The sequence below is a fragment of the Sphingopyxis sp. H115 genome, assembly GCF_001468465.1.
In the GTDB taxonomy this organism is placed as follows: Bacteria; Pseudomonadota; Alphaproteobacteria; order Sphingomonadales; family Sphingomonadaceae; genus Sphingopyxis.
The window spans coordinates 1-57,671 of sequence record NZ_LNSA01000022.1 but is presented as its reverse complement, the minus strand read 5'-3'; the positions used below and the strand labels follow the sequence as shown (position 1 = coordinate 57,671).

49 protein-coding genes and 1 tRNA gene (1 of these 50 running past the window's edge) are annotated in these 57,671 nt (G+C 64.1%); 14 read left to right on the top strand and 36 right to left on the bottom strand.

Features of this window, described 5'->3' with window-relative positions:
• The 10 genes in view from ATE71_RS15270 to ATE71_RS15225 are tightly spaced (at most 14 nt apart) and all read right to left on the bottom strand, a layout consistent with a single transcriptional unit that may run on beyond the window.
• Window positions 1-1,083 carry the start of a glycoside hydrolase family 3 N-terminal domain-containing protein gene (locus ATE71_RS15270; RefSeq protein ID WP_054588730.1) on the bottom strand. It extends 1,143 nt beyond the left edge of the window, so the window shows 1,083 of its 2,226 coding nt (coding positions 1-1,083); the start codon lies at window positions 1,081-1,083; its stop codon lies beyond the left edge, outside the window.
• A gap of 14 nt (window positions 1,084-1,097) precedes the next feature.
• Window positions 1,098-2,468, bottom strand: coding sequence for a hypothetical protein (locus ATE71_RS15265; protein ID WP_054588731.1), 1,371 nt, complete (start codon window positions 2,466-2,468; stop codon window positions 1,098-1,100).
• Window positions 2,461-3,999, bottom strand: coding sequence for an alpha,alpha-trehalase TreA (treA, locus tag ATE71_RS15260; protein WP_054588732.1), 1,539 nt, complete (start codon window positions 3,997-3,999; stop codon window positions 2,461-2,463). The genes ATE71_RS15265 and treA overlap by 8 nt, the downstream gene beginning before the upstream one ends.
• Complete coding sequence (locus tag ATE71_RS15255) at window positions 3,996-5,213, bottom strand: MFS transporter (RefSeq protein WP_234715578.1); 1,218 nt, start codon at window positions 5,211-5,213, stop codon at window positions 3,996-3,998. The genes treA and ATE71_RS15255 overlap by 4 nt, the downstream gene beginning before the upstream one ends.
• Window positions 5,213-6,244, bottom strand: a complete 1,032-nt coding sequence (locus ATE71_RS15250; RefSeq protein WP_054588734.1) for an alpha/beta hydrolase — start codon at window positions 6,242-6,244, stop codon at window positions 5,213-5,215. Before ATE71_RS15250 ends, ATE71_RS15255 begins: the two co-directional genes overlap by 1 nt.
• The gene (locus ATE71_RS15245) at window positions 6,241-7,209 is read right to left on the bottom strand and encodes an alpha/beta hydrolase (protein WP_054588735.1); all 969 of its coding nucleotides are present in this window, start codon (window positions 7,207-7,209) and stop codon (window positions 6,241-6,243) included. Before ATE71_RS15245 ends, ATE71_RS15250 begins: the two co-directional genes overlap by 4 nt.
• Window positions 7,206-8,423 carry a glycoside hydrolase family 1 protein gene (locus tag ATE71_RS15240; RefSeq protein ID WP_201022964.1) on the bottom strand — a complete coding sequence of 406 codons (1,218 nt, stop codon included), beginning with the start codon at window positions 8,421-8,423 and terminating at the stop codon, window positions 7,206-7,208. The genes ATE71_RS15245 and ATE71_RS15240 overlap by 4 nt, the downstream gene beginning before the upstream one ends.
• A complete protein-coding gene (locus ATE71_RS15235; protein ID WP_234715579.1) occupies window positions 8,420-9,748 on the bottom strand; it encodes a glycoside hydrolase family 1 protein in 1,329 nt (442 codons plus the stop codon). The genes ATE71_RS15240 and ATE71_RS15235 overlap by 4 nt, the downstream gene beginning before the upstream one ends.
• Complete coding sequence (locus ATE71_RS22260) at window positions 9,745-11,112, bottom strand: alpha/beta fold hydrolase (protein ID WP_058804209.1); 1,368 nt, start codon at window positions 11,110-11,112, stop codon at window positions 9,745-9,747. Before ATE71_RS22260 ends, ATE71_RS15235 begins: the two co-directional genes overlap by 4 nt.
• Window positions 11,113-11,122: 10 nt before the next feature.
• On the bottom strand, window positions 11,123-13,612 hold the full coding sequence (locus tag ATE71_RS15225) for a TonB-dependent receptor (RefSeq protein WP_082665233.1): 2,490 nt from the start codon (window positions 13,610-13,612) through the stop codon (window positions 11,123-11,125).
• 139 nt (window positions 13,613-13,751) lie between these two features.
• On the opposite strand from ATE71_RS15225, the gene ATE71_RS15220 reads away from it, so the two are divergent.
• Window positions 13,752-14,789: a LacI family DNA-binding transcriptional regulator gene (locus tag ATE71_RS15220; RefSeq protein WP_235588039.1), complete on the top strand. Its 1,038-nt coding sequence runs from the start codon at window positions 13,752-13,754 to the stop codon at window positions 14,787-14,789.
• Window positions 14,790-15,249: 460 nt separating this feature from the next.
• Here the strand turns inward: ATE71_RS15220 and ATE71_RS21795 are convergent, their stop codons facing one another.
• From ATE71_RS21795 to ATE71_RS15200, 5 genes are all read right to left on the bottom strand, one after another.
• Window positions 15,250-15,438 carry a hypothetical protein gene (locus ATE71_RS21795; RefSeq protein ID WP_082665232.1) on the bottom strand — a complete coding sequence of 63 codons (189 nt, stop codon included), beginning with the start codon at window positions 15,436-15,438 and terminating at the stop codon, window positions 15,250-15,252.
• Between the two features lie 69 nt (window positions 15,439-15,507).
• Window positions 15,508-17,193, bottom strand: coding sequence for a sensor histidine kinase (locus ATE71_RS15215; RefSeq protein WP_054588737.1), 1,686 nt, complete (start codon window positions 17,191-17,193; stop codon window positions 15,508-15,510).
• 110 nt (window positions 17,194-17,303) lie between these two features.
• On the bottom strand, window positions 17,304-17,780 hold the full coding sequence (locus ATE71_RS15210; protein WP_054588738.1) for a hypothetical protein: 477 nt from the start codon (window positions 17,778-17,780) through the stop codon (window positions 17,304-17,306).
• A 74-nt stretch (window positions 17,781-17,854) separates the two neighbouring features.
• The gene (locus tag ATE71_RS15205; RefSeq protein WP_054588739.1) at window positions 17,855-18,316 is read right to left on the bottom strand and encodes a hypothetical protein; all 462 of its coding nucleotides are present in this window, start codon (window positions 18,314-18,316) and stop codon (window positions 17,855-17,857) included.
• Window positions 18,317-18,327: 11 nt separating this feature from the next.
• Window positions 18,328-18,972, bottom strand: a complete 645-nt coding sequence (locus tag ATE71_RS15200; RefSeq protein ID WP_054588740.1) for a hypothetical protein — start codon at window positions 18,970-18,972, stop codon at window positions 18,328-18,330.
• A gap of 292 nt (window positions 18,973-19,264) precedes the next feature.
• Here ATE71_RS15200 and ATE71_RS15195 point away from each other — a divergent pair, with 292 nt between their 5' ends.
• Window positions 19,265-19,456 (top strand): hypothetical protein, encoded by a 192-nt coding sequence (locus ATE71_RS15195; RefSeq protein WP_054588741.1) that lies wholly within the window; start codon window positions 19,265-19,267, stop codon window positions 19,454-19,456.
• A 33-nt stretch (window positions 19,457-19,489) separates the two neighbouring features.
• Here ATE71_RS15195 and ATE71_RS22925 read toward each other — a convergent pair whose 3' ends face one another.
• The 10 genes from ATE71_RS22925 to ATE71_RS15145 form a co-directional block, all read right to left on the bottom strand.
• On the bottom strand, window positions 19,490-20,191 hold the full coding sequence (locus ATE71_RS22925; RefSeq protein ID WP_234715581.1) for a hypothetical protein: 702 nt from the start codon (window positions 20,189-20,191) through the stop codon (window positions 19,490-19,492).
• A gap of 75 nt (window positions 20,192-20,266) precedes the next feature.
• Window positions 20,267-20,530, bottom strand: a complete 264-nt coding sequence (locus ATE71_RS15185; RefSeq protein ID WP_058804208.1) for a hypothetical protein — start codon at window positions 20,528-20,530, stop codon at window positions 20,267-20,269.
• A gap of 187 nt (window positions 20,531-20,717) precedes the next feature.
• Complete coding sequence (locus ATE71_RS22920; RefSeq protein ID WP_234715582.1) at window positions 20,718-21,107, bottom strand: hypothetical protein; 390 nt, start codon at window positions 21,105-21,107, stop codon at window positions 20,718-20,720.
• Between the two features lie 56 nt (window positions 21,108-21,163).
• Window positions 21,164-22,357: a hypothetical protein gene (locus ATE71_RS15175; RefSeq protein WP_054588743.1), complete on the bottom strand. Its 1,194-nt coding sequence runs from the start codon at window positions 22,355-22,357 to the stop codon at window positions 21,164-21,166.
• A 216-nt stretch (window positions 22,358-22,573) separates the two neighbouring features.
• Complete coding sequence (locus ATE71_RS15170) at window positions 22,574-23,209, bottom strand: hypothetical protein (protein WP_054588744.1); 636 nt, start codon at window positions 23,207-23,209, stop codon at window positions 22,574-22,576.
• 308 nt (window positions 23,210-23,517) lie between these two features.
• A complete protein-coding gene (locus ATE71_RS15165; RefSeq protein WP_054588745.1) occupies window positions 23,518-24,561 on the bottom strand; it encodes a hypothetical protein in 1,044 nt (347 codons plus the stop codon).
• The gene (locus ATE71_RS15160; protein WP_054588746.1) at window positions 24,554-25,036 is read right to left on the bottom strand and encodes a hypothetical protein; all 483 of its coding nucleotides are present in this window, start codon (window positions 25,034-25,036) and stop codon (window positions 24,554-24,556) included. The genes ATE71_RS15165 and ATE71_RS15160 overlap by 8 nt, the downstream gene beginning before the upstream one ends.
• 313 nt (window positions 25,037-25,349) lie before the next feature.
• Window positions 25,350-29,645, bottom strand: a complete 4,296-nt coding sequence (locus tag ATE71_RS15155; RefSeq protein ID WP_058804206.1) for a strawberry notch-like NTP hydrolase domain-containing protein — start codon at window positions 29,643-29,645, stop codon at window positions 25,350-25,352.
• A gap of 139 nt (window positions 29,646-29,784) precedes the next feature.
• The gene (locus tag ATE71_RS15150; protein ID WP_054588748.1) at window positions 29,785-31,806 is read right to left on the bottom strand and encodes a ParB/RepB/Spo0J family partition protein; all 2,022 of its coding nucleotides are present in this window, start codon (window positions 31,804-31,806) and stop codon (window positions 29,785-29,787) included.
• A gap of 31 nt (window positions 31,807-31,837) precedes the next feature.
• Window positions 31,838-32,551: a toprim domain-containing protein gene (locus ATE71_RS15145; protein ID WP_235588038.1), complete on the bottom strand. Its 714-nt coding sequence runs from the start codon at window positions 32,549-32,551 to the stop codon at window positions 31,838-31,840.
• A gap of 427 nt (window positions 32,552-32,978) precedes the next feature.
• Between ATE71_RS15145 and ATE71_RS15140 the strand changes: the two genes are divergently transcribed.
• On the top strand, window positions 32,979-33,179 hold the full coding sequence (locus ATE71_RS15140) for a helix-turn-helix domain-containing protein (protein WP_054588750.1): 201 nt from the start codon (window positions 32,979-32,981) through the stop codon (window positions 33,177-33,179).
• Here ATE71_RS15140 and ATE71_RS15135 read toward each other — a convergent pair.
• A complete protein-coding gene (locus ATE71_RS15135) occupies window positions 33,176-34,411 on the bottom strand; it encodes a tyrosine-type recombinase/integrase (RefSeq protein WP_054588751.1) in 1,236 nt (411 codons plus the stop codon). The two genes, ATE71_RS15140 and ATE71_RS15135, sit on opposite strands and share 4 nt — an antisense overlap.
• Window positions 34,412-34,584: 173 nt before the next feature.
• Window positions 34,585-34,671: transfer RNA gene (locus tag ATE71_RS15130), tRNA-Leu, on the bottom strand.
• Window positions 34,672-34,870: 199 nt separating this feature from the next.
• On the opposite strand from ATE71_RS15130, the gene ATE71_RS15125 reads away from it, so the two are divergent.
• From ATE71_RS15125 to ATE71_RS15095, 7 genes are all read left to right on the top strand, one after another.
• Entirely contained in the window at window positions 34,871-35,809 is a 939-nt protein-coding gene (locus ATE71_RS15125) for a complex I NDUFA9 subunit family protein (protein ID WP_058804205.1), read from the top strand.
• Complete coding sequence (locus ATE71_RS15120) at window positions 35,809-36,609, top strand: undecaprenyl-diphosphate phosphatase (RefSeq protein ID WP_058804204.1); 801 nt, start codon at window positions 35,809-35,811, stop codon at window positions 36,607-36,609. The genes ATE71_RS15125 and ATE71_RS15120 overlap by 1 nt, the downstream gene beginning before the upstream one ends.
• Window positions 36,610-36,767: 158 nt before the next feature.
• Window positions 36,768-38,210, top strand: a complete 1,443-nt coding sequence (locus tag ATE71_RS15115) for an NAD(P)-dependent oxidoreductase (RefSeq protein ID WP_058804203.1) — start codon at window positions 36,768-36,770, stop codon at window positions 38,208-38,210.
• 27 nt (window positions 38,211-38,237) lie between these two features.
• Window positions 38,238-39,386 (top strand): DUF2059 domain-containing protein, encoded by a 1,149-nt coding sequence (locus tag ATE71_RS15110; RefSeq protein ID WP_058804202.1) that lies wholly within the window; start codon window positions 38,238-38,240, stop codon window positions 39,384-39,386.
• A 24-nt stretch (window positions 39,387-39,410) separates the two neighbouring features.
• The gene (gltB, locus tag ATE71_RS15105) at window positions 39,411-43,937 is read left to right on the top strand and encodes a glutamate synthase large subunit (RefSeq protein WP_058804201.1); all 4,527 of its coding nucleotides are present in this window, start codon (window positions 39,411-39,413) and stop codon (window positions 43,935-43,937) included.
• A gap of 112 nt (window positions 43,938-44,049) precedes the next feature.
• On the top strand, window positions 44,050-44,478 hold the full coding sequence (locus ATE71_RS15100; RefSeq protein WP_058804200.1) for a hypothetical protein: 429 nt from the start codon (window positions 44,050-44,052) through the stop codon (window positions 44,476-44,478).
• Window positions 44,479-44,555: 77 nt separating this feature from the next.
• Window positions 44,556-45,227: a glutathione S-transferase family protein gene (locus ATE71_RS15095; protein ID WP_058804199.1), complete on the top strand. Its 672-nt coding sequence runs from the start codon at window positions 44,556-44,558 to the stop codon at window positions 45,225-45,227.
• 102 nt (window positions 45,228-45,329) lie between these two features.
• On the opposite strand, the gene ATE71_RS15090 is transcribed toward ATE71_RS15095, so the two are convergent.
• Window positions 45,330-45,932 carry a YdeI/OmpD-associated family protein gene (locus ATE71_RS15090; RefSeq protein WP_082665231.1) on the bottom strand — a complete coding sequence of 201 codons (603 nt, stop codon included), beginning with the start codon at window positions 45,930-45,932 and terminating at the stop codon, window positions 45,330-45,332.
• Entirely contained in the window at window positions 45,920-46,645 is a 726-nt protein-coding gene (gene ubiG / locus ATE71_RS15085) for a bifunctional 2-polyprenyl-6-hydroxyphenol methylase/3-demethylubiquinol 3-O-methyltransferase UbiG (RefSeq protein ID WP_058804198.1), read from the bottom strand. Before ubiG ends, ATE71_RS15090 begins: the two co-directional genes overlap by 13 nt.
• Before the next feature lie 160 nt (window positions 46,646-46,805).
• Between ubiG and ATE71_RS15080 the strand changes: the two genes are divergently transcribed.
• Window positions 46,806-48,053: an aspartate kinase gene (locus ATE71_RS15080; RefSeq protein ID WP_058804212.1), complete on the top strand. Its 1,248-nt coding sequence runs from the start codon at window positions 46,806-46,808 to the stop codon at window positions 48,051-48,053.
• Here the strand turns inward: ATE71_RS15080 and ATE71_RS15075 are convergent, their stop codons facing one another.
• The 4 genes from ATE71_RS15075 to ATE71_RS15060 form a co-directional block, all read right to left on the bottom strand.
• A complete protein-coding gene (locus ATE71_RS15075) occupies window positions 48,054-48,638 on the bottom strand; it encodes an inner membrane-spanning protein YciB (RefSeq protein ID WP_058804197.1) in 585 nt (194 codons plus the stop codon).
• A 118-nt stretch (window positions 48,639-48,756) separates the two neighbouring features.
• Window positions 48,757-49,878, bottom strand: a complete 1,122-nt coding sequence (locus ATE71_RS15070; protein WP_058804196.1) for an HlyD family secretion protein — start codon at window positions 49,876-49,878, stop codon at window positions 48,757-48,759.
• The gene (locus ATE71_RS15065) at window positions 49,875-50,291 is read right to left on the bottom strand and encodes a PaaI family thioesterase (RefSeq protein ID WP_058804195.1); all 417 of its coding nucleotides are present in this window, start codon (window positions 50,289-50,291) and stop codon (window positions 49,875-49,877) included. Before ATE71_RS15065 ends, ATE71_RS15070 begins: the two co-directional genes overlap by 4 nt.
• Entirely contained in the window at window positions 50,288-50,881 is a 594-nt protein-coding gene (locus tag ATE71_RS15060; protein WP_058804194.1) for a TetR/AcrR family transcriptional regulator, read from the bottom strand. The genes ATE71_RS15065 and ATE71_RS15060 overlap by 4 nt, the downstream gene beginning before the upstream one ends.
• A 55-nt stretch (window positions 50,882-50,936) precedes the next feature.
• Here ATE71_RS15060 and ATE71_RS15055 point away from each other — a divergent pair, with 55 nt between their 5' ends.
• Window positions 50,937-52,538: a DHA2 family efflux MFS transporter permease subunit gene (locus ATE71_RS15055; protein WP_058804193.1), complete on the top strand. Its 1,602-nt coding sequence runs from the start codon at window positions 50,937-50,939 to the stop codon at window positions 52,536-52,538.
• A 596-nt stretch (window positions 52,539-53,134) separates the two neighbouring features.
• Entirely contained in the window at window positions 53,135-53,563 is a 429-nt protein-coding gene (locus ATE71_RS15050; protein WP_058804192.1) for a hypothetical protein, read from the top strand.
• 136 nt (window positions 53,564-53,699) lie between these two features.
• Here ATE71_RS15050 and katG read toward each other — a convergent pair whose 3' ends face one another.
• The 3 genes from katG to ATE71_RS15040 all read right to left on the bottom strand — a co-directional run bounded on the left by katG (window position 53,700) and on the right by ATE71_RS15040 (window position 56,415).
• Window positions 53,700-55,901: a catalase/peroxidase HPI gene (gene katG / locus ATE71_RS15045; RefSeq protein WP_058804191.1), complete on the bottom strand. Its 2,202-nt coding sequence runs from the start codon at window positions 55,899-55,901 to the stop codon at window positions 53,700-53,702.
• Window positions 55,898-56,101 (bottom strand): hypothetical protein, encoded by a 204-nt coding sequence (locus ATE71_RS22255; RefSeq protein ID WP_152998808.1) that lies wholly within the window; start codon window positions 56,099-56,101, stop codon window positions 55,898-55,900. Before ATE71_RS22255 ends, katG begins: the two co-directional genes overlap by 4 nt.
• A gap of 71 nt (window positions 56,102-56,172) precedes the next feature.
• Entirely contained in the window at window positions 56,173-56,415 is a 243-nt protein-coding gene (locus ATE71_RS15040; RefSeq protein ID WP_058804190.1) for a hypothetical protein, read from the bottom strand.
• Window positions 56,416-56,566: 151 nt separating this feature from the next.
• On the opposite strand from ATE71_RS15040, the gene ATE71_RS15035 reads away from it, so the two are divergent.
• The gene (locus tag ATE71_RS15035; RefSeq protein ID WP_058804189.1) at window positions 56,567-57,571 is read left to right on the top strand and encodes an NAD(P)H-dependent flavin oxidoreductase; all 1,005 of its coding nucleotides are present in this window, start codon (window positions 56,567-56,569) and stop codon (window positions 57,569-57,571) included.
• Window positions 57,572-57,671: the final 100 nt, after the last annotated feature.

Below are 57,671 nucleotides of genomic sequence, written 5' to 3'. Positions count from 1 at the left end.
CAATCCCAGCACCGCCTTGGCCGACAGGATGCGGCGCACCGCCGCGTCGATACGTGCGACATCGACCTTCCCGCGCCGCGCCGCGCCCGGCAACGTATTGACATAGATGCCGCTCACCATGTCGACATCGATGCCCGCCTCCAGCGCGAGGATTCCGGCCGCCTCGTCGTTCGCTGCGACGCCGTGCGCCACGAGTTCGCGGACGCCCGTGTAATCGCTGACGATCAGGCCGTCGAAATGCCAGTCGCCGCGCAGTACGCCCGTCAGGAGATCGCGATTGGCGTGCATCGGTACGCCGTTGACCTCGTTGAACGCGACCATGACACTCGCGGCGCCGGCCGCGATCGCATCCCGGAAGGGAGGATAATAATATTCGGCGAGCCTTCGGTCGGATACATCGGCGACATCATAGTCGCGCCCGCCTTCGGCATCGCCATATGCGACGAAATGCTTGGCCGTCGCCAGCATCGCATCGGGGTCCGACAGACTCCGTCCCTGGAATCCCCGCACACGCGCCTCGGCAAAGCGGCAAGCGAGCTCGACATCCTCGCCCGCGCCTTCGACGACGCGGCCCCATCGCGGATCGCGCGCCATGTCGACCATGGGAGCATAGGTCCAGTGGAGGCCGTTGGCGGTCGCCTCGATCGCCGCGATCCGCGCCGCCGCTTCGGCCGCCGCCAGGTCGAAGCTCGCCGCTTCGCCGATCGGCACTGGAAAGATGGTGCGGAATCCGTGGATCACATCGTCGGCAAAGAGCAGCGGAATGCCGAGACGGGTTTCTTCGACCGCGATCCGCTGGAGGCGCCGGGTCGTTTCGGCGCCATAGACGCTCAGAAACGAGCCGACCCGGCCGGCACGGACATCGGCTTCGCTTCCAGCTGGCACGAAGGGGCCCGTGTCGTTCCGCTCGCCGCGCGCCTGAGCGAGCTGGCCAAGCTTTTCGTCGAGGGTCATGCGGGCCAGCAGCGCGTCCACGTCGGCCGCTGCGATGCGCGGTGCGGCGCGCGCACCGGCGCTCGACAGGATGGCTCCCGCGATCGCGCTCGCCTGCAGGAAATCGCGGCGGCTGACGCAGCCCTGCATATTACGCCCCCGAGCTATTTTACGGCATCTACGGCAGGACGCGTGCCGGTCTCGACCCAGCCTCGCAGCGCTTCCCAAGCCGCGGCCGACTGCTCGGGACTGAAGCCGCAATGTGTGTAGCCTTCGACTCCGCCGACCGGCAGCGGCGCCTTCGTGCCCGGCACCGTATATTGGACGAGCCGCTTTTCATTGCCCGCGGCCTTGACGATACGGCCCAGTGCTTCCGATTGTGCATAAGGGACGAGCGAGTCGATGCGATTGTGGATCGTCACCAACGGGACGCGAAAGCGCCCTGTTGCCTGATGCCAGTGGCGCGCATTGGCGACCGCGCGCGGGTCCGCGACAATGCGCTGGACCTTTGCGTTGAAGGCCGAGGCTTCCTCCGGCGTCATTTCGGGGCTCGCATAGACCTTGCCCATATTGCCATAGATATTGCCGCCGAGCGTCTGGTTGAGGTCATCCATGCCGAGCGTCGCGGTGACCAGCGGAAAGGCGATCGACGCCGGTTCAGGCTCGAACCCGCCGATCGAGGCCACCTGCTTCATGATGCGCGCCTCGCGCCCCGCCGGATTGGCCTGCGCTGCCTGCGCGAGCGCCAGCACGGGCATCGCGATCTGGCCGATCCGGCCCCAGCGAAACGCCTCGCTGGTTGCCGCCTCACCCGCAGGCGGGTCCATCGGCAAGGCCGAACGGGTCAGGTCCTGCTCACCGGGCAGCGCATAGGGCGTGCCTTCGGTGAGCAGATTATAGGCGGCGCGCATGTCGATGAGCTGGCCGAACAGGCTTTCCCATCCGTCGGTGACCCCGCAGGACGACAGTGCACCGGCAAAGGCTTTCGGATATTGTTCGATCAGCGACAGGGTGATGTTGCCGCCCATCGACGTGCCCGCGACCAGAAATCGTTTCGCGCCGAGTTTCGCGAGAAAGTCCCGCAGGCGCAGCGTGTTTTCGGTGGCGGTCTGAACCCCCATTCCGGGCTTGTCATAGGCGCTGTGGCCGGCAGCATATCCGTCGCGATAGGCTTCGAGCAGCACGCCGCTCGCGCCCGTTCCCTTGGCGAGCGGGTCGACCGCGACCGCGACGGGCGTTCCCGGAGTGGAATAGCCGTGGACATAGAGAAGCGCCTCGCGATTCCACTTCGCGGGAATAGCCACCGAGAACTGGTCGCCCGCCAGCTTGCCCGCAAGGATGAAGCCGCCATCGGGTGCAGCAAAGGTAGCGATATCCGTTGCGCCAAGCTTGCGAGCGTCCGCCGCCAGGACCGATTGCGCGGTGGTGAGAGCCGCGGGCTGAAGCTCCTCGGCGGATAGCGCGGCCGGAGTGGCCAGCACGAGAAGCACCGGAATCAGCCGGGCAAAATATCCGCCTCTACTCTTGCTATCCATTCACGCCTCCTGTCGTTATCGCCTCTATATCGGATGCGCCACCTCGGCGCGTTGCAAGCAGTTCGATCGTCACGCCGTTGGTCCATCCAAAACCCGTCTCGGTCGCATATTCGCCGCCCGATCCTGCAGCGCAGGCGACGACGTCATATTTTTCGAGAAGCTGGCCGCTCGCCTCATAATGGGCTCGGACCATCGCGAGCCAGCGCTCTGCGATCTCGTCGGCGAGCGTCATTTCGTCATAGCGGCGCAGACCGATAATCGCGATCCATTGCAGCGGGGCCCAGCCATTGGGAGCATCCCATTGCTGTCCGTTTTCACTTAACGTCGTCATCAATCCGCCCGGGCGGAGCAATCGTTCGAGCGCGACGGCCGTGCTGCGTCCCTGCGCGGCGGATGCAATACCGGCAAAGAGCGGAAAGGCGGCGGCAGCGGTCAATCGATCCGACACGCGGCCGCTGTCGAGATCGAAGTCCGCATAATGACCGCCTAGTGGATTCCATAAATGCGCCGCGACCGCCCGTCCGCGACGCTCGGCGCGCGCAGCAAAATCATACGACAGGTCATTCTCGCCAAGACCGGATGCGGCTTTCGAAATAGCCTGCTCAAGACCGAAAAGCAGGGCGTTGAGATCGACTGGAACTAGCCGGGTGGTGCGAATGCTCGTGAGCGCGCGCGGGTCGGCAAACCAGCGCGAACTGAAGTCCCATCCACTCTCCGCCGCGGCGCGAATGTCGCGCCAAAGCTCACCCCGATTGCGCGCAGGAGCTTCGTCCGCAAGCGCAACATCCTCGCGCCAGCTTTCGTCGCGTGGCCTGTCGCTGTCATCCCAATATCGATTGAGCAGCGCCCCGTCGTCCAGCCTCACGACACGTCGCCCTTCGCCTCCCGGCGCGAGATCCTCGGCGCCCGCCATCCAGAAGCGATGTTCCTTGCGCATCCAGTCCAATCGACGACGGCGGCCTTCGACGCTATCATCGCGCGATAGTGCAGCCATGAGGTGAAAAAAGGGCGGGTGCGACCGGGTCGTGTAATAGCTGCGCGTACCGTTCGGAATATGGCCGATCCGGTCGAGCAGGCTGCCGAAATCGCCGATCATATTCTCGATAAGATCGTAACGGCCCGATCGTGCCAAGCCGAGCATCGTGAAATAGCTGTCCCAGTAATACAGCTCGCGAAAACGGCCGCCGGGAACGACGTAGCTGTGAGGCAGCCATAGTTCCGAAGATCCGGGCGCGGGATTGGCGGACTCGCGGGTCAGGAGCGGCCAAAGCGCCGAGATATGCGCTGCAAGCTCAAGACCATCGGGTGAAGGCGTCGGCAAATCTTGCGGAATATCGAAGTTGGCGAACACGAAGTGCCGGAGGCCTTCGCTCGTTCCCGGTCGCTGTCTTTGCCAGTCGGCAAGGATCGCCGCGGGCGCGCGCAGCGGACGCGCATCGGCGAATGTCTTGGAATCTGGAAAAAGCCCCGTCTCCTGCACCGCAGCGAACAGCGGACCGAACAATTGGGCGGGTGTGTCTGTAACCATCATGCCGTAACCCCCGCGATCCGGCGACGCACAAGCGATAGCGCAAGCGCCACGAGCGCTATGGGTACCAGCAGAAAATAGAAGGCCGCCGCACCCGGGAGCGACTGGAACAGCAATCCGACGACGAACGAGCCAATCGTGCCGCCGAGGGCCGAGAAGATGACAATCAGCCCGATCATTGCGGCGTGCCTGTGTTGCGGCAGCGCACTGAGCGCGACCGAACAGACCGTCGGATAGATAGGCGCGAGAAACAGGCCGATCAGCGGGAAAAGATAGGCGGCGAATGGTGCATTCGCCCATCCCGTATCGGCGCGCGGTCGCACGCCTTCAGCCAATGGCAGCGCAGCGACGACCAGCAGCGCGAGCGCGGCGAGGCAGGCGAGAAGCACCGGCAGCCATGCGACGCGGCGCAGTACGAGCCCCGAAAGCAAGCGCCCGAGCGCGAGCGCTGCGACGAAGATGCTCGACATCTGGACGCTGGTCGTCGCGGGCAGATGAAGGATTTCGCGGTTGAAGGTTGGAAGCCAGGTTCCCACACCCTGTTCGATCAGGACATAAAGAAACAGCGTAGCGAGCACGGCGACGGTGGCGGGCAAGACCGCGAGGGCAAGCATGTCTTTCCATCCCGCTGCAACAGAGGCACTCCGCTTCGCGACCGGCACAGGAGCTTCATCGAGCCGGATGCCGAGCCAGGCGCACGACGTCACGACGCACAGCGCGGCAAGCAGCCAATAGACGCGCAGCCAATCGCCCGCGTCGATGAACCAGCCGAAAATCCACGCGCCAGCGAGGACGCCACCCATGAACACCCCTTCGACGAGTCCGGTGATGCTTGCATGGTCGGCGGGATTGCGCGCTATCAGCCCGATGGTTGAATAGGTTGCAATCTTGGTAATTCCGAACGACAGGCCAGTGAGCACGAATAGCGCCTGCATCGCAATGAAATTCGTCGCGAACGACGCCAGCAGGCAGGCGGTCGCCATCAGCACGAGCACAGCGACCAGCGACCAGCGATAACCGAATGCCGGCACCGCAGCGACAAGAAGGAGAGAGGCGGCGACGACTGACAGGTCCTTGCACGCCTCGAGCGTCGACCCCATCAGCTTGGTCGCGCCGAAATGGGCGATCGACTGGAGAATGACGATGCCGACGCTGTTCATCATCAAGCCGAGCAGCGCATAGGTCAGAGCGAGGGTTATGATTGTGCGTGTTCGCATCAGCGCGCGCGCCGTCCCAGATGCCGATCGAAGAAGGAGGCGATGAGCCCGTAGGCCTCGGTGGACTCAGGCATATCCGGCCAGACGAAGAAGGCGTGCGGTAGCCCGTCGAACAGATGGAGCTCGCTTTCCACGCCCGCCGCCGCAAGACGACGATGCGCGAGCGTCAGCGCGCTCGCGGCGAAATCGCGACCGCCCGCGAGCAGCAGCGTCGGCGGCATCGCCTTCACCTCCGCGTCGGACACCAGCGGATAGGCGGTGGCATCGCCGGGCGCCGCGTCCTGCATATAGGGGAGCGGCAGGACGTCGGGGAGCGCCGGCGCCGCGAGCACCGCGCCGCCGGTGATCGGACCCGCCAGGTAAGGACTGTCGCCCGAATAGGGCGCGCCGGTCCCGCAGAAGGTGCCTATGGCCCCCGGGCGCGACAGTTTTTCACGGCGAATCCACGCCGTCGCCTGCGCCGTGATGACCCCGCCCGCCGAACAGCCGTAGATGCCGATGTTGGCGGCCGGATATTGCCCCAGCAACGCCTTGTAGACGGCGGTCACGTCTTCGGAAGCGGCGGGGTAACGATGTTCGGGCGACAGACGATAATCAACCGTCACCACCCTGATCCCCATCGTCGCGGCGATCGGGATCGCCTCGACCAGCGCCCCGCTGCCCGATCCCCACATGAACGCTCCGCCGTGAACATTGATGAGAACGCGGCCTTTTTGGCTCCCCGCCACGCCGCTCGCCGGCTCGACGACATCGACTGTGACGCCGTTCATTGTCGTACGCCATTCGCGGGTACGGAAATGGCGACGCATCTCGGCGAGCCTGTCATCATTGTAGCGACCATAGAAGGCGCGCTGCCGAGCGACGTCGCCGACGATCTCGGCGGGCGCCGTAGCCTGCTTCATGCGTTCGAGGACCTGCCGCGCCTCCTCGCTGAGCTGGTTCGACGCCGGGAGATTGAACGCCGGAACCGAAGTCTGCGACGCAGCGGGTGAAGCCGCCAGAAGCGCGGCGAGGATCAGTATCTTTCTCATTTTTCCGCTCCCAGACTTGCGATGAAAAACCGCGCCATCACGGCGAAGGCCGCATCGGTTTCGGGCGCGTCGATATAAGCCCAGAAGGCGTGCGGTAGTCCGTCGAACACGATGAGCTTCGCGGGCGAGCCCGCCCCGTCGAGCGCGCGGCAGAAGTCGGCGGTGCCGCTGAGGAGGAAATCGCGCGTGCTCGCGAGGCAGAGCGTCGCCGGCCAGCCGGCGAGGTCCCCGCGTTGCGGCGAGACGAGCGGATCATGCGTCGTCCGCTCTCCTGCATAGAGGCGCGCGAGCGCATCGACGCCGGACGCGTCGGCGAATAGCCCCGCGCTGTCGCCGACCGCCGACAGATCGGCAGCGCCCGAGAAAAAGCCGAGCGCGGCGGGCTGCGGCAGCTTGTCGGCGCGCAATCGCGCGACGAGTTCGGCCGACAGGATCGCGCCCGCCGATGTGCCGTAAACGCCTATCGCTTTCGGATCATGCTCCTTCAATAACGCGCGATAAACGGCGACCGCATCCTCGACCCCGGCGGGAAAGCCGTTTTCGGGCGCGAGACGATAGCGCACCGCGACCACGCGATAGCCGGTGAGCGCCGCCACCGCTGCATTCTCGCTGATGGACCCCGCATCGACGAGGAATCCGCCGCCGTGCAAGTTGAGGAGAACCGGATCCTTGGCAGCGCCCTTCGCCGGCGTGAAAAAACGCACGGGGACACCCGCGATCACGTCGTCCTTCATGGTCACGCCGTAGCGCGCGAGCCGCGGCGCGCCGATCTCCTGCTGGATCGCATCGGCGCGGGCGCGGCGCCCCTCGATCGTCGCGGGTTCTGGCGGTCGTGCGTCGTTCGCCTCCAGCCCCGCGCGCGCCTCGGCGGACAGGAAGGATGGCCACGGCGCCTTGACGAGTTGCGCCGACGCGGCGGGCGCCAGCGCCAGACCCAGAAGAAGCGTCAGCCAGGGTCGTATCATGATCTTGCCCTCACCAGATCGGCATAGAGACGCGCGCTCGGTTTCGGCGTGCGGCGAAAATTTCCGCGATCGACGGCGACCAGCCCGAAATGCTGGGCGTACCCGCGCCGCCATTCGAAATTGTCAAGCAGCGACCAGTGGATATAGCCGAGCACGGGCACGCCTTCCTTTCGCGCCGCATCGAGCGCGTCGATGGCAGCGGGCAGATAGCGGCAGCGCTGCGCGTCATCGGCGGCGGCGATCCCGTTTTCGGTCACGAACACGGGCCGCCCGGTCCGGGCGTGCGCATGACGGACGCTGGCACCGAGGGCCTGCGGATAAAATTCGTCTCCGCTCTGGGTAAGCTCTGCACCGGCGGGCGGCGACAGGACCGCATCGCGTCCGAAGCGCAGCCGCCCATAGGTCTGGACGCCGATGAAATCATCCTCGCGCGCCGCAGCGAGGAAAGGGTCCTCGGCATGGCGGCGATAGGCAGCAATCGCGTTATCGTCACCCTGCGCGTCGGGCAGCGCGAGGCTCAATCCGACAAGCGCGGCGGGATCGTTCGCTTTCCATGCCGCGCGGGCGTTACGGTGTCCGGCAAGCAGCCGTTCGAGGTCGGCGTCGTCGCCGCGCGAGTAGACCCAGACGTCGAACCGTTCCGACCCGGTCGTGCGCGCCGCCGCCGCGAGCATAGCGTCCAGTCCTTCGCGCACCGGATCGGCAAGCGGCGTCGGCGCCCAGCGCCCCATCAACGGCAGATTGGGTTCGTTGAACGTCACCACGTGCCGAGCCAGTCCCGCGAGCCGGCGCCCGACCATGTCGGCGAAATGTGCGAACCGTGAAGGCGCCTCCGCGTCGCTCCAGCCCCCCGCCGCCGCGAACCAGCGCGGCGACGTGAAATGGCTGAGCGTCACGACGGGGGCAAGTCCGGCATCGCAGCAAGCCGCGGCGACGCGCGCATAATGGTCGAGCCAGGCGCGGCTGAACTGACCACGCGCGGGCTCGATCCGCGACCATTCGACCGAAAAGCGATAGGCGTTGAGCCCCAGCGCCTTCACGATCGCAATGTCCTCCTGCCAGCGGTTCAAGCTGTCGCACGCATCCCCCGACGGCACGGCGAAGCGGGTTTCGCGCACTTGCTCGAGCAGCCAAATGTCAGCGGCGACATTGCTGCCCTCGACCTGATGCCCTGCCGTCGCGGTGCCCCACAGAAAAGACGCAGCGGCTCTCAACGGGCGCCGGTTCCGCCAGCGCGCGCGATCGCGCCGAGCCGCTTCGCACTGGGCTTGACCGTGCGTTTGAAGGTCTGACGATCGACGGCCACGAGACCGAATTTCGGGCCGTATCCCGAGAACCACTCGAAATTGTCGAGTAGCGACCAGTGAATATAGCCAAGCACCGGCACCCCATCCTTGCGCGCCGCCTCGACCGAGGCGATCGCTTCCGGGATGAAGCGCTCGCGCTCCGCGTCGTCGGCGGCGTCGATGCCGTTTTCGGTCACCATTACCGGCAAGCCGGTCGCCTCATGCGCGTAGCGCACGACATTGCCGACCGCTGCAGGATACCATTCGCCGCCGCCCGGCCGGCGCGGTACGTCGGCGGGGATTTCGACGTCGCGTTCGGCCCCGACATAGGCACGGCCATAAGTCTGCACGCCGACGAAGTCATCCTTGTCCATCACCGCGAAGAAGGGACCGTAGACGTCTGCGCGCTTGCGCTCGATCGCACTGTTTTCCACGACCGCGACATTGTCGGGAATGGCAAGGCTCAATCCGATCGGAAGGTCGCCGCGCGCCGCGCGGATCGCTTCGCGGCCCTTGACATGCGCGGCAGTGACGCCCGGGATCATCGGCGCCGGATCGCCCGTGTTGAGTAACGAGAAACGGTCGGAACCGCTCGCCTTCGCCGCCGCCGCGACGCAGGCGGCGATGCGATCCATGAAGGCAGGCGGCGGCGGGCTCGCCGACCAGCGCCCGCCCAGCGCCAGATTGGGTTCGTTGAAGGTCAATGCGTGGCTCATCCCCGCCGCCATCGCACGCGCGACCTTGTCGCAATAGCGAGCGAACAAATCGGGTGCATCGCTATTCTCCCACCCTCCCGCCGCCGCGAACCAGCGTGGCGTGGTGAAATGGTTGAAGGTGACGACCGGCGCGAGGCCCTGTTCGCGGCAACGATCGACGATGCGCGCGTAATGATCGAGATAGGCCTGGCTGAACTGTCCCGGTGCGGGCTCGATCCGCGACCATTCGACGGAGAAGCGATATGCGTTGAGCCCCAGCGCCTTCACGATCGCGACGTCCTCGCGCCAACGGTGCAGGCTGTCGCACGCGTCGCCCGACGGTTCGGCAAACACCGTCGGATCGACTTGTTCGAGCAGCCAGATGTCGGCATTGACATTGTTGCCCTCAACCTGATGTCCGGCAGTCGCAGCTCCCCACAGGAATGGCTTCGCGGGTTTCGACGCCGCGCTCACTCGGCCGCTCGCCACCGTCGCGATAGCAGCAGCGCCCAGGCCAAGCATGTGCCGACGATCGAGTGCGAGCCGGTCTTCGGTCACTTTACCGCCTCCGGTCCCGGACGGCGGCCGGTGCGTACCCATGCGCGCATCGCATCGAAGGCATCGGCGTTCTGCTTGGGTGAAAAGCCACAGTGGGTATAGCCGTCGAAGCCCCCGGGCAGCGGCATCTTCGTAGGCGGCACGGCATATTGCGCTATTCGTGCGCCATTACCTGCCGCAGCGACGATCCGCCCCAATCCTTCCGACTGGGAAAAGGGTACCAGCGAGTCGATCGTCTGGTGCACGGTGACCAGCGGAACGCGAAATTTTCCGGTTGGTTCGTGCCATTGCCGCGCATAGGCAATGGCGTGCGGAGCGGCGTTGTAACGCTGCATGCGCCGATTGAAATCGGCTGTCTCCTCCGCGCTCATTTCCGGGGGCGCATAGGTCTTTGAGCCGTTGCCGATCGGCAAACCGCCCATCGTCGCGACGATATCGTCCATACCGAGAACCGCCGCATAAACGGGCGCGCCGATCGCCGCCGGGTCGGGCGCGAAGCCGCCCACTGCCGCGACCTGCCGAATGATCCGCGCCTCGCGCCCGTCAGGCCTCGCCTTGGCCGCCTGGAACAGCGCGAAGATCGGCATCAGGATGCGCATCTTCTGCTGCGCGCGAAAGGCATCCCCGGAGTTCGGGTCGCCCGCAGGCGGCTCAGTCGGCAATCCCGAACGCGTCAGATCATGCGCACCGGGAAGCGCATAGGGCGTTCCTTCGGTCAGAAGATCATAAGCGCCGCGCGTGTCGGCGAGTTGCTGGACGAGCGGCCGCCAGCCCTCGGTCACGCCGCACATCGATACCGCGCCCGCGAACGCCTTCGGATAGAGCTCTATCAGCGCCAGAACGATGCTGCCGCCCATCGATCCGCCGACGGCATAATGCCGCTTCGCACCGAGCCGCGTTGTCAGCGCGTGTAACCGCATCGCGTTCTTGGCGCCGCTTTTGGTCGCAATTCCCGATTTGTCGAACGCCGCGACGCCGACCGCGAGGCCCTCGCCATAAATATGCCGCAGGACGCCGCCGCTTTCGGACGGCGCGGTCGGATCTTCGGGCACCTTCGGGGTCGAATCGGGTGTCGCATACCCCTGCCCGATCAGCACGACCTCGCGGTTCCAGTTCGCCGGAATGGCGAGCACGAAGATACGCCCGTCGAGCTTGCCGTTCACAATCATCCCGCCGTCCGGAGCCGGACGCGTCGTGATGTCGGTCGCCCCCGCGCGGCGCGCCTTGGCGACAAGCGCCGCCTGCGCGGCGTCGGGAACGAAGACGCCCGGCGCAGAGGCGGAGGCGACTGCCTGCCCAGCCTGCGCCGGCCCCGAAAGGCCGATCGCCAGCGCTAGGAAGAAGGGGAAAGCAGATCGCGTCATCGCCGTGCGCTCAGAAACGATAGCGAAGCTGCACGCCATATTGCGCCGGCTCTCCGTAGATCGAGTTGATGAAACCCGAATTATTATAGCCCGGGTTCGCGGTGACGCGATATTCCTTGTCGAAGATGTTGGTGCCATAGATCGCGGCGTCGATGGGCGCACCGAACATGTTGTTCCACTCGAAGCGCAGGTTGACGAGGCCATAGCCCGCGATCGTGTCGAAAGGCTGTGCCTCCGGGGTCACCCGCTGGCTCGACTGGTAGGTCCAGTTGGCGTTGAACGCCATTTCGCCCACGCCCTCGACCGACGGCAGGTCGATCCGTCCGTTGAGACTGAACTTGTGCTTCGGCACGAAGGAGAAGGGGGTACCCGACAGGTCGCGGCTCGGCTGCGCCGCGGTCAACGCCTGTGGGATCGCCGGGATCGCGATCGAGTCATATTCGAGATATTTTGCCGAATTGTAGGAATAGACCGCGCTGAATGTCAGACCGCGCACCGGCACGAGCTGTCCTTCGAACTCGAGCCCCATGACCCGCGCCTTCTTGGCGTTGGTCAATATGTCGGAGCCCGCGATCGATGCGCGCTGGATCACCTGGATGTCGTTGTACCAGGTATAGAAGGCGGATATGTTCGTGCGCGCCCGCGCGTCGCCGCCGAGGTTCCAATCCTTCTTCACGCCGAGTTCGAGATCGGTCACCTGCTCGGGGCGGACCGCGAACAGCGGATGCTCCTCGCCGAGGAACAGCGATACGATCGGGTTGCTGGCACCCGACTTGTAGCCGCGCCGCGACACGGCATAAAGCAATGTATCGGGGTTTGCCTGCCAGTCGAGACCGAGCTGCCAGGTCGGCCCGTCGCTCTTGCCCTTGAACGTCGGTGTTGTGCAGTTCGGATAATAGAGCGTCGGGAAGCCGCCCGCCGCCACCGCCTTGAACGCGTCGTATACGCAAAGATTGGCATTCAGGCCGACCACCTGCGCCGCTTGCGCCGGAGTGATCACCCCGAGCGTGGCAAGCTGGTTGAATATCTGATAGCTTTGCGGATCCTGATAGGCTTGGATGTCGCCGCCGAAACGATCCCAAGTCCAGCGAAAGCCGGCCGTGGCGGTAAGATCGGGGGTCAGCTTATATTGCATCTGCGCATAGACCGCCTTGCTCCGCCCGTCGACATGCGCGGTGGGTTGCAGGCTGAGCGCCGGCGCGAGCGGCGTCGGCAAGCCGAGCGCGGCCTGCAGCGCGGGCGGCAGGATCAGCGGTCCGCCGCCGAGCAGGCCGAGTTGCTGCATCGGGTTGACGGTCTGGAAGGTCAGCGGCGACGGTGTCTTCTGGTCGAGGAAAAAGCCGCCGGCCTGGATGCGCAAGGTGCCATCGTCGTAACGCAGTTGGAGCTCTTCGGTAATCGTGCGGAGATTGTTGTTATAGCTGCCGGGGTAGGCGCCGAGCAGATCGGCGATCGGCAACGGCGTCGAATCGCGATCGGTCGCGCTCGTCGAGCGGGTGCGGGCATAGCTGAAGATATTCTTCAGTGTGAGCGTGTCCGAAAGATCGAACTCCGTATTGTTGAGCGCAAGAAAAGCCTTCGCGACTTCGCGGGTCGGGACGCTGAGCGCCGTCTCGCGCACACCTCGCGCCTGCTGCGCCAGCAGGTAGGGCTGCAGCAGGGCCGCGTAGGGACGTGCCGGATTGACCGCGAGCAGGATGCTGCCGCCGCCATGCTCCTTCACATCGACATAGCTGACCGCAGTATAGCTGCGGATCGTGTCGGTCGGGTTGAACTGCAGCCCGAAGCGCAGGCTGTAGTTGTTGCGGTTGAGATAGTCGAAACCCGTGACGGCATCGCGGACATAGCCATCGCGCTTGTCGAACTGCCCGGCGACGCGAATCGCCAGCACGTCATCGACCAGCGGAATGTTGAGCGCGCCCTGCCCGCTGCGGCGATTATAATTGCCAAGCGTCAAATCAGCATAGCCTTCGACCACGCCCATCTTCGGGCGCGCTGGTTCGAGCAGCACCGCGCCGCCCGTCGTGTTGCGGCCGAACAACGTCCCCTGCGGTCCCTTCAGCACCTGCAGCGAAGCAAGATCGTAGAAGCTGCCCGGTCCGCTGACGCTCGTCGGCACTTCGGCGAAATAGCCGACGACACCCGGGCCGCTCCCGGTCCCCGGTCCCCCATTGCCCCCCATGCCGCGGATCGAATAGGTTTCCTGGTTGCGAGCGACATCACCGAGCACCGACAGTGACGGCGTATAGTTCTGAAGGTCGGTGCCGGTGTTGACCCCCTTCTCGCGCAAGCCGTCCTGACTGAACGCGGTGATCGCGATCGGCACCTGCTGCGCGCGCTCCTCGAAGCGGCGAGCGGTAACAATGATCTCTTCAAGCCCGCCGCCCGCCGAGTCAGCTTGCGGCGCATCCTGCGCTGCGGCCGACGACGGATTGGCAGCGAGTGCCAACGGTGCCACGCCCCAGCAAAGCGACGTCAAAAATTTGCGCGAGATTGCCATCGATCATCCTCCCCATGACGGACCATATCGCCCGTTCGCGCAATTTGATAGGTTTTTATGAAATGCATTTCAATACAAAGTTTCATAATGGCGACTATTGGCGATTGCGCAGGGCCTGCAGCTGCCATATGAACGCAGAATGGCGCAAAAAAGCAGCGATACGACCACGATGCCGCGCACAACCCGGCCGACGATGGACGACGTCGCGCGCATTGCAAAAGTTTCAAAGCCGACGGTGTCACGGGTGTTGAGCGGAAGCCCGCTGGTCAGCGCGGATACACGCGAGCGTGTGCTGGCGGTCGCACGCGAGCAAGGATATGCGCTCAACCGTCATGCCCAGAAATTGCGGCGCGAACGCGCCAATGCGATCGCGGTCGTGCTCGACTTCGGATCGCATCGGCAAGGCGCGATCGGCGACCCTTTCATTTTCGAGTTGCTCGCCGGGATTTCCGAGGCCCTGTCGGTCCGCGATCTCGACCTGCTGCTATCGCCGTCGGGGCTGGACACGATCGACGGCTTTGTCGATCTTTACCAGTCGCGCGGTGCCGACGGCTTCATCGTGCTCGGCCAAGGCGCGCGCGACGCGCTGCTGCAAAAGGTCGCCCGCAAGGATATTCCCATGGTGGTCTGGGGAGCGGTCAATGAAGCGAGCGCCTACTGCGCGGTCGGAAGCGATAACAGCCTTGGAGGACGCCTGGCCGGTGAACGCTTCCTTTTGCATGATCGCCGCCGCTGGCTGTTCGTCGGAAGCCGCCAGCACGAGGAAATCCGCCTGCGCTTTGAAGGGCTGCAGGAAGCAGCCCGCAAAAATTCGGATGTCGAGATCGATGTTCTGTCGATCGAGTCCATGGCTTTTTCCGCGATTCACGACCAGGCCAACGCCTATCTGAAAACCTGTACCGTCCGCCCCGACGCAGTCTTCGCCTTTTCCGATACCGCAGCGATGGCGGTTATCGGCGCTTTCAGCAAAGAGGGGCATTTGACCCCGCGCGACTATTCGCTCGTCGGCTACAACGACATTCCGCCCGCGGCGCATTTTACTCCGTCGATCACGACCATCGCCCAGCAGACCGGAGTCGCAGGCGCGTTACTGGTGGAGAAACTGATGCAAGCGCTGGACGGTAGCAGGCCCCGATCCGCAATGCTACCAACTCAACTTGTCACTCGGCAGACCTAGCTGGCCGGTCGTCATGGCAGCTTTAAAGCGATGGTCCAAATCGGATAAACGACCGGCATCAGGCGCGTAGCTGCCATCCTCGCGGGGGTAAACGAACGACAGCTTATGGGCAGGCCCGCTGATTTCTCGAATGACCGCGATTAGGCGTATTCTGTTGAAAAACTCGGACGACGCACCTCATCCATGCCTCTTCCGTAATAAACATATAATAAGAACCCAATTGGCGATCCAAAGTTATGTAGCAATTAGAAATGTGCTAATATTTTTACTTGTGTCGAGGCGCCCAAAGCCGTGTGGATAGTTTTTCAACAGAATAAGGCGCATTCCCGACCAAATTCCATCGAAGCTCGACGTCTCGACGCTTGGCTTAGGAATCTGACGGACCGACATGCCTCTTGTGACGTCGTTGACCCGACATAAATGGCACCTACACCAAATGTGTGCCCAGGGAATGTCGGCTTCAGGCTACCCAGACCAGCAGATGTTCACCTAGCGGCGGCAATGTCGGAGAGACACGAAATGGCTGAATCGGCTTGCCGGTGCACACGATGAATTGACCACGACCGGTCGCGCCGCGGAGCTGAATCGCAACGGCATAGGCGTGGTCGAACGAGGCGAGCCGCGTCCGAAGGGGTGACAGGGCGGTCATGGATCACTCCGGCTGTGGGGGTAAGGGTAGAAGCGGACGCAAGGTCGCCAGCCTGTCATGGTCCGAATGCTATGCAGCGGTGGGCTCGGTTTCAGGATCAGCGACTGCCAGATCGATTAGAACCTTGGCGACATCGGCCTTGAGGGTGAGTGTTCGACCCTCGGGGATCAGCCATTGGACATCGTCGCGGAAGGCCGATCGGATCTGTTCCAGAAGCGCCTCGTCCTTTCCGAGGAGGAGCTTGTTCGCCAGGTTACGCGCATCGCGGATGAAATCGTCATGCTGCCTGCCCCAGCTGTCGCTATCGCAATCCTCGTCATAAGTGAAGACCGCATCCTCGATCAGCTGCGCGAGCGCCTGCGGCGTGACGATTGCGCCCTCCCGGACAAAAACATGTGCTTCGCCGATATGGCTGCTCGCGTTCGCGCAGACGAGCATATCGACGGGAAGGCGAAGCGTGGCGGCGGGTTCATCGAGCCCGGCGCAGCGAACTATCGGAACATTAAGGGTGATCGCAGTCACCCAGCCCGATTCAACATGATCGAGCATCTGGTCGTCGTCGGCATAGTGGAACAGTTCGCCCTCCCGTTCGACCGCAAAGGACAGGCGGGGGACGCGCGGAAGCACATCATACCATCGATAGCCGGCAAATTTGTCTTCAGCGAAGACAGGTCGGAAGCCGAGCTTCTCCTCGGTCAACACCTTCGCCGCGCATTGTTCGATATCGGCCTCGTGCCTGGGGATCAGGATCATTGGGACAGCTTCGACGCGCTCGTCCTCGACGTAGGCATTGCCGTCCGCGGTTCGCGGGCGCCATGCACAGAGCCACGGGCTGGCTTCGGGAAGGCCAACGCCGAGCTCGGTAGCGCGCTTCCAGTCCTTGAACGACAGGCGATGTTGGCCTTTGAGCGCGATGGTCCGGAAAATGGCCGCCTGCACTTCAACCCGCAGATCGGCGAGTGCGGCATTCTCGACCATCTCCTTGCGCGCGGGCAAAACGAGCTGGAGCGAGGGCGCGTCGACGATGTCGATCCGGACCGTCCATTTCCGCCGTGCGTCGATTTCCCCGATGGCGGGCATGCGGCAGGGAACCTTGATGCCATGAAAATTGATGCGCGGATCGCTCGCGATGTCATAGGAATCGCTGAAGATTCCGATCCGGCAGCCATGCCACTCTTCGATCCGGCAGGCGCCCTTGAGGAAATCCTCGCGCGGCAAGACTGCGCCCTGAAATTCGACGGGCAACGGGAAATGCTTCGCCGCTGCTTCGACCCGCGATTGGAGATTGGGCAACCATTCGGCGGGCATGGCAATGACGAGCTGTGTGCCTTTGCGGACCTCGTAGGCTTCGACCGTTAGGGGATTTTCGCCCTGCCAACCGTCCTTGGGAAACGTGACCGTCCATCCGGCATTGGCGGCTCTCGAGAAGGATCGCACAGTAACGCGCTTGCCGGCGAGGCTGAACACACCCATTCCGGCAGGGTCTTCCCGCCGTGCGATCTGGTCGCTCCAGTCAGAGCGGCCCAGCGTCACGAAGGCGGCGGGATCATCGATGCCGGTGCCGTCGTCTGCAATAAAGAGGGCTGGATTGCCTTCATGCTCGCCGAGATCGACGGCGATTCGCTGCGCACCGGCACGGCGGGCATTCTGGAACAGCTCGTTGAGAACGTCGGTGATCGTCCCGTTGAAGAGGCGCGACACCTTAGTGATAAGCTGCTCGCCGACGGAAGGGCGGATTTGAGCGGGAAGCGTCATGGGAATACTCCGGTTGCGCGGCAGCCTCATTGCCGCCGCACGTCCCCGCCTCCTTTCCTCCCGGCCGATGACGATCGGTCGCGAGCGATTGAGTGCGGGCGGCTCAGGCTTCAGGCGGAGCGAAGTGCCTTCTCGGCCGCGGTTTCGACATAGATTTGCCGCGCGCGCCCGCGACGCCGTTTCCGGATGCGGCCCTCAGCATAGGCCTCAGCCCATCGTTGCGCCTCGGCGGCACGCGCTCCGGCGGAGCATTCGTCCGCTTGCTCGAAGATCGTATAGGCGAGCGCATATTGCTCGCGTTCCGGAAGCGCGAGCAGCGCCGAGGCGATGGGCAAGGTGCTTTCGTAGAATTCGAGAGCGTGGCGACCGCCGCCATGGTGCATCAGTATGGCGAGCCGGCCCTTGCTACCGATCCCGGTCGGCCTCGCAATCATCACATCGTGCGAGGCATAGGTGACGGCGCCAAAACCATCGGGTTCCGCCGGATAGAAAATGCGGTTATCACGATGGGGAAGCGGGTGCGCGAGAATCTCATATCTGTCGAAGTTCTCGACTTTCCGGATGTCATTATGTCCGATGACCGTCATCGCAGGCCCTTTCTGCTGGGGTGAAGTAACTATGCCCAGGGCAGGCGCCTTGGGCGGCTCGTCGATGACGGCAATCAGGCAGCCCGGAGGCTGTCGCGCTGACGCAGACCGAGGTCGATAGCTGAGAGGCTTGCGAACCCAGGTTCGACGGCATCAAAGATGCCGGTTAGGTCGTCGAGGTCGGCCCAGACGCAGGCGTCGCCCGGATCAGGATCGAGCTGGAAGACGATCGGTAACGAGTCCGCGGTCATCTCCCGGAAGAAGGTGCGAATGATCAGCCACTCGATCCGGCGTCCGACTGCCCCGACGCGCGAGGCAAGCGCCGTCCGCTCGACAGGGCGCATCGCGAGGTAGCGCTCGGGCGCAATGAGCGGAGCGATCCGAATGCAAGCAATACGACCGGCGACCCCGGGCGCGTGAACGGTGCCGGCGCTCGCGATACGCTCCACCGCAACACCCTCGGCCGGAACCAGCGCGCGATAGACATAATGGGGCAGCGCCCCCGCGATGCGGGAACGCGAGACAATGACTTTCATCGACGTTCTCCTCAAGCGACCAGCCGCATCGGCGGCGTTCCGGGTTCGGCGAGGTGCAGTTCGCGCCGGATGCGCGCGGCGAGGCGGTCAGGCTCGAGCAGTTCGCCGACCGCGGCCCAGTGGTTGCGGTCGCCGCAATAATCCTTCCGCCCGGCGACGCGGCGGAACATCACTTCACGGCCGGATCCGATGCCAAGCCGGAGCTGGACATAGATTTCCTCGGTATGAAGGATGATCTCGCCGCTGACGGCAATACCGCCCTTGATCGATCGAAGATCATAGGTGCCGTCCTCCATGCAAAGGGCCTCGGCAAGCCGCTTCAGGGCCTTTCGGCCGTCGCTATGGAAGAGCTTCTTTGCCTGCTCGTCGTAGCTGACACCCCTATGCGCCAGCACCACGAGTGCGGATTTGCCGCGCATGTCGGCGATGCGGTCCAAGCAGGCGCGCCGAAGCGCGGTGTCGCCGCCGCCCGTGGCGCCCGCAACGGCACCGAGATGCCGCGCGAGCAACAGTACTGCGGGATCGGTTTCGTCGGGATTGCCGGCATTTCGGCAATCCTTGATCGCCGCGATCAGCGCGTGGAGACAGGCCGGCAGCGTCGAGAGTGCCGAAGGATCGAGCGCCTGCTGGAAGCGGAACGCGATATCGTATGACATGGGACAGGTTCCTTCTCCGGACGCCTATTGCGCCCGCCCCTGTCCTTCCCTCTCTCCTCCCATTTCGCAGGGATATTGAAGGCACCCCAAGTGCCCGCAGCCGCGATGTTCCACATCTGTCGATCGATGGCGAGCGGGAGGCAAGCGAGCGGGCGCCCCTCGGGCTCGGGTTCGTGCAGTGCACGTCGTGGCGCTGCAATTCATCGCCGAGAGGAGAATTTGCGCAGCCGACGATCGTCCGAATGTGCTAGATTACGTGCCTGCCCAAAATTGCGTCCCGCGGAGAATGACGATGCGCGAACTGGACGAGGAAGAACGCCATCTATTGCGCGCGCTCGATGGCCCGCTTGCGACCGGCGATCTGATCACGATGGTCAGGGATCTCGGCGAAATCCTGCGCAATCGCGGCCATGTGATCCAGGCCAATGTCGCGGAGCTTGCCGCCGATCGGCTGGAAATGCTCGATGCGCGGTCGCAGGCTTAATGGGAATTACGCCAAACATACCAAGGACCGGCTTCACCAGTCATGCTTCGGCAATGCCTCGACGCTGCCAGCGTCGCAGTCGAACAGGATATGGTCGAAGCCATGTGCACGAGCAAATCTCATCGCGGCAAGAAGATCGGCCGGTAGCTTGGCCTGCGCCGGCTCATCCACCTCGCGCGCCGGAACGAACCATCCGTATATGGTACTCGCAACATTGATCGGCCGGTCGGAGGTTGCCGCCGCGCACCATTCATCAAGCATGGCTGCCGTCGCAGTCGACAGATGCGCCGTGGCAATGACGCAATAGTGCCCGGTTTCGGGGCCCAGTGTCTGCATGTCGGCGAGTAGCGGATCGATATGGACGCGGTCAGTCTTGAGATTCTCGCTCGGATGATCATCGAAATAGATGTCCGCGATCGTTTGATCGTCGAGCGTCGCCGGATCGCGCCCATCTTCGATATCGGACCACCACTCGCGGCAATATTCGGCGACTTCCGCCATCAAGGCTTTCTGAGTCAGCGCGGCATAATGGTTGGTGCCATGCTTATGATCGATTGAACCGATGTGGATGTCGAAGCCCCACGGAATCAATCCCCGCGCAAGGCAATCCTCGAACGCAGCGATATCCTCGATCACCGCGGCGCGGGCAGCGTCATCGAGGTCGGCCGGCGTTTCGATGGCGGCACGGGCACGAGCGAGCAGTTGCGCCAAGGCGCGGATGCCAATGTCAGACATGATATAATCCTGTTCGGCTGATGTGAGCCTGCGCCGGCACTCGGCGAACTACGGCGCTTGGGCATGCTGGATCGATCAAATGACAATCGTTTGATCGATCGCGTCGATAACGCAGCGAATATCAGCTGCAGCCATTTCTAGGCGGCGCAGCGCTTCTTTCCGGCAATCACAGCCCTCGCTCGATGCTAGCTCAGCCATGAGAAAGGCAAAGAGCGGATCGCCCAAATCGTGGGTCTCCTCGATGCTTTCGATGTGGGCAAAGTCGCCTTCACCGTATGCGACGGCGCAAATTCGCTGGAATGGATTCAACATCGTCGGAACCGTTTCGGCAATGGTCATGCTCCCAAAGCAAGAAGGGACATGCCGGGCGTCCGGCATTGATCTCGCGAAGTGATGACCTTCACGAAGGATGAGGCCTGTCGGCGCGTGTCGATGACGTCCACGGAAAGGGAGCCTGGGCCGATATTCGTCGCATTCGGTAGCCAGCGACAGCGCCGTTCGCGCCATCGTGGGGACCGATCGACAATCATATCGGCGCGTCGGGATCGTCCATCGGCCTCGCGGTCGCGGCGCGCGAGAGGTCCGGAATGCGCGGGTCGTTGTAAATGCAGTCGAGCGACATCGACAGCGCGTGGTGCTCCGCCCCCTCGGGTGTCGAAGCATCGATCGTATAGACTGCGCTCGCAAAGCAATCGTCGCCGCTGAAAAATGCGACATCGACAAGGTAGGTAGCGACGACGGCGGTTGAGACCGCGCCTCGGCAATGCCTGTCGATGAGGTCCGCGACGCTCGAACGCAGCCCATCGATGTCAGGGTCAAAATCTTCCCACGTCACATCGTTGGGGCATTCGTCGAGGAGATAGTTGGACATGAGGTCCTGCATCGTATCGAGCAAGCGGTAGCGCGCATCGGTCATGGCGGGTCTCCATGGGAAGGAAGCCGCCGGATCGAACGAACCGGCGGCTTCGGACGTCAGTGGGCGGTTTCGAGAAGCTTGCGGGCCTTGCCCTCGACTTCGAGCCGGCTGTCCTGGTTGGTCCTGGTGCGCGCAAAGGCCGTGATGCCCTGCACGAAATCATAGATCGTCTCAGGCGGGCGGCCCTCTTCATTGAGCACCGTCGCGACGATCTTTGCGGTTTCGGCCTTCGAGAAGCCGCGTTTGCGCAGGAACGTCTCGCGGTCCTCATCCTTGCGGGCGACGATGCGCTCGCGCGCGGTCTTGATGCCGCTCAGGAATGGCATCGGCGAAGAGTCCGCGAAATGCTCGAGCGCGGGCGCTGCTTCATGGGCGAAGCGGTTGGCTGCGAATTTCGAGTGGCGGATCTTCACCTCCTCGAAATTCTCGACGCCCCAGAGGTTGCGGTTCATGCACACGGCGCGCAGATAGAAGGTCGCCATGCCGAGCGTCTTCGCGCCGACCTCGGAGTTCCAGCAGTAGAAGCCGCGGAAATAGAGATCGGGATCGCCATTGGGTAGCTTGCCCGCCTCGATCGGGTGCGTGTCATCGACCAGGAAGATGAAGACGTCGCGGTCGGAGGCATAAAGCGTCGTCGTGTCGCGTGTGACGTCGACATAAGGATTATAGTGCATGCTCGACCAGTCGAGCACGCCGGGGACCTTCCACCGCGTTTGCCCGATGCCGTCGCCGGCGATCTTCATCACCGCTTCCACGAGCTCATAATCCCAGATACGGCCATATTCGGGCCCGGTCGCGGCGCGAAGTTCGGTCCGCCCGTCGTCGGTCTGCAGCAGTTTCACCTGCTCGCCGCGGTGCGCGACGAGGCCGTGCTGAAGATTGATGCCGGCAAGCGCAGCCGGAAGCTCGCGAAGATAGGACGCGGGCGCGCCGACGAGGCTGCAAAGCTGTCCGAATGCCCAGTTCGTCGGCGCAACGGGCCGCTCTTCGTCGGGGACCATCAGCGAGAGTCGCTCGGGGCTATCGCTCCGCGCCTCGACACGGATCGCCTTGCTGTCGACGACGCGCGTGGTTGCCCGGTCGGCGCGGGCGCGAACGACATCATAGAGATCGGTCAGCGAGAGGAAGCGCTCGTCGTCGGGACGCGAGAACCATTCGGACGAAACGCGGCCGATGTTGCGGCCGCGGGAGATATCGACGCGATAGGCGCCGCCGACCGGACGGTCGGCAGCGGGGACAAGATTGGTCATGGGAAATCTCCGGCAAGAGTGGAACGTCGAGCCGGACCGAAATCACTGACCGGCTCGCCCCGTTCCCACCCCCTTCCCTCCCGACCGGCAGTCAGATGGCGTGGTGCGCGCTCGTTTGGTCGGTACCGCGCCGGTTCGCCTTGAGCAGCCCTCAGGCGGTGCAGAACGTGACCGTCTTGCCATCGACGCCCATCAGCGAGGCAAGGAAAGACGTGGTCAGCCGAACGGCTTGCCATTCTCCACGAAGGTGTATCCGTTGGCGGTTATCGCCTCATCTACGGCCTGCTCGGACGTCAGATACTCGAATTCGCTTTCGAGGCGCCGATAGAGCCAGCGGGCAAGGTCGCGCAGTGCTTCGATGATGGTTTCTTCCGCGGGGGAACCGAAGGCGATCCCTTCGCGCTCGACCGCGATGTCCATGCAATATTCATGGTAATAGCGACCGCGGTGGCGAATATCGGCGCTGAGCCGGTAGAAATGCTGGCGCTGGATGTAGCGAAGCGCATCGGCGATCTGGTGAAGCCTGGCATCCTGCGGCGCGTAGACCCGGATGGCTTTCGATGATCTGGGCCGATAGGCGTAGCTGCCGGCAAAGCTGGCGCCGTCTCCCTGGCTGGCAAAGCCCGTGAAGAATATCTGCGGCTCTTCGCGCTTTGTGCCTCCGACATGGGAAACCGGGTTGGTGCGAAGCGTGATACCGAGGATGTCGCAGATCGCCTCGAAGTCGCTGAAGACGAAGTCGTACCAGTCATGGTCGAAGGCGCCCTGACGATACCAGTCGCGCGCCTTGTCCTTAGCGCGCTCGTCCAGTTCGTCGAACTGATAGACGGTGATGGGGATGATTTCGGGCATTGCGGAAACCTCTCCGATTGGCGGCGCCGCGGTTCAATCGAACAGCGGCAGGCCCAGTTGAGGCGAAACGCAGCCGAGACCGCAGAGCCCGAGCGGGCACGGTCCATACTTGCCCTCGCGGTCAGCGAGGATGTCGCGCGAGGTGTGAAATTCGACGAATGGCCCGCTATGCCCACTCGGCCGGCGGCAGCCGACACCTACCGCGGCGTGGCAGTTGGGGCAGACAACCTCGAGAATGGGATCGCGGTGCCGGGACATTGTGCAGCCCGGTTTCTGGCAGAGGGCCTAGCCTTTGACGATGTGCGCCATCACGCCGCCTTCGCCACCTTGGCGAACCGCTCATCGACCTCACTGGGCGTGGCGGCGAACACGGTCCAGTCGCCATAGTAGATGCCGTCATATTCGACATAGTCGTCGAAGATGGTCAGGCGCCAATCACAGAGCGGACCCGCGACGTTGGACAATCCGCGTGCGCACCATTCGGCCATGACCGCCGGGAAGAATCGGTCCATGACATCGGGAGCCGCCGCGAACTTGACGTCGCACATATAGGTCGTGTGCACATAGGCGAGCGGGCCGATCACCGGTCCTTCGCTCCCCCAGTCTTCAAGATTTTCGTCGGGATCCTTGCGGCCGTGATAGAGATGCAGGTAGAGTCCGGGCGCCTCCGGGACAGGCGAGGTCGCGTCGGTGTCCCCGGCAGTATCGTGCGGCTCGCCAAGCACGCGCGCCGCAATCCAGTCCCGATAGCCAAGGCGTGTGTCGTCGTTCGCGATCTGGTATTTCCAATCCGCGAGCGGGTGGGCTGGATACTCGGTCCAGGCATCACGTTCCAGGTGAGGCGGGTCGCTCGGCGCGGACTGCCCGAGCGCCGCCGACAAGGCCTCGCTTGTCGAATGCATCTCGATGCGATCCGCGAAGATGGCGCACCAGCCGCCGCCAAACTCGCCCTCGCGAGGTTTGGAGCAGCTTTCCGACCATTCGAAACCGATAGCGGCGCGAAGAAGGGATTCGGCGCAGCACCGATGGATGACCGTTGCGACCGGGTCGGGCTGGAAGGTTGGCGTGCCATAGATATGCGCGATCTGACCGACCCCGTCGATCGACGCAGTTCCCGCCTCGAAACGGGCACCGAAATCGGGAAAATACGCATCGCAGAATATCGTGCCAAGGCCGCTCCACAGATCATCTTCGTCTTCAGGAGGAAAGAGTTCGAGGATTTTCGGGCTTGGCGCCGGTGCGACGATACCGCTCATCATGTCGCTGGCCGCCCCGAATATCTCCTTGAGCAGCGCCAGCTCGGCATCTGTGCAGGCGAAGCTGAAGCTTGCCTCGAGATAATGTTCAGCCATCGCCATTCTCCCGGCACAAGGACGGGCTTTCGCGGGTTCCGATGGACAAGGGCGGCAGAGCGAAATCGCCCGCTTGAAACCAGGCGTTCGCCGCAGCGATCGAACCAAGGTCGTTCAGCTCTCGTTGATTGAGGACGATCTGGTCAGCGTCATTTACCTCGTAGTGTCGGGGCGCCCGATCGCCCGTATGAACCGCGCGCTCGGGTCCGAATGCGCCGGAACACGCGTCCGAGCGCCGAACGAAGGCGATGCCGTGATTGCAGCAGAAGGCTTCGACACATTCGAACTGACCGCCGATCAGTTCATAGGCACAAACCTCCAGGATATGCCCGTCGGCAATATGGGAAAACTCGATCGAATTCCCTTCCCAATCGGCTTTCCCGCCATCGCATTCGATAGCTTCGAGAAGCGCGGGTATCAGATTGCGAGAAATCGTGCCGCCGATCCGGATCATGGCGGATGCCCGGTCTGCCATGGGAACCTCCATCTTCTTGGTGGTCGGCAGACAATTCCGCCGCCACTCCCCGCTCCACCCCCTTCCCTCCTCCGGAGAATTGCTTTCGCGGGGCGAGCATGGAGGCGCGTAGGTTCCGCGTTTGACGAGCCAAGTTCAGCAAGTCCCCCCTCGTCGAGAAGCTCGAATATGGTGCAATCGGTCGGCAAGGTCGCGGGCGGCATGCTCGCCCGGCTTCCAGCACGGGCATCGCGGTGTCGAAACCGTCGACGAACTGCCGGTCGACCTGCCCATAGGCCCGCGACATGACCCTCTCCCTATGAGAGGTTCGATTTCACTGTGGCGGCTCGGCGATGATGGTGCTCAGGATTTCATCGGCCTTTCCCGCCGGGAGGAAGAGCCGGGTCTTGTATGCAATCACCTCGCTGAACGCGCCGCGCGCTTTCAGCCATTCGCGGTCCTGAGGCCGGAAGTCCCGGATCTCGATCCGGCGGCTGTCGTTCACCATCGCCGACACGAGACGTGCGCCGTGCAGCCCAGGGATCAAGGCGCCGTCGCCATGCCGGGCAGCCTCGATCAGTTCGCCAGGCGTGAGCATGATCGAGGAAGTGAGGCCGAAAGCCGATTGCAGCTTCTCGATCGCCCCGGGCATGACGATGCGGCCGAGGATCGACGTCCCCGCCGCGTCGTCGATCCGCCAGACACGAACGTCGTCCTGCGGCAGTTTGTTCCAGACGGGGAGCAGGAGACCCGTTGCGACACTGATCGTCTCGATATCGACCTTGTCGAGCGCCTCGGTCACTTCGGCTTCCCAGAAGCTCTGGAAGCTCTTGCGGTCGATCTCCTCCCAGTGCGTGTGCGCGAGCCCGGCAAGCTGGATGCGGTTCGAACCTGTCGGGCGGACAAGCTCCATCATCTTGACGGGCCTCCCGTCGTCGTCGGTGATCGACCAGGACGGAACGCAAAGGGCGACGCGCCCGGAACGGCTGTTCCGCAGAGACCGGCCATCCGCGGAACCGCCCCAGATCTTGTCAAGGCGCGCCCACCCCGTGACGCGCGGTTTGAGGTGAAGCTCGAGGCGGAGCAGCCGGGTCTCGGCGCCGGATACCGGATCCTCCCTCAGCACCTGCTGCGAGAGCTCGACGATACGCTCGGCGCGGATCGCCTCGACGCCAAGATCAAGCGTGCCGGCCTCGCGAGCGGCGTCGACGCGGGCCTGGATGAGCCCCATATATTCCTCGAAAATGGCATCCTGGGTCGCGATGCGTAGCGCGAGGATGCGGTTCAGCCAGCGCTGGATCGGCGGCAGCTTGTCGAGCAGGGTTCCATTCTCGTCGACGAGCTTCAGGCCCGTGATAATCTGGAACTTCTCGAGACCGATGCTCGCGAGCTTGCCGGCATGGAGCAGATGATACCATTGGGTCAGCGCTTCGCGAGCATAGCTGCTTTCGAGATTATCCGCGGGGTCGAATAGATTCTGGCCGCCGGTCTGACGCTGGCCGCGCGTGAGCGCGCCGAGGGTATCGAGACGGCGCGCGATGGTGCTGATGAAGCGGCGTTCGCCCTTGCAGGTAGTCGTGACCGGCCGGAACACCGGCGGCTTCCACTGGTACGTCCGATGCGTGCGGCCGAGACCCTGGATCGCGATGTCGGCGCGCCAGCCCGGTTCGAGCAGGAAATGGATGCGCCGCTTGTTCGCGGTCGGACAATCCAGGTCGGCGTGATAGGAGCGCCCGGTGCCGCCCGCTTCCGAGAAGACGAGGATCGGCTTGCGTCCTGACATGAAGGCGTCGGTCTCGGCGATATTGGAACTGGCGCTGCGGCGCTCGAGCTTCTGTCGGCCTTGCCCGTCAATGACAACGCGACGGCTGCGGCCAGTGACTTCTGCGACCGCGTCGGTTCCGAAATGCGCGATAAGGAAGTCGAGCGCGGCCGGGACCGGCGGCATCGAACAGAGGCTTTCGACCAGATTATCGCGCGCCTCGACCGCTTCCTGGCAGAGGACAGCATTGCCGTCGCCATCGTGCATCGGCTCGGAGCGCAATGCTCCGTCGGATGAGCGAAAGGCGCGCATCTGACGCGTCGGGAAGGCTGTCTTCAGATAATCGATCAGCGTATCGAGCGGCGAGACGTCGATCGCGAGGTTGGCGCGTTCGTCCGGCGAAAGGCCCGCAAGGCGGCGCTCGAGGATCGCCTCGGCCGTGCTGGTCAATTGCACGACGGCGACATGGCCTGCTGCCAGCTCCTCCTCGATCGAACGAACGACGGTCGGCATTTTCATCGCGATCAGCACTTGGGAGAAGAAGCGCTGCTTGGCGCTCTCGAACCGGCTGAGCGCCGATCCCTTGGCCATGGCATTCATCGTCTCGCCCGACATGCGGTCGACAATGTTCGACGCCTTCAGCACCTCGTCGAGGTTCTGGTGAACGATCGCCCAGGCGTCGGCATAGGCATCGTAGATCTCTATCTGGTCGGGCGTCAGCCGATGCTCGAGCGGGTCATATTCTACGCCGGCGAAACTGAGCGCACGCGCCGTGTAGAGACCCATGGACTTGAGGTCGCGGGCGACGATTTCCATCGCCGCGATACCGCCGTCGGTCATCGCAGCGAGAAAAGCGTCGCGGTTCACGAAGGCCGTGTCGGGCCCCCAAAGCCCGAGCCGCGAGGCATAACTCAGATTCTCGGGCTTGGTGGCGCCGGTGGCCGATTCATAGACCACCCGGGCGCGCGGCAGTGCGTTCTGCAGGCGCACTCCGGCCAATCCCTGTTCAGACCCCTTGGCCTGGCGATATTCGTCTTTGGTGCCCGCCGCATTGCCCATCGAATGGGATTCGTCGAACAGGATCACGCCCTCGAAAGTGCCTTCCGCCCATTGGAGGATCTGCTGGAGACGTGAGCATTGATCGTGACGCTGCGAGCGGAGCGTCGCATAGGTGAGGAAGAGGATGCCGCTCGCCATGCCGATCGACTGCCCAAGCGGAAAGGCATCGAGCGGCTGGATGTCGATCGGAAGGCCGCCGAGCGCGGTCCAGTCGCGGCGCGCGTCTTCAAGGAGCGTCGCGCCCTTCGATATCCAGACGGCGCGGCGGTTGCCGCAGTTCCACTGGTCGCGGATGATAGCGGCGCCCTCGCGGCCCTTGCCGACGCCGGTGCCGTCGCCGATGAAGAAACCCATGCGATAGGCGTGCCCGTCGGCATCCTCGCGGAGTTGGTCGCCCGCCTCGTTGGGCACGAATCGGCCCGGCAGGTCGCGCGAGAAGGCATCGCCAGCATAGATGATCGCTTCGAGTTGGGCGTCGGACAGCGCGCTGCTTGCCCGCTTCTGGAAGAGCGGCCGATATCGCGGGATCGGCGGCAGCACCGACGCCATGGCAAGCGATTCCACGAGATTGTCCGGATGCGGCGTCGCGCCCGGTATATCGATGCGCGCAAGCCGCCAGGGAGCGTAGATGCCGACCGGATCGCCGACCGGAAGCGGCGCGTCGCGAACCGAGTAAGCAAGCGGCTCGGCGCGATCGTCCTTCGCGGCGATCCGCGACGGCGCGATGACCTTGGGGCTCGCGAGCCCGGAAAAGAGCGATGCCGATCCGGATTTGAGCGCCGGACGGAACGGGATCACCGCCGGGGTGGCCGGGGGCGGCTCATCGGACGATCCCAATCGCGGCGGGAGCGCGAGCACGATGGGCAGCGCCGCCTCGATCGAGTCGACGGTGTGGCGTTCGGTCTCGCCGATCCAGCCCTTGTCGAAGACGATCAGCCGAACGGCGATGCCGGTGCCATGCTTGACGTACGGGCGGCCGAGAATGGTGATCTCAACGCGCGGACGTCCGATCTCGGCGACCGAGACATAGCCGCGGGCACCGCTGCCGTCGTGCGCGAATCCCGGCGACATAATCGCAACGCAGCGTCCGCCGTCGGCAAGACGGAGGAGCGCGGAGCGAAGGTGGCGAGCGCCGGCATGGCGATCCTCGCCGCGGCCTTCGCTACGGCTGAAGGGCGGATTGATCAGGACGACGGTCGGACGGACATCCGGCGGCAGCCGGTCGTGAATGAATTCGGCATCGTGTGTGGTGACGTCGCTGTTCGTCACGAGAGCGAGCAGTGCGGCGCGGCAGGCATCGCGTTCGTTGAGCGTTACGGAGGCGCCCGTGGCGATCGCGCGGGCGGCGAGCATGCCGATGCCCGCCGACGGTTCGAGCACATGGTCGTCGGCCGTAATCGCCGCTGCACGTGTCGCTAGCCAGCCCAGCGCGTCTGGCGTGCTGAACTGTTGCATCTCGACTTGATGCTCGCTGCGATAGGTCTGCGTTGGTAGCGCCTTCTCGAATGCAAGAATGGCTGCGAAGGCATCTTCGGGCGGGCAGTCCGGGTTCTGGTCTTCACCGAGCGACAACATGTTCGAAGCCTGCGCCGCTTCGAGCGCATCATAGGCGTCGCGCATCGACCAGTGTCCGTCGGCATCGGATCCGCCGAACGCCTCCGACATGAGCCCTTTGAGCAGCGAACGGGTGACCGAATGCGGGTCGGCGAGCCGGGATTGCAGAGCCCGCGCTACGCCGTGAAGACGCTCGGCCTTTTCCCGGGCGCTGGAATCAGGGGTCTCGGCGAGATTGAGAAGCGGAAGGGTCATGGAAGATCTCCTGAACGGGCTCCGGGGCACCTGCCCCCGCCGCACACAGCCCTCCCCCCTCTCCTCCAGGGTGGAAGGCGGCATGAAAAAGGGGCCGCGACGCGTGGTCACGGCCCCAATCGAGGTCGGCTTTGCCGGGTCAGGCCGCGTCGGCGATCGGTTCGTCCTCGTCGCCATCACCGACCGCTTCGTCGTCGAACGTTATTTCGGCGGCATCAGCAGGCTCCAGGTCGGCATCGTCGTTCGCCAGCGCAGCGACGGGATGCTCGAAGCGCATCGCGTCGGGAAGCCAGGCGAGCGCCTTTTCCTTGACGTCGGCTTCCACGATGATGTTGCCCGCGAAGAGCTGTTCGGCCGAGGATGCAAGGAGATCCTTCTTTGACGCGCCATAGCGTTGGCCGAGTTCGCTGCCGCCAATTTCCGCGAACAGGTCGAGGATCGTCGTCTTGGTGAGCCGCTTGAAGTAATTCTTCGCGGTCGGTCGCCACCAGGCGGCGACATCGATCCCGAGCTTGCAGCCGAGATGGTCGACGAAATCGCTGCCGGTCGTCTTGGCGGGCACGGCGTGGATCGTACGGGCGATCGCCCAACCCAGCCATGCCGCGCGTGCTTCCTCACCAAGCGCACAGAAGGCATCGTAGCGGCCAGTGACACCGGCATCGGGGTCGATCCAGCTCCGATCGAGTCCGGCTTCGAGCTTAGCCCATTCCTCGGCCGCCGTCGTGCCGCTCTCGAACCCGATGACGCGCGACGGCGCCGCATCGGCCCTCAGTTCGCTCGCGAGATCGCTCGCCCCGTAACGCCGCTGCGCGGCATCGACCATCACGAACGTCCCGAGATCGAGCGCGAACCGCGGGTCGCTGGCGACATGGACGCGGAGCAGTTCCGCCTTCATCGTTGCGAGTTCGTCAGCAAGCCGCTGGCTGATCGCGGGTTTGCCTGATGCTCCGCCAGGAGCCGCATCGTCGCGGTCATCGTCCGAGTCATCGGTTTCGCTCATCGCTTCGGGGGTTCGGTAGACCTGATGATGAACCCGGGGCTGGCCATCCTCACCGAGGACGACGAAGGCGAGCGCCGAGGCCTTCTGGTCATCGGACAACACCGGCGGACGATTCTGGATTTCACGGAGTTCGGATTCCAGATCGCGATAACGCTGTTCGTCATCATCGGTGATGCCGTCGTCGCTTTCGTTCGCGGCTTCGCCGATGATGGTCATTTCGGCCTCGATCTCGGCGCAGCGCGCTTCATCCTCTGCCGTGGGTGGCGGAATCTCTCCGCGAACCGGGCTCAGACCGTCAAGCTCGATGTAGGAGACGCGCGTCGTCGGCAGCGCACGGATTTCGCCAAAACCCTCACGTTCGCGGATAGCCTCGGCTTCGACCGCGAGTTTTTCATCCGTCAGCCGGTCGAGTATGTCACCGTCGATCCAGTTTTCGGACGCGCTGTCGGAGAAGAGGTCGGAGTCGATCCGTCCGCCCGCTTCGAGATAAGCTTCGCGGCCGACAAGCAGCGCCTTGGGGTCACCGCCGCGATAGCTGCCGGAGGCGAGCTCGCGCCGGATGGTGTAGACGTCGTCCCCGTAATAGCTGTCCTGATACTGCTCGAACACACGGGCCTGACGAACGGTGTCGGACGTGCTGCCATAGGCCTTGGCGACCTCGAGCGTGATGTCGCCCTTGCGGAGCGCCTCGAAGATCGTCTCGTGAAGATCGGCGAGACGAACGCGCCCGAGCACGAAACGCTCGGTCTTGCCGAACCGCGCGGCAACCTGCGCGGGGGTTTTGCCTTCCTTCTCGATCATATTCTTGAAGGCCGTGCATTCATCGGCGGCGGTCATCGGCAGCTTCTGGTTTTCAGCGAGGCTGAGCTCGATGGCGTTTTTCGCGTCCGGCATCACCATAACCGGCACGCAGAAGTCTTCGGGAAGCTGGCCCTTTTCGATCAGGGCATGAACCCGCGCGAGACGCCGGCCGCCGCCGAAAATGCTGTAGCTGTCCTTCTTGCGTTTTATTGCGGTGCCAATCAGGTTCTGGAGCACGAAGCCGGCTTGGCCGATCATCGCTTCCAGTTCGGCGTCGGCGTCGGAGTCGCTTTCCGTTCGGACATTCAGCGGGGAAGCGACGCAGTTACGCGCAAGCGCGTATACGATCGGATATGTCATAGTCCGTCTCCTGGCGGCGGAGGCCCGACCATCAGGCCACTCGGCGCCGCCAGTCCCCCACCCCCTTCCCTCCTTCCCGTAGGACATCGTTCCAGTCGTTCCGCCCGTGCCACGGCCAGATCGTGCCGATCTGCCGCCCGGGTGCCGTATAGGCCTCGGTTGCAAGCGGCACGGCCAAGCGTCCCGCATTGTCATTGTCGGGGAGCAGGATGAGGCGGTTCACGGATTTCGGGATGGCAACATGGGGGAGGCGTTCATTGCCGAGCGTCGCCCAGACCGGGATGCCGAGCAGAATCATCGCCGAAACCGCTGTCTCGACACCTTCGGCAATCCCAAGCGTCTCGGTGGCGGAAGCGAGCCGAACAGCACCGGCGCAGGGGTTGCCTAGCAGGCGTCGAGGATGGCGAAGGTCGCGTGCACGCCGCCCGCGGGCATCGAGAAAGGTCCTCTGGACGGCGAGCAGACCGGAATCGTCGGTAACGGCGGCGAGCATCGCCGGGCGAAACCGTGCCGCCTTGCCCTTGCCGAGCGGAGTTCGGTCGCAGAAGCGCAAAGAGTCGAGCGCGATGTGAATCGACCGATTGCGTAGGTAGGTCTCGGCGATAGTCCAATTTATCGGCCGTCCGACCCTCCAAAGATCGAAGGCGCGCTTTTGCAGCCATCGGTCGAGCTTGAACTGCTTGGCGATTCCATTGCCCTTTGCGCCCAAGGCATTCGGATCGAGCCGCCGAATGGCGCGCAGCACGTCGCGCGTGTCGCAGCCGGCAAAGCATTTGAACAAGAGTCGGGTGTCGCCAACGCGAACCGATAGGCTCGGCGTTCGGTCATCGTGGGCTGGGCAGCGACACATTCCAGTCGACCCCTGCCAGAAACCGCCAAGGCCCCTGACCAGTGCGGCCCCGGCAGCCTCCAATTCGGAATCATGGAGAGTCGAAAGGGCAACAGACATTGGAATTCTCGCAATCAGATCAGACTTCGCTCAAGCTCCCCCTCTCTCCTGCCGTGCTTTTCGCGGCCACCTGGTGACGAAGTCACGCGGCGCGGCGACACCGCTCAACGGCACGATCCTGCCCTGATTATTGTGAGGTGGCGTAGCAACCGGCACGCTTGCGATGGCGAATGCTGCGTTGGAACCGCGCTCGCGACATTGATCCATCCCGAGGACAAGGAAAATGCAGGATCTCGATTTGTCACGGTCCGAAATCGTCTTCATGGAGCCATTGACCGTGCGGATTCCGACCGCAGTCGAACTGACAGGGCTCAGTCGGTCAAGAATCTACGAGTTGATCGTGTCCGGCGACCTTGAGGTCGTCAAAGTCGGCCGGTCCACGCTGGTCCTCTATACGAGCCTCAAGGCCCTGATCGGCCGCTAGGCGGTCGAGGTCGCACTCTTGCCGAAGGCGGGGCGCAGAATTTGCGCCCCATCGCGCAGCTCGTCGAGATAATCGGACCAATGCTGCATCATGCGAACACGTTCGTCCCAATATTCGCCGCGGGTGTAGACCCGGCGCGTCGCATTGGCATCGAGATGTGCCAGTTGCCTTTCGATCGCATCCGGGTGCCACATTCCCATCTGATTGAGGAGAGTGGCGGCCGTCGCGCGGAATCCATGAGCCGTCATCTCCTCACGGCTGTAGCCCAGCCGCCGAAGCGCGGCGCTGACAGTATTCTCCGACATGCAACGGCGGGGCGTCCGAAAGGACGGAAAGAGGTATCTCCCATGGCCGGTAAGGGCGTGGAGCTCTTCGAGCATCGCAAGAACTTGCCGTGACAGGGGGACGCAAAGCGAGCGGCGCATTTTCATCTTCTCTGCCGGGATCGACCAGACGGCATCATGGGAATCAATCTCCGCCCATTCTGCCTGGCGCAGTTCGCCCGGTCTGACGAAAAGATGCGGCGTCAATCGAAGCGCGACCGCGGTGAGCTCGTGACCAGCGTAGCCATCGATCGCGCGGAGCAGCGCGCCGACTTCCTTCGGGGCCGTGATGGCGGCGTGGTGCTTCACCTTCGGAGTGATCAGCGCACCACGGAGATCGGCCGCCAGATCGCGGTCGGCCCTTGCGGTCGCAATGGCGTAGCGGAACACTCGGCTAATCACGCTCCGCATGCGCCGCGCGCTTTCATATCGGCCGTTCGCCTCGACTTTACGGAGAACGGCCAGGATTTCCTGCGCGGTGAGTTTCGATATCGGGCGACTGCCGATCATCGGTTCGGCGATGTCGAGGAGCCATCGCACCTTCCGAAGCGTGACTGGCGCGCGCTCTTCTCGTTCGATTTTCACCAGCCATTCCTCGGCGATCGCCTTGAACGTATTGTCCTGCGCGATCTTCTGGGTGATCCGCGCGACCTTCTTCTCCGCTGCGGGATCAAGCCCGGCGACAAGCTTCTTGCGCGCCTCGTCGCGAAGTTCCCGAGCGGACGCGATGCCGACATCGGGCCACGACCCGAAATACAGCGTCTTTTGCCGTTCGAGATAGCGATAGTTCATTCGCCAGACTTTTGCGCCGCTCGGCCTGACCACGAGGTACAGGGCGTCGGCGTCAGCCATTTTATAGGCTTTTTCCTTGGGCTTAGCGTTCGAAATCTGGATGTGGGTAAGCGACATGATGGTTTCACCTTCGATAGGCTGACCGAAACCATCAAAAACACCATCAAAGCTGATGGTACGCTGATGGTTCCGGCTGGATCAGCCTGGATTCCACTCAGCGAGTCTCATCGAAAAAGCGGTGAGAAACCAGCCGCTTACTGGACGTCCTCGGACATTCCGAGGAGAACAGATGGTGCCCAGAAGAGGACTCGAACCTCCACGACCTTGCGATCGCCAGCACCTGAAGCTGGTGCGTCTACCAATTCCGCCATCTGGGCACGGGGTAGGAGCGGGCGCTTAGCGGCGGGGCCATTGGCTTGTCAACCGCATCGCGCGGATCGATGTGCATTTTATCGCAAAGCCACCGGTTTTGCGTCACGGGGCCGCCTCACCCCTTGCCCCCCTTCCCGCTTCGCGGCATGGGGAAGGCCGTCGGCGCGCCCCGCGCCATCCAGAGAATCGATACAGGCGGACGCAATGCAGAAACTCGACGGGCAATTGATCACGGTGCTGGGCGGCGGCGGCTTCCTTGGCCGCTATGTCGTCCAACGCCTGCTCGCACGCGGCGCGCGCGTTCGCGTCGCGCAGCGCGAGCCGCGCGCTGCGACCTTCCTGAAACCGCTCGGCGGCCTCGGCCAGACGCAGTTCGTCGCATGCGACGTGCGCGATGCCGCTAGCGTGGCGCGCGCGGTGCAGGGCAGCGATGCCGTCATCAACCTCGTCGGCGCGTTTGCCGACATGCAGGCGGTGCAGGCCGAGGGCGCGGGCCATGTCGCCGCCGCGGCGAAGGCAGCCGGCGTGGGCGCGCTTGTCCATGTCTCGGCCATCGGCGCCGACCCTGAAAGCGCGTCGGCCTACGGCCGCAGCAAGGGCGACGGCGAGGCAGCGGTGCGCGCCGCCTTTGCCGGCGCGGCCATCCTTCGCCCCTCGATCCTGTTCGGGCGCGAGGACCAGTTCATCAACCGCTTCGCCACGCTGATGCGCCTGTCGCCGGTCATCCCGGTGATCGCACCGAACGCGAAGTTCCAGCCGGCCTATGTCGGCGACGCCGCCGATGCGGTCGTCGCGGCACTGGACAGCGGCGCCGCCGGCAAGACCTTCGAGATCGGCGGACCGCAAGTGCTGACGATGAGCGAGCTTCTGCGCTGGATCGCCGACGCCACCGGCCGCTCGCCGCTCTTCGTCGATGTACCCGATTTTGTCGCTTCGGCCCTTGCCAGCGGCTTGGGCTGGGCGCCCGGCGCGCCGATCACCAAGGATCAGTGGCTGATGCTCCAGCACGACAATGTGGTCTCGAACGGCGCGGCGGGCCTTGCCGATCTCGGCATCACGCCGACATCGCTCGCCTCGGTCGCCGACGGCTGGCTTGTCCAATATCGCCGTCACGGCCGTTTCGCCGAGCTCGCCTCGCGATAATGAGCATCTGGCTGACCGCAATCATCCTCGGCATCGTCGAGGGTCTGACCGAGTTTTTGCCCGTTTCCTCGACGGGGCACCTCATCCTCGCGACCGAGTTGCTCGGTTATGACGCCGCGCGCTGGGCAGTCTTCAACATCGCGATCCAGCCGGGCGCGATCCTGGCGATCGTAGTGCTGTACCGAAAGCTGTTTTGGGAGATGTTCACCGGCTTTTTCCGCCGCGATCGGCAAGCGATCGCCTTTGTGCGCAACCTGCTGCTCGCCTTCTTCCCCGCGGTTGTCCTCGGCCTCGCGTTCGGCGACTATATCGAACTACTGCTCGAAAATGCGGTGGTCGTTGCATGGGCGCTGATCATCGGCGGTTTTGCGATCCTGCTCGTCGAACGCTTTGCCAAGACGGTCGATGTCGGCGGCGTCGCCAATGTCTCGGCGCGCCAGTCGATCCTCGTCGGCCTCGTCCAGTGCATCGCGATGATCCCCGGCGTCAGCCGCTCGGGCGCGACGATCCTCGGCGCGATGTCGTTCGGGGTCGATCGCAAGACCGCCGCCGAATTCAGTTTCTTTCTCGCGCTCCCGACGCTGACGGGGGCGACCGTGCTCCAGCTGTTCAAGCATCGCGATGCGATCACCACGAACGATCTTGGCCTGATTGCGGTCGGTTCGCTTGTTTCATTCGTCGTCGCGTGGGCGGTGATCAAGGCTTTCCTCGCCGTCGTCACGCGTTACGGCTTTGCTCCTTTCGCCTGGTACCGAATCATCGCCGGCGCCGCCGCGTTGATCTGGCTGGGCATGAGATAGGGCCGAAATGGAACCAATTTATGAAAGATAGTTGCGTAGAGCGGTTTTCGAACAAATTTGGCGTCAATTTAGATTAGTAATATTGTCCTATCGTCCAATTCGCCCGTGACAGGGCGTTGGCCGCCATGCAAATCCCCGCGCAACGAAGGGGATACTGCATGGCTTCCGAACGCATGCTCCAATTTGTGGAGTGTGAACAATCCTATCCGGACAAGCGCTCGCCCGAAGAGCGCGCGCGCGACTTTCGCGAGATCGCCGAGCGCTACGCGGCGCCGCAAGCCGACGCACAGGCGGCGCGCTGCTCGCAATGCGGCGTGCCATATTGCTCGGTGCACTGCCCGCTCCACAATCATATCCCCGACTGGTTGCGCCTGACGGCGGAAGGCCGGCTGCGCGAGGCCTATGAACTGAGCAACGCGACCTCGACGATGCCCGAGATTTGCGGCCGCATCTGCCCGCAGGATCGCCTCTGCGAAGGCAATTGCGTGATCGAATTTTCGGGCCATGGCGCGGTGACGATCGGCAGCGTCGAAAAATATATCACCGACACCGCCTGGGCCGAGGGCTGGGTCGAGCCGCTGCACGCAGGCGCCGCGACCGGCCAGTCGGTCGGCGTGATCGGCGCCGGCCCCGCGGGGCTGACCGCGGCCGAATATCTGCGCGTCCAAGGGCACGAGGTCCATGTCTATGACCGACACGACCGCGCCGGCGGCCTCCTGACCTATGGCATCCCCGGCTTCAAGCTGGAAAAGGACGTCGTGATGCGCCGCATCGAGCGGCTCGTGGAAGGCGGCGTCCAGTTCCATCTCGGCTTTGCGGTCGGCGAAGATGCAACGCTCGACGCGCTGCGCCAGAAGCATGACGCGATCCTGATTGCGACCGGCGTGTACAAGGCGCGCGAGATCGCCGTCCCCGGCAATAGCGCCGACGGCGTGATCGCCGCGCTCGACTATCTGATCGCGTCGAACCGCAAGAGCTTCGGTGACGAGGTTGCGGCGTTCGACGACGGGCGCCTCGACGCCAAGGGCAAGCATGTCGTCGTGATCGGCGGCGGCGACACCGCGATGGACTGCGTTCGCACCGCCGTCCGTCAGGGTGCCAAGTCGGTGAAATGCCTCTATCGCCGCGACCGCGAAAATATGCCGGGGTCGCAGCGCGAGGTCGCCAACGCCGAAGAGGAAGGCGTCGAGTTCGTCTGGCTCTCCGCGCCCGAAAGCTTCACCGCCGACAAGCATGTGAAAGAGGTCGCGGTTGCCGGCATGCGCCTCGGCGCGCCCGACGCGAGCGGCCGCCGCAGTCCCGAGGTCGACCCTGGCCGCAAGTTCGACGTTCCCGCCGACATGGTGATCAAGGCGCTCGGCTTCGATCCCGAGGAACTGCCGCAACTGTTCGGCTCGCCCGACCTGTCGGTCACGCGCTGGGGGACGCTGCGCGTCGATCACCAGACGATGATGACCAGCCTGCCCGGCGTTTTCGCCGCGGGCGACATCGTGCGCGGCGCGAGCCTCGTCGTCTGGGGAATCCGCGACGGCCGCGACGTCAGCAAACAGATGGCAAAGTGGTTGAAAGCGAAAGCGAAAGGCGAAAAGAAGGCAGCATGACCAAATGACCAACAGGGAAGGAAATTCATGATGCCGACGTTCAAATCGATCCTGCTCGCCGGAACGATCGCAATGCTGCCGTTGGGTGCGCCGGCATATGCCGCGCCCGAGGAAGCGCCGAACGCCGAGGTCGTACAACCACGCGACGACAGCGTGGTAGAGGCCGACAGCGAGGAAACCGCCGCGCAGGCAAAGGCGAAGTTCGAGCGCGAAATGGCCGAAGCGGTCGCAATGATCGAAAAAATGTTCGACACAAGCAGCCTGCCCCCGGTCGAACCCGCACGCCTCGCGCTTGCGCAAAAGACGATGGGCGCCTTGATCCCGAGCGGCAGCCTCGAACGGATGATGGACAATCTTTACGGCAAGATGTTCAAGACGCTGATGGGCGAGTTCGGCGGTCAGTCGGACATGATGCTTTCGATCAAGACCGGCGTCGAAAGCGACCAGATCGCAAAGCTGGACGAGGCGACCAAAGCCAAGGTCTCAGACATGTTCGACCCGTACCGCAAGGAACGCGAGGAACAGATCACCAAGGTCGTCAAGCCGCTGATCAGCGAAGTGCTCGCCGACATGGAACCGCCGATGCGCGAGGGCATGTCCAAAGCCTATGCGCGCAAGTTCACCGAAGCGCAGCTCACCGATCTCAACAGCTTTCTCGCGACTCCCACCGGCACGCTCTACGCCAATGAGTGGATGGCGCTGCAGGCCGATCCCGAAGTGATGCTGTCGATCATCAAGGCGATCCCGCCGCTGATTACGAAATTCGTCGACCGCGCGCCGCAGATCGAAAAGGACATGAAGGAGCTGCCGAAAGAAAAGCAGCTTTCGGATTTCAGCGACAAGGAACTGGCCCAGCTCGCGAAGCTGATGAAGGTCGATGTGAAGGTGCTGCAGGAACAGCGCGACATGTGGAACAGCCCCGTCGAGGACGAGGCGATGACCGACGTGGCCGAGGCGGCCGACGATTATGCCGTCGATGCTGCGGCGGACGCTGCGTCAGCGGCCGTCGACGCCGCAGCCGACCCGGCCGATCCCGCCTATGACCGCAGCAACTGGTCGGCGGCCGACCTGAAGCGCGTCGAAGATCTCGAACTCGCTTATGAAAATGCTTCGATCGCCGCATATCAGGCAGTCGAAGAAGCGGCCGAAAACGCGCGCAAGAAGCTGCCCGACTAAATACTCCGTCAGGAACGAAGACAAATGACCCACTACCCCACCCCCGATCACGCGCGGCTTGCCGAGCAGGGCATGTATCGCCCCGACCTCGAATCCGATGCCTGCGGCGTCGGCATGGTCGCGGCGACCGACGGCAAGCCGTCGCGCCGCGTCGTCGAGGCTGCGATCGAGGCGCTGCGGGCCGTCTGGCACCGCGGCGCGGTCGACGCCGATGGTATGACCGGGGACGGGGCGGGCATCCATGTCGACCTGCCCGTGCGATTCTTCGACGATGCGATCGCGGCGTCGGGGCACAAGGTGCGCCCGAACCGCCTCGCCGTCGGCATGGTGTTCCTGCCGCGCACCGATCTGGGCGCGCAGGAGGAATGCCGCACGATCGTCGAGGCCGAAATCATCGAGGCGGGCTTCACCATCTATGGTTGGCGCCAGGTGCCGGTCGATGTGTCGGTGATCGGCGACAAGGCGCAGCGCACGCGCCCCGAGATCGAGCAGATCATGATCGCGGGGCCGCTGCCCGAGGAACAGTCGATCGACGAGTTTGAAAAGCAGCTTTACCTCGTCCGCCGACGCATCGAGAAAAAGGTGATCGCGGCGCAGGTCGCTGACTTTTATATCTGCAGCCTGTCGGCGCGCTCGATCATCTACAAGGGGCTGTTCCTCGCCGAAAGCCTGGCCGATTTTTACCCCGACCTTACGAACAAGCTGTTCGAGAGCCGGGTCGCGATTTTCCACCAGCGCTATTCGACGAACACCTTCCCGCAATGGTGGCTCGCGCAGCCATTCCGTACGCTCGCCCACAATGGCGAGATCAATACGATCCGCGGCAACAAGAATTGGATGAAGAGCCACGAGATCAAGATGGCGAGCCTCGCCTTCGGCGAGCATAGCGAAGATATCAAGCCGGTGATTCCGGCGGGCGCGTCAGATACGGCCGCGCTCGACGCGGTGTTCGAGGCGCTGTGCCGAGCCGGCCGCGACGCTCCGACCGCGAAGCTGATCCTCGTCCCCGAAGCGTGGGTGACGAACGACGACATGCCGCAGGCGCACAAGGCGATGTATAATTATCTCGCCAGCGTGATGGAGCCGTGGGACGGCCCCGCCGCGCTCGCGATGACCGACGGCCGCTGGGCGGTCGCAGGCATGGACCGCAACGCGCTCCGTCCGCTGCGCTACACGCTCACCGCCGACAATCTGCTCGTCGTCGGGTCCGAAAGCGGCATGGTGCTGCTGCCCGAAGCCAGCGTGCGCAAGAAGGGCCGGCTCGGCCCCGGCCAGATGATCGCGGTCGACCTCGACGAGGGCACGCTTTTTGAAGACCGCGCAATCAAGGACAAGATCGCGGGCGCCGCCGATTACGCTTCACGCGTCAAGGGCTTCCGCACGATGGCCGACCTGCCCAAAGGCGGCAAATCGAACCTGCCAGCGTTCGACCGCAACGAATTGCTCCGCCGCCAGGTCGCCGCCGGCCTCACCATGGAAGATATGGAGTTGATCCTGTCCCCGATGGTCGAGGACGCGAAGGAAGCCGTCGGATCGATGGGCGACGACACGCCGCTCGCGGTCATTTCCGACAAGCCGCGCCACGTCGCGCAATTCTTCCGCCAGAATTTCAGCCAGGTCACCAATCCGCCGATCGACAGTCTGCGCGAACGGCATGTGATGAGCCTCAAGACGCGCTTCGCGAACCTCGCCAATATTCTCGACGAAAAGGGGCAGAGCGACCACGTCCTCGTGATCGATTCGCCCGTGCTCGTCGGCGACGATTGGGATCGGCTGCGCGCCTATTTCGGCGATGCGGTCGCCGATATCGACTGCACCTTCCCCGTCGGCGGCGATGCATCCACTCTACGTGATGCGATTGCTCGTGTCCGCCGCGAGGCCGAGGAGGCCGTACGCGCCGGGCGCAGCGAATTGTTCCTCACCGACCAGAATATCGGCGAAGGCCGCGTCGGCATGGCGATGGTGCTCGCCGCCGCCGCGGTCCACACGCATCTCGTGCGCAAGGGGCTGCGCAGCTACGCTTCGATCAACGTCCGCTCGGCCGAGGTGCTCGACACCCACGCCTTTGCCGTTCTGGTCGGCGTCGGCGCAACGACCGTGCACGCCTATCTTGCCGAAGCCGCGATCGCCGATCGCCAGTCGCGCGGCCTGTTCGGCGGACTTTCGCTCGACGAATGCCGCCAACGCTTCCGCAAGGCGATCGACGACGGGCTGCTCAAGATCCTCGCCAAGATGGGGATCGCGGTGATTTCTTCCTATCGCGGCGGCTATAATTTCGAGGCGGTCGGGCTGAGCCGTGCGCTCGTCAACGACCTCTTCCCCGGCATGCCGGCCAAGATTTCGGGCGAGGGCTATCAGTCGCTGTTCATCAACGCGACCGAGAAACATGAGGCGGCGTTCGACGCACGCGTCACCACGCTGCCGATCGGCGGTTTCTATCGCCAGCGCGCGGGTGGCGAGGCGCACGCCTATTCGGCGCAGTTGATGCACCTGCTCCAGACCGCGGTCGCCACCGACAGCTATTCGACCTATCTGCAATTTGCGCGCGGGGTCGCCGACCTGCCGCCGATCTACCTCCGCGACCTGATGGAATTCAACTATCCCGCGCAAGGCGTGCCGCTCGACAGCGTCGAGGCGATCACCGAGATCCGCAAGCGCTTCGTCACCCCCGGCATGTCGCTCGGCGCGCTGTCACCCGAAGCGCATGAGACGCTGGCGATCGCGATGAACCGCATCGGCGCCAAGGCGGTGTCGGGCGAAGGCGGCGAGGCGAGCGAGCGCTACAAACCCTATGGCAATGGCGACAATGCCAACAGCAACATCAAGCAGATCGCGAGCGGCCGCTTCGGCGTTACCGCCGAATATCTCGGCGCGTGCGACGAGATCGAGATCAAGGTCGCGCAGGGCGCCAAGCCCGGCGAAGGCGGCCAGCTTCCGGGCTTCAAGGTCACCGAGTTCATCGCGCGGCTGCGCCATGCGACGCCGGGCGTGACCCTCATTTCCCCGCCGCCGCACCACGACATCTATTCGATCGAGGATCTCGCCCAGCTCATCTACGACCTGAAACAGATCAACCCGAAGGCGCGCGTCTGCGTCAAGCTTGTCAGCTCCGCGGGCATTGGCACGGTCGCGGCGGGGGTCGCGAAGGCGCATGCCGACGTCATCCTCGTTGCGGGCAACACCGGCGGTACCGGCGCCAGCCCGCAGACCAGCGTCAAATATGCCGGCACGCCGTGGGAAATGGGGCTCAGCGAAGTCAATCAGGTCCTTACCCTCAACGGCCTGCGCCACCGTATCCGCCTGCGCACCGACGGCGGGCTCAAGACCGGGCGCGACATCGTGATCGCCGCCATCCTGGGCGCCGAGGAATATGGCATCGGGACATTGAGCCTCGTCGCGATGGGCTGCATCATGGTGCGCCAGTGCCATTCGAACACCTGCCCCGTCGGCGTCTGCACGCAGGATGAGAAGCTGCGCCAGAAATTCACGGGCTCGCCCGAGAAGGTGATCAACCTGATGACCTTCATCGCCGAGGAAGTGCGCGAAATTCTTGCCAAGCTTGGGTGCCGCAGCCTCGACGAGGTGATCGGGCGCACTGAACTTCTTCGTCAGGTCAGCCGCGGCGCCGAACATCTCGACGACCTCGACCTCAATCCGATCCTCGCCAAGGTCGATGCGCCCGACGACCAGCGGCGTTCGCAAGGGCCGAGCTTCCGCAACCCGGTGCCCGACAGCCTCGACGCGCAGATCCTCAATGACGCAAAACCGCTGTTCGAGCGCGGCGAACGCATGCAGCTGACGTACAATGTCCGCAACACGCACCGCGCCGTCGGCACCCGCCTGTCAGCCGAGGTCACCGCACGCTTCGGGATGAAGGGGCTCGCCGACAACCATGTGCAGGTCCGGCTGCGCGGCACCGCGGGCCAGTCGCTCGGCGCCTTCCTGTGCCAGGGCGTGACGCTCGAGGTCTTCGGCGATGCGAACGACTATGTTGGCAAGGGCCTGTCGGGTGGCCGCATCATCGTTCGGCCGACAGTATCGAGTCCGCTCGTCAGCCAGCATAACAGCATCGTCGGCAACACTGTCCTCTATGGCGCAACCGCGGGCACCTTGCTCGCGGCGGGTCAGGCGGGCGAGCGCTTCGCGGTCCGCAATTCGGGCGCGAATGTCGTCGTCGAAGGCTGCGGCGCCAACGGCTGCGAATATATGACCGGCGGCACCGCGGTCATCCTCGGCCCCGTCGGCTCGAACTTCGGCGCCGGCATGACCGGCGGCATGGCCTTCGTGCTCGACACCGACGAACTGTTCGAGCGCCGCGCCAACGGCGAATCGATCGTGTGGCAGCGGCTCGCGAGCGCCCATTGGGAAGGGGTGCTCAAGGACCTGGTCGAAGACCATGCCAAGGCGACAGGCAGCAAATGGTCGGCCGAAGTGCTCGCCGACTGGGACCGCTGGCGCGGCCGCTTCTGGCAGATATGCCCGAAGGAAATGCTGAGCCGCCTGACGCATTCGCTGAACGAGGAAGAGGCCGAGGTCGTCGCGGCCGAATGACCCGCCGTGGCGGCGATGCGCTTCGTCGCATCGTCGCGGCACGTTCAGCGCAGCGAAAGCGTTGCTTTGCTAGGGAGCCGCATCGATTTCCGCATCCGGAAAGGCTGAAGTCATGCGCTCGACCGCAAAATTGTCCCTGTTCGCTCTCCCCCTGTTCGCGCTTGCCGCGCCCGCGTCCGCGAGCGATATGCGGGGCGCGGTCGCGACGCTCAACGATCCGGTCGCGCAGGAACGGATGGCCGAGACGATCACCGCGATGGTCGGCGCGCTGATGCAGATGCAGGTTGGCCCGCTCGCGAAGGCAGTGGCGCAGATCGATCCGGAGTCCGACGCCGCCTATATCCCGCCCGACGCGACGCTCGGCGAAGTCACCGGCAGCGACCCCTATTATGCCGAGCGCATGGGCGACGATGTCCGCGCCACCACGCGTATGGCGGGCCACGCGGCATCGGCGATCGCCGCTTACGCGCCGGTCCTCAAGGACATGGCGCGCGATCTTGCCGCGCAGTGGGAAAGGGAGCGCGCGGAGTCGCGCCGCTGACGCATAATCGACAATCGGCTGCATTCCGCGCGCCATAGCCGTTGCGCGCGGCGCCTCGCTGCCGCTATGCCAGATGCATGTGGCAACTCTATCAATTCCCGCTCTGTCCCTTTTCGCGCAAGGTCCGCCTGTTGCTGGGCGAAAAGGGGGTCGGGTACGAGTTGGTACGCGAATCGCCGTGGGAACGCCGCGACGAATTCATCGACCTCAATCCCGCCGGGCGCACCCCTGTGATGGTCGATCAGGCGCGCGGCCAGGTGCTGATCGACAGCATGGCGATCGCCGAATATTTCGAGGAAACCGTCGAAGGCAAGGCGATGATCAACGGTACCGCGGCGAACCGCGCCGAGATCCGCCGACTGACATCCTGGTTCGACCACGACTTTTATTATGAAGTCACCGGCCCCCTGCTGTTCGAACGCATGCAAAAGCGCATCGTCCACCGCCAGCCGCCCGACGGCGGCGCCCTGCGCGAGGCGATGAAGGCGGCGAACAACCATCTCGACTATGTCGACTATCTGATCGACCATCGCACTTGGCTCGCCGGCGCGACGATGAGCCTCGCCGACCTGACCGCCGCCGCGCATATTTCGGTCGCCGATTATCTCGGCGGAATCGACTGGACCGGGCACGAACAGACCAAGGGCTGGTATTCGGGCCTCAAATCGCGGCCGAGCTTTCGCCCGCTGCTGGCCGAGCGGATGGAGATCGTGACGCCGCCGAAATATTATGAGGATGTGGACTTTTAAGCTGGCGCAGCAAGAAGTGCTCGCCGGCGAAAGCCGGGGCTCACGCGGTGCAGCGCTACGCAATCTGGGGCCCGGCTTTCGTCGGGAAACACGAACTGGCGCTCAGCAGCCCTTATATTTCCAGTTGCGCTCCTTACCCTCCGCGACCTGCGCCACGATCGTTTCGATGCGCTTGGTGCGCGTTTCCTCGCGCTTTGCCTCGATCACCCATTCGATATATTCGCGCCGCTTGCCGGGCGAGAAGGCGTCCCAATGGCCCCGCGCCGCCGCGTTGGCCTTCAGCGCCGCGCCAAGATCGTCGGGCAGGTCGAGCGCCGCCTTTGGTTTCGGGGGCAGCCGCTTGGCTTTCCCCTCACCGCAAAGCGCCGCCGCCTTCTGGACATAAGCTGCCATCTGCTTGTCATCGGGCAGGTCGGCGAGCGATGTGAGCCGTCCCATGCTCCCCATCGCGCCGGTGTCGCGCGGCGACCCGGTGACGTCTTCGTCGCGCCAGAAGCCGAAGGTCGCATGTTCCTTGAATGCCGCCATGCCCGCAAGATTCTGGCCGTTCAGCACGAAATGCGGAACGCCCCATTTCAGCGTTTCCTCCGCGCCCGGCGCATGGGTGTGCACGAGCTCGCGCAAATGGGTCAGGATCGGCTGCGCGAAGGCCTGTCGCTTCGCGATATAGGCGTCGACGCGCGGATCGCGGGTCAGGTTGGCCACCGCGCAGCGACCAGATAGTTGAGCGCCTCGCTGCCGCCAAGCTTGAAGCCCTTGGCCGCCGATGGCGACAGCCCGGTGCGGTCGATGACCTCGAGCCCCGCAGCGTCGAGCAGCTTCGTCAACTCCTCGGGCTTCAGGAATTGATCCCAATCGTGCGTCCCGCGCGGCACCGCGCCGACGCGCTCGGCCGCCTCGACAAGCAGCAGTTTCGACAGCATCGTCCGGTTGGGTGTCGACAGGATCATCAGTCCACCGGGCGCGAGCCGCGCCGCCAGTTCGCCGATGAAGGCCGCAGGGTCGGCGACATGCTCGACGACTTCCATCGAGGTGACAAGGTCGAAAGTCGCAGGCGGCAGCGCGGACAGTTCACCCGCGAAATAGGTGATCGCAAGCCCCTGTCCCGCGGCATGATCGCGCGCAGCTGCAATATTTTCGGGCGCAGCATCGACGCCGGTGACCTTCGCGCCCATTCGCGCGAGCGGCTCGGCGAGCAGCCCCGCGCCGCAGCCGACGTCGAGCGCGCCGCGCCCGGCAAGCGCATGACGCTCGCGCGCGTCGACCTGCCAATGCGCGTCGATCTGATCGCGGATATAGGCAAGCCGCACCGGATTGAGCTTGTGCAGCATCGCCGACGAGCCGTGCGGGTCCCACCAGTCGGCGGCAAGCGCGCCGAAATGGGCGGCTTCATTCGGATTAATCGTCGCGGCGCTCATGCTCAGCGATGTGGCACCGCGCCTTCCCGGGTGCAAGAAATTCTATCGCGCGCATAGGTTCTCACGCTTGCCATCGCCCTTCCCCTTCCGTAACGACGCGGGCGCCGCGGAAATGCTTGGAAAAGTTGCGGCGGAAACCAGATCGAGAAAGCGGGGCGACATGGCGCGGATCGTGATGAAATTCGGGGGCACGTCGATGGCGGGCACCGAGCGGATTCGCACCGTGGCGAAACTTGTCGCGCGCGAAGTCGCGCAGGGAAACGAGGTCGCGGTCGTCGTCTCCGCGATGGCCGGCGAGACCGACCGGCTTGTGAATTTTTGCCGCGAGGCGAACCCGCGCTACGATCCCGCCGAATATGACGTCGTCGTCGCGGCGGGCGAACAGGTGACGTCGGGCCTGCTCGCGCTCACCCTGCAGGCGATGGGCGTCCCGGCGCGCAGCTGGCTCGGCTGGCAGCTCCCGATCCGTACCGAGGAGGCACATGCCCGCGCGCGCATCCTCGACATCGACACCGGCGCGCTGACCGCTGCGATGGGACGCGGCGAGGTCGCGGTCATCCCCGGCTTCCAGGGCATGATGGACGACGGCCGCGTCGCGACGCTTGGCCGTGGCGGCTCGGACACCAGCGCGGTTGCCGTGGCGGCGGCGGTGAAAGCCGACCGCTGCGACATCTACACCGACGTCGACGGCGTCTACACCACCGACCCGCGCATCGTCGCGCGCGCGCGCAAGCTCGACTATGTCACCTATGAGGAAATGCTCGAACTCGCGAGCGTCGGCGCCAAGGTGCTCCAGACGCGCTCGGTCGGGCTGGCGATGAAGATGGGCGTGCGCGTGCAAGTGCTCTCGAGCTTCGTCGAGGGCGACGAGGCGCCCGCCAAAGGCACGATGATCGTCAGCGACGAGGAAATAGAGGAACATCAGATGGAACGGCAGCTGATCACCGGCATCGCCCACGACAAGAATGAAGCAAAGATCATCGTCACGCGCGTGCCCGACAAGCCGGGCGCGGTCGCCAACATCTTCGGTCCACTCGCCGCGGCCGGAATCAACGTCGACATGATCATCCAGAATGTCGGCCGCGAAAAGGGCGAGACCGACGTGACCTTCACCGTTCCGGGCACCGACCTTCTCCGCTCGATCGACCTGCTCGAAGGCGCCAAGGACAAGATCGGCTTCAATCGCATCATCAGCGACGACAAGGTCGCGAAGGTCAGCGTCGTCGGAGTCGGCATGAAGAGCCATGCGGGCGTTGCGAGCACGATGTTCCGCGCTTTGGCCGATCGCGGAATCAACATCCAGGCGATTTCGACCAGCGAGATCAAGGTCAGCGTGCTGATCGACGAGGATGAAACCGAACTCGCGGTGCGCGTGCTGCACACCGCTTACGGGCTCGACGCCGAATAATCACTCCGCCACGAACGGTTGCAGCGCACCGCCAGCGCGGCGGCGCAGCCGCGCCTGCGTGATATAGTGCACAACCGCGATGTGGATCGCGAACAGGCCGAATTTCGACGCGAGCGGAAAGATGCCGATGAACAGCGGCCACCATGCGGTGAAGAAAAGCGCAATCGCGAGGTTCAGGCCCGCGCTCGCAAACATCAGCGCTGCCCATATCATCCCGAAGCGGTCCATGACATCGCCGACGATCGCCAGTTGCTCGGGTGGGATATAGCGATTGAGCCAGCCCTTGCGCAGCATCACACTGCCGACGATCAGGTAGACGATCGTCGGCTTTGCCATCACGAAACGCGGATCGCCGGTGAACAGCGTCGCGGCGGCGGTAAAGAGCACCGAGGCCAGGCTGATCCACTGCAACGCGGCGACCTTCTTGCCGCGTGCAAGCTCGTAACCGACGACGCCGAGCGCCACGACGGTGCCCGCAATCGTCGCGGTGACAATCCCTGCCCCGGCAACGAGCAGCACCGCAAACACCAACACGCCGAGCGAATCGAACAGCATCGGTCCGATGGCATAGAGCAAGGTCTTCATCCGCCTGTCCCCTCCGACTCAATGTTATCGACGTAAACATTGATCGCGAACGCGAATTAGGTCAAGCACAAATTGACAATGTTAACATTGGATGCGGCCAAACGCGATTATGGCGCGATCAGCTGCGCAGCCGGACCTTTGCCGTCACCGACAGGCCGGGGCGCAGTTCCGCGAGCGCCGCCTGCCCCGGATCGAGCCGGATCCGCACCCCGACGCGCTGGACGATCTTGGTGAAATTACCCGATCCGGGCTCGAAGGGCAGCAGGGTGAATTCGCTTCCCGATCCTGGCGCCAGGCTTTCGACCGTGCCGTGCAGCGTGTCGCCGAGCGCATCGACATAGACGTCGGCTTTCTGCCCGGGGCGCATCCCGCGTGTTTGCGTTTCCTTGAAATTGGCGACGACATAGATCGACCTGACCGGCACCACCGACAGCAGGCGCGAGCCGGGCTGGACGAAATCGCCGACCTGAATGCGCCGGTTGCCGACAACGCCGTCGATCGGCGCCACCACCAGCGTGTGCCCGCGGTCGAGCTTCGCCAGCGCGAGCGCGGCGCGCGCCTTGGCGGCCTCGGCTTCGGCTGCCTTCACCTGCGCCGCGAGGATCGGCCCCTTCGCCCGCGTCACCGCCGCCGCCTCGACGCTGGCGCCAAGGTCGGCGCGCGAACGCTGCGCCGCCGACGCCGCGCCGACCGCGGTCGCCGATACCTGTTCGGCATCGCGCTTCGTCACGAACCCGTCGACGAGCAACACATTATAGCGCCGCCGATCCTCCGCCGCGCGGGCATATTCGGCATCGGCGGCGGCGATCTGCGTCCGCACCGATCGGATCTGCGCTGCGGCAAGCTGCTGCTCGGCGCCGAGCGAGGCGAGCGTCGCGCGCGCCGTCGCAACCTCGGCGTCCGCATCGGCAACCGCGGCCTCGGCCGCCATCAGCCGCGAGTCATAATCGCGCACGTCGATGCGCACGAGCGGATCGCCTGCCTTCACCGCCTGATTGTCCTTGACCATTACGGCGGTGACGAGCCCGCCGACGCGCGGCGCAACCTCGCTCGCGTCGGCCTGCAGATAGGCGTTGTCGGTCGATTCCGCGCTGCGCGGCGACACTATCCACCAGATCCCGAGCGCGGCGATGGCAAGCGCGACAAGCCCGATCTTCCAGGCTTTCTTCGGCAACGCGAGGCGACGGCGCGGACTTTCTGTGGCTGTCGCTTCGGCCTCGATCGTCACCGGCGCGTTCATGACTGGATCACCAGCAGGGTCGAGGTCGCAGTTGCATAGAGCCGCCCCGCTTCGTCGGTCAGCTTCGCTTCGACGTATGCGACCCGGCGGCCCATCGAAATCACCCGCCCCTCGGCGCGGACCTTGCCCGTCTCCCCGGTCATCGCCTTCAAATAGGAGGTCTTGAGTTCGAGCGTCGTCATTGCCTGATCGTCGGCGAGCCGCGTCACCACCGCGATGCCGCAGGCCGAATCGAGCAAAGTCGCGGCATAGCCGCCATGGACGATCCCCATCGGGTTATAATGTTCGGGTCCCGGCACGCCTTCGAACGCCGCCCAGCCGTCACCGGCATCGACAAGCTGGAACCCCAGCGTCTCGCCGATCGGCGGGCGCCCGCCGCTTGCAATCAGCCCCTGCACCTTCGCGAGCGTCATTGCGCGGCCTCCAACCCGTAGCGCGCCACGATGCTGGCGTGCGTATCCGCGAGCAATGCGTCGGACAGTAGAGGATCGCCGACCGCACGCGCCAACGCGACCCCGCCAACAAGCTGCGCGAGCAGCGCATGCGATTCCGCGGCTGCATCGGCATATCCAAGCTTCGCCAGCGGCGCGGCAAGACGTCCCGCAATCCCCTCGACCCCGGCGCCGAACCGGTCGCGCGTCGCGGGCTGCGACCGTGCAAAATCGCCCGACAGCGTAGGCAGCGGGCAACCGCGGTCGCGGCTGTCGCGATGTGCGGGCGACAAGTAGAAATCGACATACGCACGCAGCACCCTGTGCGGGTCGCCATTGGCGTCGATCTTTTCGGTTCGCGCGCGGGCATCGGCGAACATCGTCCCGATCGCTTCCTTCACCAGCGCATCCTTCGACGGAAAATGCGCATAGAAGCCGCCGTGGGTCAGCCCGGCGCGCGCCATGATGCCCGCCACCGCGACATTGTCGGGCCCCTTCGCACGAATTTCCTTCGCCGCCTCTTTCAGCACCCGCTCACGGGTCTCGGCCTTGTGCTCGGTTGAATAGCGCACTTGCGTCTCCTTTTATATGACGCATATAATATAAAGACGACAGGACACAAGACCCATGGCCTCCATCCCGCTTTCTTCCGCTGCCGCAGACGCGCCGTTCAACCCGGCGGCGATGCCCGACGCGCGGAAATATCTGATCTTCGCGGTGATGGCGTTCGGCCAGTTCATGGCGCTGATCGACATCCAGATCGTCGCCGCATCCCTGAACGAGGTGCAGGCGGGATTGAGCGCCGGCCCCGACGAGATCAGCTGGGTGCAGACCGCCTATCTGATGGCCGAACTGGTGATGATCCCCTTCTCCGCCTTCCTTGCCCAAGCGCTGTCGACGCGCTGGCTGTTCGCGGCGTCGGCGGGGTTGTTCACCATCGCGAGCATCCTCTGCGGCCTCGCGTGGAGCATCGAATCGATGATCCTGTTCCGCGCGGTACAGGGCTTCGTCGGCGGCGCGATGATCCCGACCGTGTTCGCGACGGGCTATATGCTGTTCGAGGGCAAGCAGCGCGCGATGATTCCCGCGATCCTCGGCATGGTCTCGGTACTCGCGCCGACGCTGGGACCGACCGTGGGCGGCTGGATCACCGACGCGATGGGCTGGCGCTGGGTCTTTTTCATCAATGTCCTGCCCGGCGCGATGGTCACGATCGCGATCCTCGCGCTCGTGCGGATCGACAAGCCGAACCTGCCGATGTTGCGCAAAATCGACTGGGTCCACCTAGCCTCGATGGCAGTCTTCCTCGCCGGGCTCGAGTTCGTGCTCGAGGAAGGGCCGAAGCACGACTGGTTCAGCGAACCCGAAATCGCAATCGGCGCCTGGGTGTCGTTCGTCGCCTTCGGCCTCTTCCTCGAACGCTCGTTCCGCTCGGACGGCCCGATCGTAAAGCTCACCCCCTTTCGCAAGCCGACCTTTGTCTTCGCCTGCGTCTTCAACCTCGTGATCGGTTTCGGCCTTTACGCCAGCACCTATCTCGTCCCGATCTTCCTGGGGCGCGTGCAGGGATACAACGCCTCCGAAATCGGCACGACGGTCTTCGTATCTGGCCTCGCGCAGCTCCTCGGCGTGCCGATCGCCGCCGCGCTGTCACAGAAAGTCGACCAGCGCATCGTCATCACCTTCGGGCTCAGCCTGTTCGCGCTCGGCCTCTGGATGTTCAGCTTCATGACCCCCGAATGGGGCTTCGCCGCGCTCTTCTGGCCGCAGGTCGTGCGCAGCTTTGCGATCATGCTGTGCATCGTCCCCTCGGTCGGGCTCGCGCTCGGCAATTTCGAGGGGGCCGAGCTGCGTTACGCCTCGGGGCTGTTCAACCTGATGCGCAATTTGGGCGGCGCGATCGGCATCGCGCTCGTCAACACTTGGCTCGGCGACAATTTGCGCATCCACATGCTGCGCCTGTCCGAAGCCTTGGGCCGCTCAGCCGACGCCGCGAACGAGGCCGCAGCGGCGCTGGCGCAGCACATCGGCCGCACTGTCTCGGACCCCGCGCTCGCGCAGCAAATGGCCGAAGGCACGCTTGGCCGTCTCGTCGGCCGCGAGGCGCTGACGCTCGCCTTCGACGATGTGTTTCGGCTGATGGCCTATCTGTTCCTTGCCGCGCTGGTGATGGTGCCCTTTTGCAAACCGCCGCCGATCGGCGGTCCGGCGCCGAAGGACGCGCATTAGTTCAAGCGCGAGAATGATTTGTCCGGAAACGACCCCATTGCGGACATCCCAAGCCTATTCCTCAAGATTTAGGCGTGAGACTTTCCGGCTGTCATCGATGCACAGTTGAATGGCGCCGCCCGGCGTAGGCTGCTTCTTTAAGAAGTGAAAACACCGCACTTGGTCAGGCGCGGCAAGGACTTCCGCTGAACAATTCTCCGCAGCGAAACTATCTCGTTGCTCTCCAACTGCATCGGCAGCGGCGACCCATGCGGCGTCTATGATCGGATCCCCTCTATTTCGATGAACCACCTGCATACTTTTCAGGTAGCTGAACCTAGACGCGGAGCACCCGTCGGCGGCGTTCCCAAACGATGGGTGCGGATCATTAATTGGCAGTTTCTCGACGCCACCACACGCAACTATGGGAACAGCTAACGACGCCGACAAAGCAATCAAGAAGCAATTAGGGCGGCAGCCTCCCATCGCAGTTCTTCGCCTACCATTTTTCTAGAGCGACAAGAGTGACCCAGAATTGGCGAATGTCAACTTCCCACCCCTAAGCAGACCTTCGAAAACCCTTTCCTACATTATCGCGCTATGCTCCATACTGGCAGATGGAACACCGCACCCCGCCCGCCCCGCTCCTCGCCGACACCGGCCTCGCCTTCACGCCCGTCCCGGGGCAGCGCCATCGCGCCGATGGCTGGTCGCCCGAAACGCAGGCCAACTTCATCCGTGCGCTCTCGGCAATGGGTTCGGTCGGGCAGGCGGCAAAGGCCGTCGGCATGGGGCGGCGTTCGGCCTATCGCCTTCGCGACCGGCCCGGCGCGGCGAGTTTCGCCGCCGCCTGGGACCGCGCGATTTCGATGGGACGCACGCACCAATTCAGCATCGCGATGGACCGCGCGATCAACGGCGTCACCATTGTGCGGGTGATGAAAGGTGGCGCCGTCGATGTCTCCGGCGGCCCCGACATGGACATTGTCCGCTCGGCGCTGCGCGAAGATGCCGCACCGCTTAAGGCCACAAAGGACACAGTTTGAACGCGCGCATGCGGGGCTTTTGTGGCTTTAGGCAAAAAAGACCCGCCCCCAGGCCCATGTCCCCGGGGGCGGATCGCGACCCGTCGTCCTTTGGCCGCCCCGGCCCCGCGGCATGATGCGGGGCCGGGGCGCCGGATCAGGCGAGGTCGAAACGGTCGGCGTTCATCACCTTGGTCCACGCCTTGACGAAGTCGCGCACGAATTTTTCATCACTGTCGGACTGCGCATAGACTTCAGCCACCGCGCGCAGTTCCGAATTGGAACCGAAGATCAGGTCGGCCCGCGTCGCGCGCCAGGTCTCGCCGCCGCCCTTGCGGTCGGTCGCGACATATTCCTGGTCGTCCGATCCGTCGACGGCCTTCCACACATTGGTCATGTCGAGCAGGTTGACGAAAAAGTCGTTCGTCAGCTGCCCCGACCGCTTGGTGAAGTGACCGTGCCCGCGCTCGCCATGGTTGGCGCCGAGGACGCGGAGGCCGCCGATCAGCACGGTCATCTCGGGCACCGACAGGCCGAGCAGCGAAGCACGATCGAGCATCATTTCCTCGATCTTCACCGCCAGCTTCTTTTTGCCGACATAGTTGCGGAAGGCGTCGGCTTCGGGCTCCATCACCTCGAAGCTCTCGACGTCAGTCTGCTCCTGCGACGCGTCGCCGCGGCCGCCGGTGAAGGGCACCGCGACGCTGAAGCCCGCGTCCTTGATCGCCTTTTCAAGACCCACGACGCCGCCGAGCACGATGGCGTCGGCCATCGACATCGAACCGCGCAAACCGTCGAGCGTATCCAGAACCTTGGCGAGCATCGCGGGTTCATTGACTTCCCAGTCCTTCTGCGGCGCAAGACGGACACGCGCGCCGTTGGCCCCGCCGCGGAAATCGGACTTGCGGAAGGTGCTGGCCGACGCCCAGGCGGTCTTGATCAGCTGGCTGACCGTCAGGCCGGATGCCGCGATCTTGTCCTTCACCGCCTTGACGTCGGCGTCCGAAGGCATGGTGCCCGCGGGGATCGGGTCCTGCCAAATCAGGTCTTCGGCGGGGACTTCGGGGCCGAGGTAGCGGACCTTGGGCCCCATGTCGCGGTGCGTCAGTTTGAACCAGGCGCGCGCGAAGGCGTCGCGGAACGCCTCATGGTCGTCGCGGAACCGCTCGCTGATCTTGCGGTAGTCGGGATCGCGCTTCAGCTGCATGTCGGCGGTGGTCATCATCGTCGGGACCTTGATATTCGGGTCCCACGCCGCCGGCGCCATATCCTCTTCCTTCTGGTCGATCGGCTGCCACTGGTTCGCACCCGCGGGCGACTTCACCAGCTCGTAATCATAGTCGAACAGCAGGCGGAAGAAATTGTCGGTCCATTTGTCGGGCGTGTTCGTCCACGCGCCTTCGAGGCCGCTGGTGACGGTATGTTCGCCGATGCCGCCGCTCTCGTGGCCGCTGACCCAGCCGAAGCCCTGCGCGGCAAGGTCGCCGCCCGCGGGTGCTGCGCCGAGCAGCGACGCGTCGCCATTGCCGTGCGCCTTGCCGAAAGTGTGGCCGCCGGCGGTGAGCGCGACGGTTTCCTCGTCGTTCATCGCCATGCGCTTGAAGGTTTCCTTCATGTCACGCGCCATGCCTTCGTCATCGTGCGAGTTGCCCTGCGGCCCTTCGGGGTTGACGTAGATCAGCCCCATCTGGATCGCGGCGAGCGGACCCTCGATCTCGTGCATGCCATGTTCGGGGGCGATGCGCGTCTGGACGCCCTGGTTGACCCATTTGTCCTCGCTGCCCCAGTAAATGTCGCGTTCGGGCTCATAGACGTCGACGCGGCCGCCGCCGAAGCCGAACACCGGCCCGCCCATGCTTTCGATCGCGACATTGCCCGCGAGGATGAACAGGTCGGCCCAGCTGATCTTGTTGCCATATTTTTGCTTGATCGGCCAAAGCAGGCGCCGCGCCTTGTCGAGATTGCCGTTGTCGGGCCAGCTGTCCAGCGGCGCGAAACGCTGTTGCCCGCTGTTGGCGCCACCGCGACCGTCGGCGGTGCGATAGGTGCCCGCGGCGTGCCACGCCATGCGGATGAAGAAAGGACCATAATGACCATAGTCGGCCGGCCACCACGGCTGGCTGTCGGTCATCAGCGCGGTCAGGTCGTCCTTCAGCGCCTGATAGTCGAGCGACTTGAATGCCTTCGCATAGTCGAAATCCTCGCCCATCGGGTTCGAGGAGCCGTTGGGGTTGAGGATTTCGGTCGCCAGCATCTCGGGCCACCAGTCCTTGTTCGTCCGGCCGAGCAGCGCGCGCACGCCCCCGGGCTGATGGACCGGGCAGCCACCCGCGGCATCGATGGGGGTCTGGTCGTTCATGCAGTCTCTCCTCGTTTTGGATGTTGTGCGATCGTGATGCGGCAGGATGACCGGCGCATGACGATGCCGCGGCGGCGGGGCCGCAAACGGCTGTCGGCGCGTGCTGGCGTCGAGTCGATGGCGTCATCCTTTCGTTCTGACCGGGGAAAGTTACGCCGCGCATCCCCATCGACATAACCGAATAAGCTGAATTCAGTCATCGAATGAACCGATCAAAAACGCGAGGGTTGCCCGAGCGAAGGGCGCCCGTCCCGCCCCGGCCACGCCCCGGCTAAAAGGTGGAACACATGGCATCGCCGGCGGGTTGGTCGGGTGTCGCGGCATGATGGCATGGCGCGGCAAAAGGAGATGGAAAGTGGCTAACAACCCCAACCAGCAGAACCAGAAGGCCCCGCAGGCTGATCGCGACGAAGAACAACGCCGCCAGCAGCAACAGCAGGGCGGGCAGGATCGCCAGCAGGGCGGTCAGCGGTCCGATCAGGATCAGGCCAAGAACCCGCAGCAGCGCTGACATCCAGCCTGCATGAGAAAGGGCGGCCCTGCGGGGCCGCCCTTTTCATTCGTGCGCGGAATGAAGCGAAAAGCGGATCTTGATCGTCCTCCTCCCGGTACACGATAACGCCGGGGATTGCACGTGAGTCCCAGTGCTGGCAAAGGCGCTCTCAATGAGCAAAATTAACGATCTGATGGCCCGCGGGACCGAGCTTCTCGGCAGCGACTATGCCATTCTTTGCGGCGCGATGAGCTGGGTCTCCGAACGCCATCTGGTCAGCGCGATCAGCAATGCCGGCGGGTTCGGCGTGATAGCGTGCGGCGCGATGACGCCTGAGCTTCTCGATGCCGAAATCGCCGCGACAAAGGCGTTGGCGACGCGCGATTTCGGCGTGAACCTGATCACCATGCATCCCCAGCTTTTCGAACTGATCGACGTCTGCGCCAAACACGGCGTCGGCCATGTCGTGCTCGCCGGCGGGCTACCGCCCAAGGGCAGCCTCGAAGCGATCAAGGCGTCGGGAGCAAAGGTCATCTGTTTCGCACCGACCCTCGCGCTGGCCAAAAAACTCGTGCGGTCGGGCGTCGACGCGCTGGTTATCGAGGGGATGGAGGCGGGCGGCCATATCGGCCCCGTATCGACGAGCGTGCTTGCGCAGGAAATCCTGCCGGCACTCGCCGACGAAGTGCCGATTTTCGTCGCCGGGGGCATTGGCCGCGGCGAAGCGATCGCGGCTTATCTCGAGATGGGCGCATCGGGCGTCCAGCTCGGTACCCGCTTCGTATGCGCGACCGAAAGCATCGCGCATCCCAATTTCAAAAAGGCCTTCATGCGCGCGTCGGCGCGCGAGGCAGTCGCGAGCGTCCAGATCGACCCGCGCTTGCCCGTCATTCCCGTCCGTGCGCTCAAAAATGCCGGGACCGAAGCGTTTACGGCCAAGCAGCGCGAGGTTGCAAACAAGCTCGACGCTGGCGAAGTCGATATGATCGAAGCGCAGCTCGAGATCGAACATTATTGGGCGGGCGCGCTGCGCCGCGCCGTGATCGACGGCGACGTCGAGAATGGCTCGTTAATGGCAGGGCAATCTGTCGGCATGGTATCGCAGGAAGAAAGCGCCGCCGAGATCATCGCAACTTTGGTGCAGCAGGCCGAAAGTGCGTTGCAGGCACGGGATTGACGCCGCATATTTGCGGTTGGGGAGTGGATCATGAATTTGTCGCGTAAGATTATCGTCGCCGCCCTGCTCGCGGGTTTGGCCGCTTGTACGAAGGCACCGC

Bases quoted from the DNA above. Each gene is read 5' to 3' on its own strand.
- ATE71_RS15155 (WP_058804206.1), bottom strand. From the start codon at position 29,645: ATGACCCTTCCGCTTCTCAATCTCGCCGAGACCCCTGATTCCAGCGCC.
- ATE71_RS15115 (WP_058804203.1), top strand. From the start codon at position 36,768: ATGGCTTCCGAACGCATGCTCCAATTTGTGGAGTGTGAACAATCCTAT.
- ATE71_RS21795 (WP_082665232.1), bottom strand. From the start codon at position 15,438: ATGACCGCCCTGTCACCCCTTCGGACGCGGCTCGCCTCGTTCGACCAC.
- ubiG (WP_058804198.1), bottom strand. From the start codon at position 46,645: ATGAGCGCCGCGACGATTAATCCGAATGAAGCCGCCCATTTCGGCGCG.
- ATE71_RS15065 (WP_058804195.1), bottom strand. From the start codon at position 50,291: ATGACGCTCGCGAAGGTGCAGGGGCTGATTGCAAGCGGCGGGCGCCCG.
- ATE71_RS15100 (WP_058804200.1), top strand. From the start codon at position 44,050: ATGCGCTCGACCGCAAAATTGTCCCTGTTCGCTCTCCCCCTGTTCGCG.
- ATE71_RS15165 (WP_054588745.1), bottom strand. From the start codon at position 24,561: ATGGCTGAACATTATCTCGAGGCAAGCTTCAGCTTCGCCTGCACAGAT.
- ATE71_RS15125 (WP_058804205.1), top strand. From the start codon at position 34,871: ATGCAGAAACTCGACGGGCAATTGATCACGGTGCTGGGCGGCGGCGGC.
- ATE71_RS15135 (WP_054588751.1), bottom strand. From the start codon at position 34,411: ATGTCGCTTACCCACATCCAGATTTCGAACGCTAAGCCCAAGGAAAAA.
- ATE71_RS15245 (WP_054588735.1), bottom strand. From the start codon at position 7,209: ATGATACGACCCTGGCTGACGCTTCTTCTGGGTCTGGCGCTGGCGCCC.
- ATE71_RS15265 (WP_054588731.1), bottom strand. From the start codon at position 2,468: ATGGATAGCAAGAGTAGAGGCGGATATTTTGCCCGGCTGATTCCGGTG.
- ATE71_RS15040 (WP_058804190.1), bottom strand. From the start codon at position 56,415: ATGTCAGCGCTGCTGCGGGTTCTTGGCCTGATCCTGATCGGACCGCTG.
- ATE71_RS15160 (WP_054588746.1), bottom strand. From the start codon at position 25,036: ATGGCAGACCGGGCATCCGCCATGATCCGGATCGGCGGCACGATTTCT.
- ATE71_RS15055 (WP_058804193.1), top strand. From the start codon at position 50,937: ATGGCCTCCATCCCGCTTTCTTCCGCTGCCGCAGACGCGCCGTTCAAC.
- ATE71_RS15210 (WP_054588738.1), bottom strand. From the start codon at position 17,780: ATGACGGTCATCGGACATAATGACATCCGGAAAGTCGAGAACTTCGAC.
- ATE71_RS15080 (WP_058804212.1), top strand. From the start codon at position 46,806: ATGGCGCGGATCGTGATGAAATTCGGGGGCACGTCGATGGCGGGCACC.
- ATE71_RS15195 (WP_054588741.1), top strand. From the start codon at position 19,265: ATGCGCGAACTGGACGAGGAAGAACGCCATCTATTGCGCGCGCTCGAT.
- ATE71_RS15200 (WP_054588740.1), bottom strand. From the start codon at position 18,972: ATGTCATACGATATCGCGTTCCGCTTCCAGCAGGCGCTCGATCCTTCG.
- ATE71_RS15070 (WP_058804196.1), bottom strand. From the start codon at position 49,878: ATGAACGCGCCGGTGACGATCGAGGCCGAAGCGACAGCCACAGAAAGT.
- ATE71_RS15120 (WP_058804204.1), top strand. From the start codon at position 35,809: ATGAGCATCTGGCTGACCGCAATCATCCTCGGCATCGTCGAGGGTCTG.
- gltB (WP_058804201.1), top strand. From the start codon at position 39,411: ATGACCCACTACCCCACCCCCGATCACGCGCGGCTTGCCGAGCAGGGC.
- ATE71_RS15250 (WP_054588734.1), bottom strand. From the start codon at position 6,244: ATGAGAAAGATACTGATCCTCGCCGCGCTTCTGGCGGCTTCACCCGCT.
- ATE71_RS15185 (WP_058804208.1), bottom strand. From the start codon at position 20,530: ATGACCATTGCCGAAACGGTTCCGACGATGTTGAATCCATTCCAGCGA.
- ATE71_RS15140 (WP_054588750.1), top strand. From the start codon at position 32,979: ATGCAGGATCTCGATTTGTCACGGTCCGAAATCGTCTTCATGGAGCCA.
- ATE71_RS15220 (WP_235588039.1), top strand. From the start codon at position 13,752: ATGGCGCAAAAAAGCAGCGATACGACCACGATGCCGCGCACAACCCGG.
- ATE71_RS15075 (WP_058804197.1), bottom strand. From the start codon at position 48,638: ATGAAGACCTTGCTCTATGCCATCGGACCGATGCTGTTCGATTCGCTC.
- ATE71_RS15150 (WP_054588748.1), bottom strand. From the start codon at position 31,806: ATGACATATCCGATCGTATACGCGCTTGCGCGTAACTGCGTCGCTTCC.
- ATE71_RS15110 (WP_058804202.1), top strand. From the start codon at position 38,238: ATGATGCCGACGTTCAAATCGATCCTGCTCGCCGGAACGATCGCAATG.
- ATE71_RS15215 (WP_054588737.1), bottom strand. From the start codon at position 17,193: ATGACGCTTCCCGCTCAAATCCGCCCTTCCGTCGGCGAGCAGCTTATC.
- ATE71_RS15095 (WP_058804199.1), top strand. From the start codon at position 44,556: ATGTGGCAACTCTATCAATTCCCGCTCTGTCCCTTTTCGCGCAAGGTC.
- ATE71_RS22255 (WP_152998808.1), bottom strand. From the start codon at position 56,101: ATGACTGAATTCAGCTTATTCGGTTATGTCGATGGGGATGCGCGGCGT.
- ATE71_RS22920 (WP_234715582.1), bottom strand. From the start codon at position 21,107: ATGACCGATGCGCGCTACCGCTTGCTCGATACGATGCAGGACCTCATG.
- katG (WP_058804191.1), bottom strand. From the start codon at position 55,901: ATGAACGACCAGACCCCCATCGATGCCGCGGGTGGCTGCCCGGTCCAT.
- ATE71_RS15035 (WP_058804189.1), top strand. From the start codon at position 56,567: ATGAGCAAAATTAACGATCTGATGGCCCGCGGGACCGAGCTTCTCGGC.
- ATE71_RS15175 (WP_054588743.1), bottom strand. From the start codon at position 22,357: ATGACCAATCTTGTCCCCGCTGCCGACCGTCCGGTCGGCGGCGCCTAT.
- ATE71_RS22260 (WP_058804209.1), bottom strand. From the start codon at position 11,112: ATGACGCGATCTGCTTTCCCCTTCTTCCTAGCGCTGGCGATCGGCCTT.
- ATE71_RS15255 (WP_234715578.1), bottom strand. From the start codon at position 5,213: ATGCGAACACGCACAATCATAACCCTCGCTCTGACCTATGCGCTGCTC.
- ATE71_RS15225 (WP_082665233.1), bottom strand. From the start codon at position 13,612: ATGGCAATCTCGCGCAAATTTTTGACGTCGCTTTGCTGGGGCGTGGCA.
- ATE71_RS15205 (WP_054588739.1), bottom strand. From the start codon at position 18,316: ATGAAAGTCATTGTCTCGCGTTCCCGCATCGCGGGGGCGCTGCCCCAT.
- ATE71_RS15170 (WP_054588744.1), bottom strand. From the start codon at position 23,209: ATGCCCGAAATCATCCCCATCACCGTCTATCAGTTCGACGAACTGGAC.
- treA (WP_054588732.1), bottom strand. From the start codon at position 3,999: ATGATGGTTACAGACACACCCGCCCAATTGTTCGGTCCGCTGTTCGCT.
- ATE71_RS15050 (WP_058804192.1), top strand. From the start codon at position 53,135: ATGGAACACCGCACCCCGCCCGCCCCGCTCCTCGCCGACACCGGCCTC.
- ATE71_RS22925 (WP_234715581.1), bottom strand. From the start codon at position 20,191: ATGTCTGACATTGGCATCCGCGCCTTGGCGCAACTGCTCGCTCGTGCC.